Annotated in this window: 42 protein-coding genes and 1 pseudogene (1 of these 43 running past the window's edge); 26 read left to right on the top strand and 17 right to left on the bottom strand. The window is 40.8% G+C overall.

What is annotated here, in order from left to right:
* Together OGM63_RS27085 and OGM63_RS27080 are read left to right on the top strand one after the other, a co-directional pair.
* Positions 1-1,691, top strand: the 3' portion of a protein-coding gene (locus OGM63_RS27085) for a TreTu family toxin (protein WP_318528554.1). Its footprint begins 2,842 nt before the window's first position; only the last 1,691 of its 4,533 coding nucleotides appear in the window; its start codon lies beyond the left edge, outside the window; the stop codon is at positions 1,689-1,691.
* Positions 1,692-1,708: 17 nt separating this feature from the next.
* Positions 1,709-2,005, top strand: coding sequence for an immunity protein TriTu family protein (locus OGM63_RS27080; RefSeq protein ID WP_263748819.1), 297 nt, complete (start codon positions 1,709-1,711; stop codon positions 2,003-2,005).
* A gap of 246 nt (positions 2,006-2,251) precedes the next feature.
* On the opposite strand, the gene OGM63_RS27075 is transcribed toward OGM63_RS27080, so the two are convergent.
* Positions 2,252-2,767, bottom strand: coding sequence for an O-acetyl-ADP-ribose deacetylase (locus tag OGM63_RS27075; RefSeq protein ID WP_263748818.1), 516 nt, complete (start codon positions 2,765-2,767; stop codon positions 2,252-2,254).
* 310 nt (positions 2,768-3,077) lie between these two features.
* Here OGM63_RS27075 and OGM63_RS27070 point away from each other — a divergent pair, with 310 nt between their 5' ends.
* From OGM63_RS27070 to OGM63_RS27020, 11 genes are all read left to right on the top strand, one after another.
* Entirely contained in the window at positions 3,078-4,805 is a 1,728-nt protein-coding gene (locus OGM63_RS27070; RefSeq protein WP_263748817.1) for a polymorphic toxin-type HINT domain-containing protein, read from the top strand.
* Positions 4,806-4,822: 17 nt separating this feature from the next.
* Positions 4,823-5,287 carry a hypothetical protein gene (locus OGM63_RS27065; RefSeq protein WP_263748816.1) on the top strand — a complete coding sequence of 155 codons (465 nt, stop codon included), beginning with the start codon at positions 4,823-4,825 and terminating at the stop codon, positions 5,285-5,287.
* 257 nt (positions 5,288-5,544) lie between these two features.
* The gene (locus tag OGM63_RS27060; RefSeq protein ID WP_263748815.1) at positions 5,545-5,838 is read left to right on the top strand and encodes a Hint domain-containing protein; all 294 of its coding nucleotides are present in this window, start codon (positions 5,545-5,547) and stop codon (positions 5,836-5,838) included.
* Between the two features lie 1,506 nt (positions 5,839-7,344).
* Positions 7,345-8,121, top strand: coding sequence for a peptidylprolyl isomerase (locus OGM63_RS27055; protein WP_263748814.1), 777 nt, complete (start codon positions 7,345-7,347; stop codon positions 8,119-8,121).
* A complete protein-coding gene (locus OGM63_RS27050) occupies positions 8,118-11,078 on the top strand; it encodes a peptidase domain-containing ABC transporter (RefSeq protein ID WP_263748813.1) in 2,961 nt (986 codons plus the stop codon). Before OGM63_RS27055 ends, OGM63_RS27050 begins: the two co-directional genes overlap by 4 nt.
* A 441-nt stretch (positions 11,079-11,519) precedes the next feature.
* On the top strand, positions 11,520-11,906 hold the full coding sequence (locus OGM63_RS27045) for a helix-turn-helix domain-containing protein (protein ID WP_263748812.1): 387 nt from the start codon (positions 11,520-11,522) through the stop codon (positions 11,904-11,906).
* Positions 11,903-12,466, top strand: a complete 564-nt coding sequence (locus OGM63_RS27040) for a transposase (protein WP_318528553.1) — start codon at positions 11,903-11,905, stop codon at positions 12,464-12,466. Before OGM63_RS27045 ends, OGM63_RS27040 begins: the two co-directional genes overlap by 4 nt.
* A 46-nt stretch (positions 12,467-12,512) precedes the next feature.
* Positions 12,513-14,150 carry a beta-barrel domain-containing protein gene (locus OGM63_RS27035; protein WP_263748811.1) on the top strand — a complete coding sequence of 546 codons (1,638 nt, stop codon included), beginning with the start codon at positions 12,513-12,515 and terminating at the stop codon, positions 14,148-14,150.
* 284 nt (positions 14,151-14,434) lie between these two features.
* Positions 14,435-15,082, top strand: coding sequence for a hypothetical protein (locus OGM63_RS27030; protein WP_263748810.1), 648 nt, complete (start codon positions 14,435-14,437; stop codon positions 15,080-15,082).
* A gap of 172 nt (positions 15,083-15,254) precedes the next feature.
* On the top strand, positions 15,255-15,686 hold the full coding sequence (locus tag OGM63_RS27025) for a hypothetical protein (protein ID WP_069069520.1): 432 nt from the start codon (positions 15,255-15,257) through the stop codon (positions 15,684-15,686).
* A 195-nt stretch (positions 15,687-15,881) separates the two neighbouring features.
* The gene (locus tag OGM63_RS27020) at positions 15,882-16,106 is read left to right on the top strand and encodes a hypothetical protein (protein ID WP_263748829.1); all 225 of its coding nucleotides are present in this window, start codon (positions 15,882-15,884) and stop codon (positions 16,104-16,106) included.
* Here OGM63_RS27020 and ltrA read toward each other — a convergent pair.
* Positions 16,017-17,917, bottom strand: a pseudogene (gene ltrA, locus OGM63_RS27015) (group II intron reverse transcriptase/maturase). The gene OGM63_RS27020 and the pseudogene ltrA sit on opposite strands and share 90 nt — an antisense overlap.
* A 557-nt stretch (positions 17,918-18,474) precedes the next feature.
* Between ltrA and OGM63_RS27010 the strand changes: the two are divergent.
* A complete protein-coding gene (locus OGM63_RS27010; protein ID WP_263748809.1) occupies positions 18,475-18,684 on the top strand; it encodes a hypothetical protein in 210 nt (69 codons plus the stop codon).
* Positions 18,685-18,762: 78 nt separating this feature from the next.
* Here OGM63_RS27010 and OGM63_RS27005 read toward each other — a convergent pair whose 3' ends face one another.
* The 5 genes from OGM63_RS27005 to OGM63_RS26985 form a co-directional block, all read right to left on the bottom strand.
* Positions 18,763-19,308: a hypothetical protein gene (locus tag OGM63_RS27005; RefSeq protein WP_263748808.1), complete on the bottom strand. Its 546-nt coding sequence runs from the start codon at positions 19,306-19,308 to the stop codon at positions 18,763-18,765.
* Between the two features lie 152 nt (positions 19,309-19,460).
* On the bottom strand, positions 19,461-20,246 hold the full coding sequence (locus OGM63_RS27000) for a DUF6753 family protein (protein ID WP_263748807.1): 786 nt from the start codon (positions 20,244-20,246) through the stop codon (positions 19,461-19,463).
* 175 nt (positions 20,247-20,421) lie between these two features.
* Positions 20,422-21,192 (bottom strand): P-loop NTPase family protein, encoded by a 771-nt coding sequence (locus tag OGM63_RS26995; RefSeq protein WP_263748806.1) that lies wholly within the window; start codon positions 21,190-21,192, stop codon positions 20,422-20,424.
* A 45-nt stretch (positions 21,193-21,237) separates the two neighbouring features.
* Entirely contained in the window at positions 21,238-21,783 is a 546-nt protein-coding gene (locus tag OGM63_RS26990; RefSeq protein WP_263748805.1) for a hypothetical protein, read from the bottom strand.
* Entirely contained in the window at positions 21,780-22,928 is a 1,149-nt protein-coding gene (locus tag OGM63_RS26985) for a ParM/StbA family protein (RefSeq protein WP_263748804.1), read from the bottom strand. Before OGM63_RS26985 ends, OGM63_RS26990 begins: the two co-directional genes overlap by 4 nt.
* A 718-nt stretch (positions 22,929-23,646) precedes the next feature.
* Here OGM63_RS26985 and OGM63_RS26980 point away from each other — a divergent pair.
* Together OGM63_RS26980 and OGM63_RS26975 are read left to right on the top strand one after the other, a co-directional pair.
* Positions 23,647-24,021 (top strand): plasmid mobilization protein, encoded by a 375-nt coding sequence (locus OGM63_RS26980; RefSeq protein WP_223265518.1) that lies wholly within the window; start codon positions 23,647-23,649, stop codon positions 24,019-24,021.
* Entirely contained in the window at positions 24,018-24,962 is a 945-nt protein-coding gene (locus OGM63_RS26975) for a relaxase/mobilization nuclease domain-containing protein (protein ID WP_263748803.1), read from the top strand. The genes OGM63_RS26980 and OGM63_RS26975 overlap by 4 nt, the downstream gene beginning before the upstream one ends.
* A 1,359-nt stretch (positions 24,963-26,321) precedes the next feature.
* Here the strand turns inward: OGM63_RS26975 and OGM63_RS26970 are convergent.
* The gene (locus OGM63_RS26970) at positions 26,322-26,630 is read right to left on the bottom strand and encodes a hypothetical protein (RefSeq protein ID WP_263748802.1); all 309 of its coding nucleotides are present in this window, start codon (positions 26,628-26,630) and stop codon (positions 26,322-26,324) included.
* Between the two features lie 139 nt (positions 26,631-26,769).
* Here OGM63_RS26970 and OGM63_RS26965 point away from each other — a divergent pair, with 139 nt between their 5' ends.
* The 3 genes from OGM63_RS26965 (at position 26,770) to OGM63_RS26955 (ending at position 29,370) form a co-directional block, all read left to right on the top strand.
* Positions 26,770-27,336, top strand: coding sequence for a hypothetical protein (locus OGM63_RS26965; protein WP_263748801.1), 567 nt, complete (start codon positions 26,770-26,772; stop codon positions 27,334-27,336).
* Positions 27,337-27,567: 231 nt separating this feature from the next.
* Positions 27,568-28,122: a hypothetical protein gene (locus OGM63_RS26960; protein ID WP_263748800.1), complete on the top strand. Its 555-nt coding sequence runs from the start codon at positions 27,568-27,570 to the stop codon at positions 28,120-28,122.
* A gap of 132 nt (positions 28,123-28,254) precedes the next feature.
* Positions 28,255-29,370 (top strand): DNA polymerase, encoded by a 1,116-nt coding sequence (locus tag OGM63_RS26955; protein WP_263748799.1) that lies wholly within the window; start codon positions 28,255-28,257, stop codon positions 29,368-29,370.
* A 183-nt stretch (positions 29,371-29,553) separates the two neighbouring features.
* Here the strand turns inward: OGM63_RS26955 and OGM63_RS26950 are convergent, their stop codons facing one another.
* Entirely contained in the window at positions 29,554-29,955 is a 402-nt protein-coding gene (locus tag OGM63_RS26950; protein ID WP_263748797.1) for a helix-turn-helix domain-containing protein, read from the bottom strand.
* A gap of 290 nt (positions 29,956-30,245) precedes the next feature.
* Between OGM63_RS26950 and OGM63_RS26945 the strand changes: the two genes are divergently transcribed.
* Together OGM63_RS26945 and OGM63_RS26940 are read left to right on the top strand one after the other, a co-directional pair.
* The gene (locus tag OGM63_RS26945; RefSeq protein WP_094345574.1) at positions 30,246-30,548 is read left to right on the top strand and encodes a hypothetical protein; all 303 of its coding nucleotides are present in this window, start codon (positions 30,246-30,248) and stop codon (positions 30,546-30,548) included.
* A 279-nt stretch (positions 30,549-30,827) separates the two neighbouring features.
* Entirely contained in the window at positions 30,828-30,992 is a 165-nt protein-coding gene (locus OGM63_RS26940; RefSeq protein ID WP_263748796.1) for a hypothetical protein, read from the top strand.
* Positions 30,993-31,162: 170 nt separating this feature from the next.
* Here OGM63_RS26940 and OGM63_RS26935 read toward each other — a convergent pair whose 3' ends face one another.
* The 5 genes from OGM63_RS26935 to OGM63_RS26915 all read right to left on the bottom strand — a co-directional run bounded on the left by OGM63_RS26935 (position 31,163) and on the right by OGM63_RS26915 (position 33,696).
* Positions 31,163-31,687, bottom strand: a complete 525-nt coding sequence (locus tag OGM63_RS26935; RefSeq protein WP_263748795.1) for a hypothetical protein — start codon at positions 31,685-31,687, stop codon at positions 31,163-31,165.
* 148 nt (positions 31,688-31,835) lie between these two features.
* Complete coding sequence (locus tag OGM63_RS26930) at positions 31,836-32,054, bottom strand: hypothetical protein (RefSeq protein WP_263748793.1); 219 nt, start codon at positions 32,052-32,054, stop codon at positions 31,836-31,838.
* Between the two features lie 58 nt (positions 32,055-32,112).
* On the bottom strand, positions 32,113-32,775 hold the full coding sequence (locus tag OGM63_RS26925) for a Uma2 family endonuclease (RefSeq protein ID WP_263748792.1): 663 nt from the start codon (positions 32,773-32,775) through the stop codon (positions 32,113-32,115).
* A gap of 9 nt (positions 32,776-32,784) precedes the next feature.
* Positions 32,785-33,012 (bottom strand): hypothetical protein, encoded by a 228-nt coding sequence (locus tag OGM63_RS26920; protein WP_263748791.1) that lies wholly within the window; start codon positions 33,010-33,012, stop codon positions 32,785-32,787.
* A gap of 252 nt (positions 33,013-33,264) precedes the next feature.
* Positions 33,265-33,696, bottom strand: a complete 432-nt coding sequence (locus OGM63_RS26915; protein WP_263748790.1) for an ImmA/IrrE family metallo-endopeptidase — start codon at positions 33,694-33,696, stop codon at positions 33,265-33,267.
* 684 nt (positions 33,697-34,380) lie between these two features.
* On the opposite strand from OGM63_RS26915, the gene OGM63_RS26910 reads away from it, so the two are divergent.
* From OGM63_RS26910 to OGM63_RS26900, 3 genes are all read left to right on the top strand, one after another.
* On the top strand, positions 34,381-35,310 hold the full coding sequence (locus OGM63_RS26910) for a tyrosine-type recombinase/integrase (RefSeq protein ID WP_263748789.1): 930 nt from the start codon (positions 34,381-34,383) through the stop codon (positions 35,308-35,310).
* Between the two features lie 53 nt (positions 35,311-35,363).
* Positions 35,364-36,953 carry a helix-turn-helix domain-containing protein gene (locus OGM63_RS26905; protein WP_263748788.1) on the top strand — a complete coding sequence of 530 codons (1,590 nt, stop codon included), beginning with the start codon at positions 35,364-35,366 and terminating at the stop codon, positions 36,951-36,953.
* 935 nt (positions 36,954-37,888) lie between these two features.
* The gene (locus OGM63_RS26900) at positions 37,889-40,132 is read left to right on the top strand and encodes a hypothetical protein (protein ID WP_263748786.1); all 2,244 of its coding nucleotides are present in this window, start codon (positions 37,889-37,891) and stop codon (positions 40,130-40,132) included.
* Positions 40,133-40,356: 224 nt separating this feature from the next.
* Here the strand turns inward: OGM63_RS26900 and OGM63_RS26895 are convergent, their stop codons facing one another.
* The 3 genes from OGM63_RS26895 to OGM63_RS26885 all read right to left on the bottom strand — a co-directional run bounded on the left by OGM63_RS26895 (position 40,357) and on the right by OGM63_RS26885 (position 44,170).
* On the bottom strand, positions 40,357-41,475 hold the full coding sequence (locus tag OGM63_RS26895) for a ParB/RepB/Spo0J family partition protein (RefSeq protein ID WP_263748784.1): 1,119 nt from the start codon (positions 41,473-41,475) through the stop codon (positions 40,357-40,359).
* Positions 41,475-42,260: a ParA family protein gene (locus OGM63_RS26890; RefSeq protein ID WP_263748782.1), complete on the bottom strand. Its 786-nt coding sequence runs from the start codon at positions 42,258-42,260 to the stop codon at positions 41,475-41,477. Before OGM63_RS26890 ends, OGM63_RS26895 begins: the two co-directional genes overlap by 1 nt.
* Before the next feature lie 248 nt (positions 42,261-42,508).
* A complete protein-coding gene (locus OGM63_RS26885; protein WP_263748781.1) occupies positions 42,509-44,170 on the bottom strand; it encodes an ATP-binding protein in 1,662 nt (553 codons plus the stop codon).
* A 1,071-nt stretch (positions 44,171-45,241) separates the two neighbouring features.
* On the opposite strand from OGM63_RS26885, the gene OGM63_RS26880 reads away from it, so the two are divergent.
* The gene (locus OGM63_RS26880) at positions 45,242-46,057 is read left to right on the top strand and encodes a hypothetical protein (RefSeq protein WP_263748780.1); all 816 of its coding nucleotides are present in this window, start codon (positions 45,242-45,244) and stop codon (positions 46,055-46,057) included.
* A 376-nt stretch (positions 46,058-46,433) separates the two neighbouring features.
* Positions 46,434-57,671: Ig-like domain-containing protein (locus tag OGM63_RS26875; RefSeq protein ID WP_263748779.1), on the top strand; the 11,238-nt coding region annotated here is incomplete at its 3' end.

Raw genomic sequence — 57,671 nt, 5'->3', positions numbered from 1 at the left:
AGGGTGTGGGATTGGTTAGGTCCATTCGTGATGGCAAGGAAGGATTCTACCACACCGATGGGCTGGGTTCAACTAGGGTAATTACGGATACCGTAGGCTTGATAACTGACCGCTACACTTATGATGCCTTTGGGGTGTTGCTCAATACTACTGGTACTTTTGGTAATTCCTTCCAGTTTGCAGGAGAACAACGGGATAGTTCAACTGGGTTGGATTATCTGCGAGCTAGGTATTACGATCCGAACTTAGGTAGATTTATCTCGAAGGATGCTTATGCAGGTACTTTAAATGACCCCTACAGCCAGCATGATTATCAGTATGCTCATGCTAATCCGGTAAGGTATACCGACCCAACTGGCTATTTTACCTTGCAAGATGTATCGGCAGCTTTGACCATAGTAGGGATTATGGCAACGTTTGGAGGTGTAGGTGCAGGGGCTGGATATATAGCTGGTGCTGCGGCAACTGGTGCGAGTGGTGAAGAAATTCTGGGTATGTTTGGTGAATGGGGTGCGGGTTTTGCTAGTGGTGTATCGGGTGGTTTCTTAACCGATGTGTATGAGGCAACTACTGGTCAGAAGATTGAACCCAAACATGCCATGCTGTACAACGCTGGTAATGTTACTGGGATTGGGGTTTCATTCTTGACAGGAATGCAGGCTGCTACTTGGGCTAAGACTTCTATTGGTCCGTTGAGATGGGTGGCTAAAGCACAGGATGCTCTTGATGTTTATGATGCGGCTAAGGCTACTTATAGTCTTTACCAGAGCTACCAAGATAACGGGAAGTTTGAACGAGAAGATGCTTGGAACCTGTTGGCTTATGTGCCTTTTGCTGGGTCATTATTTGGTGTCAAGAAGTTCTTTGCTGCTAATAAAGCGATTAAGGGTAGTGCTGAGTCTACTGATGGTTTGCTGGCAACTAAAAATACAGTAACTCAAATCGGGAATTGCTTTGTCGCAGGTACAGAAATTCTTACTACCGAGGGTATAAAGAATATTGAGGATATTAAGGTTGGGGATTGGGTGATTGCAGATGACCCAACTACTCCAGGGGAAATTGAAGCACGTCAGGTATTAGATACTTTTGTTAGGGAAACTACTGCGCTGGTTGACTTGTATGTTGATGGGGAGGTTATTTCTACTACGGGTGAGCATCCTTTCTGGACACCTGATAAGGGATGGGTGGAAGCGAAGGATCTCCATGTTGGAAGTTTGTTGCAGACTGAAGATGGAAGGGTTATTGATGTTGATAGGGTTGAGAAGCGCTCCGGACAGTTTGAGGTTTATAACTTTAAGGTTGAAGGCTGGCACACTTACTTTGTCTCGGATTTGGGGATTCTTGTTCATAATGCTGATTGTGATCCAGGTACGGTAAAGGTAGGTCGTTGGATGAGTCCTGATGAGCTTGCAAAAATGCAGCAGACTGGTATAGTCCAAGAGAGTTACACCGGTACCACACATGTTGCATTTCCTAGCAATCCTGAAGCATTCATGAGTCAAGCAAAGCCTGGTGCTTTATACGTGGAGTTTGATGTACCTGCATCTGCCATAAGACAAACAAACGAAGGATGGGCAAGCATCAAGGGTCCCAATAGTCTAGATGGAAGACTTGCAGCTAAAAAAGGTTTCCCAAGTCCTGAAATGCCTGCCGCAACAGATATAACCCATAGAGCAACAAAGTTACCTTAAGGAGTTTATTTAGAATTATGCTATCTCACTTTGAACGTTGGATTCAGGAGAAATATCAGGACATTGAGAAAATGGGCTACAAAGCAGAGGTGATAAAATCTCCATCTGATATTAATGAACCAAGTATACGCTTGGATTTAGATTCTGATGATTATATTGCTCGAATAACTTTGTGGGAATCTGGAGAATCTCATTTAGAAATTATTGATGTTCTTTCAGAGAACATGGTGTTTGATGAATACTTAATGATTGATGTAAATATGAAACTTAGTGAGGCTTTTGAAAAATTCTTCAATAGGTTAAGACAGCAATAACTATAACTTTTTTATCTCTAAGAAGATGCATATCATTCACAGAAAATAAATACTTACGAAAGGATAACTAAGACGAAGTTCCTTGAAGTCAAGTATTTGGCAAACTCTATTGCAGTAGCAATTCTAAATTCAAAAAAAATAGGATGTTTTGCACTTTCCATCGAGCACGTCCAGCCGCAACAATTTCGGCTACATTATCCGCCCGAATTTCATGTCAGGCAATAAAAGCCTACTTTTAGGCAAAAGTTAAGATATATAATATATCCTTTCAGATAAAATTTTTGTATAAATTTCATAATTTTCTTGATCATAGCAGCAAAAAATTACTCTTTGAGGGCGACCATTCTTTTGTAATTGTTCCTCGCATATTTTCACTGCAACTTCAGCTGCTAGAATCTTAGGATATTTATAAATGCCAGTACTAATACAAGGGAATGCCAAAGTATTAAATTCTTTATCTGCGGCAATTTGCATACACTTGTAGTAACACTGAGCTAGAAGTTCGGGTTCTTTATTATTACCTCCTCGCCATACTGGCCCCACCGTATGAATGATAAAACTTGCAGGTAAGCGATATCCTTTGGTGAGCTTGGCATCGCCAATCTTGCATCCTCTAAGTGACCTACATTCATCAACAAGCTCTGATCCAGCTGCTCTGTGTATCGCTCCATCTACTCCACTACCTCCAAGTAGACTTGTATTTGCAGCATTTACGATTGCATCAACTTCTAGCTTTGTAATATTACCCAAAATAACTTCCATAAAACTTGAGTTATGCTAAAAAATGGATAAAGTCGAGTTAAGGAGCAATATAAAAACTAACTAAACTCTTATGGGATGAGCCATAACACTTAAAAAACGAGCAATCTAATTCAAATGTAACATCATAACTAGCCAGACAATTAACTACGATTGGATTAATGACGGGGAAAATCGCCTAATTGGGGTCAATAGTGGTACATCTCAACAACAGTATATTTACGATGCTTTTGGTAGTCGGGTAGCAACAATTGCGGATGGTGTTAGAACCAATTACTTAACGGCACCAATTTGGGATTTACCCGAAGTGCTGATGGAGTATGGCACCAACGGACAAATTACGGCTGATTATACTCAGGGTGTGGGATTGGTTAGGTCGCGTCGTGATGGCAAGGAAGGATTCTACCACACCGATGGACTGGGTTCTACTAGGGTAATTACTGATAATGTTGGTTTGATAACTGACCGCTACACCTACGATGCCTTTGGGGTGTTGTTGAATAGTGATGGGACTTTTGGTAATTCCTTCCAGTTTGCAGGAGAACAAAGGGATAGTTCAACTGGGTTGGATTATCTGCGAGCTAGGTATTATGACCCAAGTTTGGGTAGATTTATCTCAAAGGATGCTTATGCAGGTACTTTAAATGACCCCTACAGCCAGCATGATTATCAGTATGCTCATGCTAATCCGGTAAGGTATACCGACCCAACTGGCTATTTTACCTTGCAAGATGTATCGGCAGCTTTGACCATAGTAGGGATTATGGCAACGTTTGGTGGTATCGGTGCAGGGGCTGGTTACATCACAGGTGCTGCGGCAACTGGTGCGAGTGGTGAAGAAATTCTAGGGATGTTTGGTGAATGGGGAGCGGGTTTTGCTAGTGGTGTATCGGGTGGTTTCTTAACCGATGTGTATGAGGCAACCACTGGTCAGAAGATTTCACCGAAACATGCCATGTTGTACAACGTTGGTAATGTTACGGGCATTGGGGTTTCATTCTTGACAGGAATGCAGGCTGCTACTTGGGCAAAAACTGCGATCGGTCCCTTGAGGTGGGTGGCGGCGGTGAATACTGGGCTTGACGTATATGGCGCAGGTAAAGCTACTTATAACCTTTACCAGAGTTATCAAGATAACGGGAAGTTTGAACGAAAAGATGTTTGGAACTTGTTGGCTTATGTACCTTTTGCTGGGTCATTATTAGGGGTCAAAAAGTTCTTTGCTGCCAATAAAGCAATTAAAGAAGGTGTTGAAGGTGCAGATAATGTCCTGCAATCTACCGGAAAAACAGCTACAGAAGCTGGTAATTGCTTTATCGCAGGTACAGAAATTCTTACTACCGAGGGTATAAAGAATATTGAGGATATTAAGATTGGCGATTGGGTGATTGCTGATGACCCAACTACACCAGGGGATATTGAAGCACGGCAGGTAACAGATACGTTTGTGCGGAAAACTTCGGCGCTGGTTGACTTGTATGTTGATGGAGAGGTGATTTCTACTACAGGGGAACATCCTTTCTGGGTGGCAGATAAGGGATGGGTCGAAGCGAAAAATTTAGAAGTTGGTAGTTTGTTGCAGACGGAAGATGGCAGGGTTATTGATGTTGATCGGATTGAGAAGAGAGCAGGTCAGTTTGAGGTTTATAATTTTAATGTAGAGGGATTTCATACTTATTTTGTATCTGAACTAGGGATTCTAGTTCATAATGTTTGTGTTTACACTACTACAAATAGTAGGGTCAATTTAAATCGCCCTGAAGGTACATACGTTACACGAGAGAATCTTCTAGACCCCCCAACACTATACCGACATATAAGCAGGAATGTGCCACCCACTAGTAAACGAATGGGACAATACTTTCTTGATTTTGTTACTGAAATTGATGTTCCAGAAGAAGCTTTACGTGTCGATCCAGGTGGTAGACCAGGTGTTACAGCGTGGATTCCTTCTAATACAGATGGAGCTAGAATTACTGGAGAATGGAGGGTTACAGAACCAGTGATAGGGGAGCCACCAGTATATACATTACTAGAGTAGTAAGCATATTTACAATCATGAAACAATTAATAGAAAATGTAAAACAAACTATAACGGAAAAAAAGATACTTTGGGCTTATCCAATTGCAAACAAATTACAAAAATATCATTATAGTTTGGCAATCCAATGGGCAATAGAATGTATACAAATATATTCATCCGAGATTAAATCGGACAAACTCTCTCAGCTTAATAAATATATTCAGCAAGCAATGGAAGAGCAAAATGTTTTAACTCCTTCACAGTGTCTTGAGATTAGTGGAGAAATATGGTATCTGCCTGAGAGGGAAGAAATTCAAACTGCCATAGCTCGATTGTGGGGTTCTATCGCAGCTTTTAAAGAAGGAGAAAAGCATGGTGGAATAATGGAAACCACTGCGGCTGTTGAATTAGTATTGCCTGATATATCTGATCGTCGTCTATTAGATCGATATCTCGAAGCTGCTGTAAGAATTTGTGAAGAATACGAATCACAAAACTAGGCGTGTGAGTAGTAGAATCGCATCGATTCTTTTGTTGGTGAAAGCGCAGGAAAACCTCAATATTTAACAAATATATTGTAGTGCCAGAACCCAACATTGCTATTATTTTTTATCAACAAATATTCTTATTTCATCGTATTATCTGCAAATTAGATTAGTAGAATCGCATCAATTTTGTAGCTACTTATAACCTTTACCAAAGCTACCAAGATAACGGTAAGTTTGAACGCTCTGATGCTTGGAACTTGCTGGCTTATGTGCCTTTTGCTGGGTCATTATTTGGTGTCAAGAAGTTCTTTGCTGCTAATAAAGCGATTAAAGGTGGTGTTGAAGGTGCAGATAATGTCCTGCAATCTACCGGAAAAACAGTTACAAAGACGGGTAACTGTTTTGTTGCTGGTACAGAAATTCTGACGACTGAGGGGATTAAGAATATTGAAGATATTCAGGTTGGGGATTGGGTGATTGCAGATGACCCAACTACACCAGGGGAAATTGAAGCACGTCAGGTATTAGATACTTTTGTTAGGTGTAAGAAACTGCAAACATAAACGCTTCAAACTGCAAACAAGCCGCTAACAGAAACCACATTAACTGCAAATAGAGGGGGTCTCAAAACCACATTATCTGCATTCTGAACCACATTAGGTGCAAATAGCCTAAAACCCTTACCAGTCGTCAATTTTTAATTTTTCACATCAAAACTGTCCAGAAAATACGAACCAATTTACCAAACACTTATGCCCGGTTAATGTGGTTTAATTTAGACAATATCCGTTCAATTAAATTATAAATAAGGTTTTTTTCGTTCCGGCCACGCTAACTTGTTTCTTAAACAGGCAAACACTCTTAAAACAAAAAAACTTTTACAGTGTGGGACGGTCAAAAAATCTTTAATTTAGACACTTTCAGGATAATTATAACCAAAAAGCTCAAAATAGCTATGGCTATGAATTTCAGGCTATTTGCGGTAAATCAGTACTTATTTGCAGCGAATATGGTTTGTTTGCAGTTAATGTGGTTTGGTTGCAGCTAATGTGGTTTTATTTGCAGATAATGTGGTTTTGAGACCCCTCTTATTTGCAGTTAATGTGGTTTTAAAATCGCCTTGTTTGCAGTTTTATCTCCGGATATTTGCAGTTCGTTACACGTAGGATGAGTTTCGTACCTCAACCCATCATCACAAATCCCACAGCTTTTGTAGTACACAAACAGCCCAAAAAGCTATTTACACCTTATGTGTCGGGTAAAAGAGTTTGGTATACAATTACAACTGTCTGGTTAATATTTAATATCTTGAGGAGTGTTTTATTACCACTGTCCGCTAGACAGTTCGCCATACATGTTAATATTTATGGGAATTTGTTATTCAAATATAATTAACTGTCTGCTGTACACTATTATTCATATCACAAGACTCTTCAACCAGACACCGGACGACAGAGACTCTACTGCTAGAAAATTTTTATCCAAAATTTATATATATGTTTTTTGGTAAAAAAATTTTACTTCTTTAATTATCTGTCGGTCGAAATACTATTTTGACATGTCAAATTAATAAAGCCAGACAACTAATTAGAAAGAAAAATTGGTACGAGAAATCGTCCGGGCATTCCGACGCACTGATGAGTGTTTTTATCAAACATGTCTGGTCATACAGCGCGTTTTCTACACTAATATTGTCTGGTCATTTTATTAACTGTCTGGTCACTGTCCGGTTACTGTAAACGTGTGTGACACCACTATTGAAGGTGATTTTATAATACAGACGTGTGACAGATTATTAGTAGAAATATTTACAGATGTAAAATTGAGTCGAAGTACACATAGCTTTTCAAGCTGACGGACAGTCCTGCATTTCTCAAAAACTCATGTTTTGAGTCACCATCACTGTGCTACCGTATTCCCACGTAGCGCACTTTTGAGAAATAGCACTGTTTTTAAGTATCCTCAAGGTTGCCGTATTCATTATATTAAGCAATCCTTAAACAGTGAGTTTGTATTTAAAGCAACACTCGCACATTTCAGGCTGCTGTCTTCTACCGAAGTTTATTGCTATGGCACACATCCAACTTGGCAACCAAACAATATCAGCCACAGAGTTACCACACCTGTTGGCAGAGTATCAACTATTGTCACAGTTTCAACGCGAATTAATCGTTAATAAAGCCATTGCCCCTATCGAATTAACTCCCCAAGAGAAAGCCAACTCTATAGAGCAATTCTGTCAACAGAACAAGCTTACTACACAATCAGCCATAAAAGCAGCATTACAACAACAGTGTATCACAGAGGTACAATTTGAAGCGATCGCAACAAGGGAACTGCGAGTAGAAAAATTTAAAATAGCAAATTGGGGAAACAAACTAGAATCACTCTTCCTCCAATACAAACCCCAACTCGATAAAGTCGTCTACTCCCTCCTCCGCATCCAAGACGCAGAAATAGCACAAGAACTATACTTCCGCATCAAAGCAGGAGAACAAAGCTTTGCTGACTGTGCTCTTGAATATTCCCTTGGACAAGAAGCACAAACAGGAGGATTGCTCGGACCCGTTCCCATATCGCAACCCCATCCAGACATAGCACAAAAACTCTCCATCTCCCAACCAGGGCAATTGTGGACACCCATCAAGCTGGAGAATTGGTACGTAATTATACGGTTTGAAAAATTAGTTGCGGCACAGTTAGATGATACTACACGCACCATGTTGCGAAATCACTTATTTGAACAATGGTTAGCAGAACAACTACAAAGATCACCAATTTCACTTAACACCAACGACAATTCCCTACTCCCAAGTGCATCTACTCCAGTTTTAGTAACGCAATGATAGAAAGCACTACCACCATTGTAGAGTTCCTAGCTTTGATTCCACCCTTTGACAGACTTGACCCCACTTCAATCGAGCGCATCGCCGCAAAACTCGAACCATTGCGTTATAGAATGGGACAAGCAATTCTGGCACGAGAAACCCTACCAGCAAGAGTTAACATTCTCTTTCAAGGCAAAGCAAGATTGCTGGGATATTCAAGAAGTGCAGATGCTCCAGAAACATTGGAATTACTAGAACCAGGAGCGATTATCGGTGCTGCTTCCATTGTACGTGGAGTATTGAGTGAAACAGCGATCGCATCCACCGAGTCAATCTGTCTTACACTTAAAGCAGCAGATTTTCTCGCACTGCTTGAATTTGAACCAATCCTGAAAAATGCATTTTGCAACAAATGCAGTTTAATTGAAATATACGACCTATTGGGTGCAGAATTAGAACGTCGGGGTAAAGTTGTAGATAATTTAAAATCTTTAGCTCTAGCATCTCTTCACCACGCAACTGTACTCAACTTACCACCAGGTAAAACGCCACTTCAACAACTAGATCCGAATCTGCTATGGTTAGTTAGCAGCACTTGTGATAATTACCAGGTGGGAAATGCCATCAACCCAACCGATGCGGGTAATATTCAAGCAACGGGAAAGGGAATTCGTCTCATTGGCTTATCCAACCCTACATTATCATTTTCCCAATCAGTAACCACAACCGAATCCGATATTTCGATTCAAGCAAATCCTTGGGAAAACGTCCCATTTGCACCCCTAAAACCAGAAGCACCATCCGAAAGCAACAACGCACAACAAGTCAAATATCCCTACGTTCACGGACGAGGACCAGTAGATGCTAGTTTAGCGTGCTTCCAAATGCTCAGTCAACTCTGGGGAATGCCGTGGAAACGTGATGTATTGAAGCGAGCATTAGTTAACAACTACCAGCGCACTGGTAAAATCTCCATAGAACTCTGCGGTGGTGTTGCTGAGTTGATGGGTTTAAAGTCGCAACTAGTCAACATTCCTTCCTTCGCTATATCCAAGCTACCAACTCCTATTTTACTACCTTGGCTGGATAGTTTTGCAATTATTTACTTTGCCACAGAACAAGAACTAGTTTTTGCTATCCCCGAACAGGGAATTACCCGTAAAAAGCCAGCCGATTTTGTTGAAGCTTGGGGAGAATCCGGACAAGTCTTACTTCTGCAACCCACTAAAGAAACACCCAAAAAGCGGTTTGGATTATCTTGGTTTCTCCCAGCTATCAAGAAACATAAGACAGTTTTAATTGAAGTATTTATCGCTTCATTATTTGTACAACTATTAGGGTTAGCTAATCCCCTCATTACTCAAGTAATTATTGATAAAGTCATTATTCAAAATGGCATCAATACCCTTAACGTGTTGGGTAGCCTGTTAATTGTAATGGCTATCATCGAGGGTGTTATTACTTGGTTGCGTACCAACTTGTTTGTCGATACCACCAACCGGATTGATTTAAGTTTAGGCTCAGAAGTAATCGACCACCTACTCAGATTACCACTACGCTACTTTGAAAAGCGTCCTGTCGGTGAAATCTCAAGTCGGATAAACGAACTTGAAAATATTCGCTCTTTCCTTACAGGTACTGCCTTAACTGTAGTGCTAGATGCCATCTTTTCGGTTATCTACATCGCGGTGATGGTCTTCTACAGTTGGCTATTAACAATTGTAGCACTGGCAACTATACCATTATTTGCGCTACTTACATTTATATTTGCCCCAATTATTCGCAATCAAACTAGAACCAAAGCTGAAAGAAATGCTGAAACTCAATCATATCTGGTAGAAGTAGTTTCTGGAATACAAACAGTCAAAGCACAAAATATCGAACTTAATTCCCGATGGCAATGGCAAACACGCTACGGTAAATATATTAGTGCAAGCTTTGAGAACGTACTCACTTCCAACACAGCTAGTTCAATAAGCAACTTCCTCAACAAACTATCGAGTTTACTTTTATTGTGGGTTGGTGCATATCTAGTATTGAAACAAGAAATCACATTAGGACAATTAATCGCTTTCAGGATTATAGCAGGTTACGTTACCAGTCCCCTACTGCGATTAATTCAACTGTGGCAGAACTTCCAAGAAACGGCTTTATCTTTAGAACGTCTTGCAGATATTCTGGATACTCCCCAAGAAAGCGAAATTGCTGGTCGTAATAATATACCAATGCCAGCTATTAACGGAACAGTCAAATATGATAACGTTACCTTCAGCTTTGGTAAATCTCCCAACCCCCAACTTAATAACGTTCATCTTGACATCCCTAAAGGTACGTTTGTGGGAGTTGTGGGACAAAGTGGTGCTGGTAAGAGTACCCTAACTAAATTATTACCCAGACTATACGAACTTGACGCAGGACGCATCTTAATTGACGGGTACGACATTAGCAAAGTCGAATTATATTCCCTGCGTCAACAAATTGGTATGGTACTGCAAGATACTCTCTTGTTCGATACCACTGTACAAGAAAATATTGCTCTAACTTGCCCGGATGCTACACCAGAAGAGATTGTTGAAGCAGCTCATATTGCTTGCGCTCACGATTTTATCATGAATCTGCCCAATGGTTATGAAACTAAAGTTGGGGAAAGGGGTTCAGCATTATCTGGGGGACAAAGACAAAGGATAGCGATCGCACGGACTGTATTGCAAAATCCACCACTTTTGATTCTAGATGAAGCTACCAGTGCTTTAGATTATGCCACAGAAAGGCAAGTTTGTTTGAATCTGGCAGCAGCATTCCGTGGAAGGACAGTATTGTTTATCACGCATAGATTGCCAACAATTCAAAATGCTGATGTGATTCTGATGATGAGTGCTGGGAAAGTAACGGAACAAGGGACTCATGCTGAATTGATGGGGATGAGGGGATTGTACTACTGTCTCTACCAACAGCAAGAGGCATCTTCTGGGTGAGACAAACGGTTGATTTCACGCATCTTGAGCTTCTTTTAATAACAACCAACAACCAATAATCAATAACTAATAATTAACCAAATTATGATTAGTTCTACTCCGACAAACAATAACCAAGTACCGTCATACCAAAACCGACAAATAACTATCAACAACCAATAACTAAATTAACAACCAACCAATAAACAATAATGTACAACTAAACGAAGTACCAATAAAAACCAATAACAACCAATAATTAACAACCAATAAATAAACAATAATGTACAACTAAACGAAGTACCAATAAAAACCAATAACCAATAATTAACGACTAATCACCCAACTAAAAAAGTTAATCACCTCCCACCAAGTTCATTCATTTTATTTATAACTACTAACCACGTTACAGCACTTCCATCTGTAATGAGGTACACTAGATTAAAATATAAATACTTTTAAATGAAGTCATACTCTGTCGATCTTCGAGAAAAAATAGTTGCAGCACATGTTCAGAAAAACATTTCAATCAGGAAAGTAGCTAATATATTTTCCGTCTCAAAGAGTTTAGTGCAAAAGCTTGTAAAACAACAAAAACTTGATGGAAATTTACAACCCAAGCCGCAAGGAAAACCACAATTTAGTCATCTGACAAATGCGGACATAGATTTAAGAGAATTAGTTGAAGCATATCCAGATGCAACATTGATAGAGTTGTGTGAATTATTTGCAGATAAAACTGGTAATTGGGTAGGTCAAAGTGCAATGTGTTCTGCATTACATAAATTAGGATTAAATCGTAAAAAAAAACAACGCGGAGTACCCAAGCAGGAACAGAAAGAGTCCTGAATTTAAGATTAGATTATTGGGAGCAGGTCAAAAATATAGAGCCAGAAAATTTAGTATTTCTGGACGAAACTGGTATCCTACTTGGCTTAACAAGGACTCATGCCCGTTCACAAATGGGAACAAGAGCTTACTCAGCAAACCCCTTCTACCGAGGTTCAAAGGTTACAGTAATTGGAGCCATTAGTATTAATAAGGTAGTTGCATTAATGACAATGAATGATTCAATGGATGGCAACGCATTTGAAGTATTTCTTGAGAAGTTTTTAGTGCCACAGTTATGGCCTGGAGCAGTGGTAGTTATGGATAATTTATCCGCGCATAAACGAGGTTCAATTGTGCCAATGATTGAAGCTGTCGGTGCCTCAGTTCTAAGTTTATCCTCATATTCTCCTGATTTTAATCCAATTGAGTTATGGTGGTCACAACTCAAATATTTCTTACGCAGTTTTGCTCCAACTACAACACAAATGGTTGATAAACTAATCTCAGTTGCACTCGACTTAATAAATCCTCAACATTTAAGAAACTGGTTTGCTAGTTGCTGCTACTGTACCTCATAATAGCCGGAAGTGCTGTAAGCTCGCTCAAACTCAATACAAACTAATTATGAATACTGATAATGGTAACGGTACAAATGGAAACGGGAAATCTTCACACAATGGTAATGATACTAACAAGAATAATACTAGTGGTAATGGTAACGCACATTCGTCAATACCCTCGTTGGTTTCCATCCAACAATTAGAACAACTATCAACCCCAGCATCCGAGATTCAACCCAAACCACCCAATACTGCACCACGTTACATTCCTAAATTTGACCAACCAGTAATATTAAAACAACCAAGAAAATGGTCAAGAGCAATCCTGTGGAGTTTGATGGCAGTAACTACTGGTACTGTAATTTGGGCAAATTTAGCCTTAATTGAAGAAGCCGTATCTGCTACTGGTAAATTGGAAGCTAGTGGTGCAACACTAGATGTACAAGCACCTGTGGGTGGGGTAGTTAAACAAATATTTGTTATTGATGGCAAGCAAGTTCATCTTGGAGAACCCTTGCTTACACTTGATAATACAACGAGCATTGCACAGATGCAATCCTTGCAGAAAATTCGTGCTTCGTTAGTTCAAGAAAACCAGTTTTATCAGTCTGAATTAAAAGGTAGCACTTCTGTTGATGTCACAAAATTAAAAATTCCAACTGAGATACTTGATTTAACTAGAAGTCGGGCTACACTAATAGCAGAAAATCAGGTATACCGTACCCAGCTAGATGGTAGTAGCAGTGCTAGTAAATTAACGTTAGAACAACGAGAACGTGTTTCGTCCAATCAAGTGGAATTGTCTGCACGAGTAGCAGCTGCAACTTCACAAATCGACCAATTAAAACGACAATTTCAGCAAACCGATATTAAACTTGTCAGTACCAAAGATACCTTAAAGATGAATCAGGGTATATTGGATAATATTACCCCTTTAATGAAAGATGGGGGTATTTCCAAAATTCAATACTTCAAACAACAAGAGGAAGTAAGAAATGCCCAAAGTGAAATTGACCAACTTACGCAAGAAAAAGCACGTTTAAGAGCTTCTATAGCAGAAGGAATTGCTAAGTTGCATTCGACTGTAGCTGTCTCACGTAGGGATTGGCTTAATACTATAGCAGAAAATAATAAGAAGATTGCTGAAATTGACTCGCAATTTACTAAAGGGATAGTCGAAAATAATAAAAAAATAGCCGAGACGGATAGTCAAATTAGTCAAGCCAAAATGAACCTGAAATATCAGGAAATAAAAGCGCCTGCTAATGGTACAATTTTTGAATTAAAAGCACACACACCGGGGTTTGTTGTCACATCAAGCGAACCCATCTTGAAAGTGGTTCCCAGTGACAAACTTGTAGCCAAAGTCTACATCACCAACAAGGATATCGGGTTTGTGAAAGAGGGGATGACGGTTGATGTGCGTATCGATTCGTTCCCGTTTAGTGAATTTGGCGATATTAAGGGTAAACTCGTGTGGATTGGTTCGGATGCACTACCACCAGACCAGATTTATCCATTTTACAGGTTCCCTGCAAAGGTGGAACTTGAAACTCAGCAGTTGTTGGTTTCAGGAAGGAATATATCGTTACAGTCGGGGATGGGAGTAAGTACGAATATTAAGATTCGCTCACGCACGGTGATGTCGATATTTACAGATATGTTTAGTTCAAGTGTCGAGAGTCTCAAGACTGTGCGATAGCTATCATCTGTTAGCTAATTGGCTTTCCTTACAACAGTATTCTCCTATAAATTCGCCTCTGCAAAAACTATACATCTTGTCAACTACTTCTACTGGACTGGCCGCTCTAGGAATAGTTAACTATCTCTTATTTCCTCTCATCCATAGGAAACAGAAGAAATCAAATAAAATTCCGGTTCATCTAAAAAAATAGGTTTGAAATTGGAAATTGTCTGGAAATGGATGTGAAAGCCGCGATTGCGGCAAGGAAGTGAAAAATTTACTTCAATAAAGGAAGCTGTAAAATGGCGTATGCAAAGCGCTCCGAAGGAATCGCTAGAGCTAGAACCAATAACAATCGCAACGGAGCTAATCCTAAAACATCTGCCAAAACTAATGGTGCATCTGCAACAACTAAATCAAAGGTAGCAAATGCTTCACCACAAGAAGAGGCAATCTTCTTGTTGAAGGAATTGCGGAACCTAATCTTCAAGGAATACGGCGTTAAATTACAACTACGCGATTCGCGTGTTTCAACTAAAATCGGTCATGCAGCCCGTGAAAAACTCGGACTTGATATTGCAGCCCAAGTCAAAAAGAAAGGTGGTAACAAAAAGTTTGATTGGCAAAAATGGAATACCAAATTATTTACTAAATTGTTTGGACAACCAGATGCACTGAAATATGCACCAGAAGTAGTGGCAATTTTCATGAGTATGCTGTACGACACTATCAGCACTGACCCAGAGCAAGCAATAGCAGATTTAGTGGAATTCAACCGCGCATCTCTGGAACGTCGTAATTCTTTCCAAGAACAAGAAGAGGAAGAACTTGACGATTTAGATGACGAACTGGACGAAGACCTGGATGAAGATGAGGAGGATATTGAAGATGAACTCGACGAAGATTTAGATGAAGATGACGAATTAGATGAAGAAGATGAAGACGAGTAAATAACTCCGACTTATTCTCAGTAATTAACAGAATAATAACCCAAAATAACCATGTATTGCCTCAAACAATACAGGTTATTTTTTTGCTGAATAAAGAATTGAAATTGGAGCGAATTGCATCTTTCGATGCTGTTTCTATGAGAAAAATACTAAATATCAAGGAGTAATTCTCATGGTTAACGCTAACGTTCGCAAAACTGCTAAAGCATCACGCAAAATTGAAAGGCATATTCCTGCTTTAGAACGAGTAATGACTTATCAGGAAAAAGTACACCTGATGGTAATTGAAGTATTGCGGGAAGAATCAGGAAGAGAATTAGCAGCAGCAGCCAGATTTAACGGACAAGAGTTTGATTGGGACAAACACAATTCCCAGTTCCGTAAGGACTATGTAAATACACCATTAAAAGAACTGGTGAATTATGCCCGCAAACTCTACGGCTTGAATAATCTTGATGAAATTCGAGATAGACGTGCTTCTCATAAAGCTGCTCGGTCTAAACGCATGGACGGACTCAATGGTTTAAGTAGCAACTCTGATGACTTGATAAATGACGATTTTGAACAAGATGAAGATGACGAAGATATAGAAATTGACGATTAATTACAATGCCCTGAATTATCTAATTCGGGGCATTTTTATTTCCCGCCCACCCGCATCCAAAAAACAGAATTGAAGGCAGCGATTGCTGCTGAATTCAAGAGAGTTAAAAGTGAACTCTAACTCAGAAGGCATCTGTCGATGCTATTTAGGTGAAATGTAGTAATTCGTTAATCAAAGGATAATCAAATGACTCAAATGACTCGTAATCAGCAACAAACAAAAGCGTTGGATCAAGTAATAGGTTATCAGGATAAAGTGCGATTAATGGTACTGGAAGTTTTACGTGAGGAATCAGGCAGAGAACTTGCTGCTCAAGCACGTTTTAATCAGCTAGAATTTGATTGGAACGAACATAACATTCACTTTATTAAACTCAACGAGTCTATCACTAGACCCGTTGGTCTTCAAAACCGGACGTGAGACTTTCACCTCATCCGGCTCCTCAATGGTTTGACCCTTATCATGGGTACTTCTCGCTACCAAATCACATATATTTCTGTATCACTCTTAAGTCGATTATAAGAGTTGTCAGTGGTAGTTTTAACGTCGTGACAATGCCTATGTAAGGCTTGAAGATTATCATATCTATCCTTTCCGCCTTGTAACTTAGGGATAGTATGGTCAATCTCAATTAAATCGTCTTCTCTAAAGTACAATCCGCAATGAGCGCATTTCCCTTTTTGCTTTTTGAGTAGTGTTGCTACTCTCTTGGGTACTAGGGGATTCTCACCTTTTCTTGAACTCCAATATTTTAAGTTTCCATCGAACGGGGAAGCGTCACCTTTTACTTTTATGTGTCTCACAATATCTCTTTGTGAGTGTTTGAATAGCCTCATTGTGACTTTCCGTTCTTTAGTTACCGAAAATACCCAGTTGTCGCCATCTATAGTGTGCCAATATTTCTTGGATACCCATGCCCCTGATTTTTTGGGGTGGCGACGTTCAGCCCATCGTTTTAGCTTTCTAAATACTAGATTCTTTAGTTCAGCGAATATTTCTTTACTCACAACTGTTGAGTAATAGTTTACCCATCCCCTAATTACGGGGTTGAGTTTACTTATTAATGCTTCTTGAGGGGCATTTTTGTGGGTGTCGATAATTCTGGCTACTTCCTCGTAGTGTTTATTTATTGCTTTATCGCTGGGTTTGATGAGTGTTTTAAACCCTAACCTTTTTCCATTTGATGATTTACCGGAGTTGTTTTTACTGACTTTGTATTGCTTCACATTGAAGCTTAGGAAGTCAAACCCGGCTGGGTGTTCTTCTCCATATTTCTTCCCCATTAGTGTATGTACTAATCGGGTTTTATTAGGGTTTAATTCTAGTCCAATATTTGCTAACCACTTTTCGATTCTATTTCTGAGGACTAACATATTCAATCTATCAGGTGCAATGATTACAAAATCATCGGCATATCTTATTAAGGAAAATGCTTGTTGATTATTTTTCTTATGCCCTGTTAATGTGGCTGCGTAATCTTTAATTACTTTCTCCATCCCGTGTAACGCGATGTTAGCAAGTAATGGTGATATTACACCGCCTTGTGGTGTTCCCTCATTTGTTTCATGATGGCTACCATTATCTAATACTCCTGCTTTTAACCATGCTTTAATTAACCTCCTCATGGTTGGGAATGTGTTGATTTTGGTTAGCAGTTTTTCGTGGTTTATTTTATCGAAGCATTTTGAAATGTCGGCATCTATCACCCACTTGGCGGTTGTTTTGATGCTGTTAAATATTGCTTCGATTGCATCATGGGCGCTGCGTCCAGGTCTGAAACCATAACTGTTAGGCTCAAACTTTGCCTCCCATTCTGGTTCTAACGCTAGCTTGACAAGCGCTTGAGTTGCTCTATCTTGCATTGTGGGGATTCCTAGAGGACGCTTTTCGGAGCTTCCAAGTTTAGGAATCCATACCCGTCTTGTTGCCTTAACCTTGCGATTAAGTTTTAGATTGCTAACTAGGGTTAATCTGGCTTTTGGTGTTAGGGATTTTACACCGTCTACACCTGCTGTCTTCTTTCCCTGGTTATCTTGGGTAACTTTTCTTACTGCAAGGGATTTTCCAGACCAAGACCTCATCAAAGTTTTTTGGAGTTTGCGAACTGCCTTAGTATCACCACGTTGAGAAGCTTGGTATATTCTTTTCTGAAGCTTGTACACTTTACGTTCTAGGCTATGCCAGGGTATTGTGTTCCATTCCGCCGTAGTCTTTAAACTCGTATTAGACATTTCGATTACTTCCTAATCAGACCAAACCTTTCAAATCATCGTGAGTACGTCAGCATATCTTAATCATTACAATTAAGCTTTCGCTTCTTACTCAATCTCACCTCGTTACTGCATCCGGTTAGCACCTACTCAGATATTCGACCATCTGAGAGCAAATAACGGGTTACTTCGTTCCGAATAACAATGCTACATACCTTTAGAGTGACACTATTCACCGGGTTTTTTTGGGGGTGCTTATTGGTCAACTAGCAAATTGCCAATCCCATATCCTTTACCATTTTGGTGTAGCGATTCATCCTGATTGCGCTACTTTATAGTCACGATGATTCGGACGTGTCTTTAAGCTGGGGCTTTTACTCCTGGGTATTTTGCTTGGCGTTTACTGGATTTAGGCTGTCCTTGATTCCGCCTTTTATCCCCGCTTTACCGATTGATGGCTAGTCGCTACAGTAAGGGCTATGCTTTCACTCCAGCACTTAGAGGGTGGGTTATGCTCCCACATTGTTATTCAGTTATCAAAGTGTTCATTTCATAGTTAACAGTTACCGTTAATTTGTATGTCCACTAAGCGGCTAATCCTCCCTAACCCTTACAGGGCTTGGTTTATAGCCAACGAATCGCACCGCCAGGACTATAGCGAAACTCCCATCAATGAACTACTAGCATACGCCAAACGTCTGTATGGACTGAAAGATTTGGATGTAGTACGGGAGCGGCGCAAAGCTCATAAACAACAACGTACAGCTAGATGGGCTGAAGCTTCATAATTACCTGCTGGTTCTCACAGTAGCTCCACTAAAATGTGGGGTAACTTTTTTGCCCACCCACCCTCAACCGTAAAAGCTTTATTTTACAGAAGATGCAGCTTCGCACCCCACCCCGCCAAATGTTGTAATTGTCCGACTGGAAAGTTTACTAGTCATCAACTCATAAATCTGCTGATTTGAAAGTTGAGTTGGCTTGACTTCGACTGTGGGTGCAGTTCCTCCCCTGTTGATTTGAATAATGGAATCAGCCCAATAAAACTGCTGCTGGTCAGGTTGTGAATAAACAGGATAACAGCCTTTCGAGGCGATCGCTAATTTATGCTCTACGCTAGAAACTGATGGCAGAGAAATACCAGCAGGAACTAATTTTGCCTCTCCTACTGGGCCCCACAAACGTAATTGTTGATTTACACAACGTTTTCCATCTTTTAGCGGGGCAATGATATTGCCACAAACTTTAACATCCACGTCATACATCGGCGGATAATCAGGCACAGTTGGAGCTTGAGCTTGAGTCGTATTCTTCTCATCCTTGCCACTGACATTTACAGTAGTAGGGGTACAAGCTGTAACTATACCTCCTATTACCAGCAGCCAAAGCCAGTTAACTTTGCAGGTAAACATCTGCTGAATCCTCTTCTACGATTGAGAAATTGACAACTAATTTTTTAACTTAAACCCCGTACATTTTGAAACCTGGAGTTTTTAAGGAGAGTGTATTATTCTGTCGTGGCTTGAGTTCTGAGCTTTACTCGAATTCCAAAAAACTATGGTTTTCAAGGTAGGCGTGGTTTAGATACAAACTGGCGCTGATTGCTAGGTGATGTCCATAACGTGCAGAACCCGGATGAGGCTTTTCTGCTACTTGCTCCAATTTCCAGTGTTACCCCCAAACGCTTGACATCCTTAGCACAAACAAGTTGACCGTTTTGATCGCGACTCAGCAAATCTTGATTCCATTGCATTAGGTTGTGAGCAAACTTACCTTCATTACTGGTTGCCCATTCCAAAGCATTGGCTTGGGCTTGAGTGAGTTGGCGTGGCCCAGCAGGATTTAGATGACTGGATTGATACCAAGACATTCCACCTACACTTACCAGTCCGCCTACTCCAGCTGCAATTAATAGCAGTATTCCCGCAGCAATTAAAGAGGGAACTGAATGAATAGCACGCTCAAATTCAGTACGCCTAATTAATCCTGTCACAGCCTGAGCGATCGCTTTTTGCTGACCTTTTACTGCTGCCTTTTCATATGTCTGGAGATGGTCATAAAGCTGCGTTTGCCACAGGTCAAACATTGCTTCCATTTCTTTGGGATTGTCTTCCAATAGCACTTGTAACCTGCCAGTAGCAATCATCATCAGAAAAGCTGGGTCATCAGGGTCAAGCCCAGTTTGGACTACAATTTCCCAAACCCTAGCTTTAAATGAATCATCTTTACCTCGAATGGCTAAATCTAGTAAAGTTGGGTAAGGAATTTGGCTCAGTCCTTTGCCTCTAGCAGCTACTGAATCCAAAAACTCATCGTCTAAATCGAGTTCTTCAGTGTGAGAATTACTCATATTTGTATTTGCTTTTAGCTAATTCACGCCCTCGTCCCCCACGCTCATTTGGTATAGGAATCCGAATTGATGATGGGAGATGTCACCAAAACAGTGCTGAGTGCTGAGTAAAAAAGTAAAATTAATTGCACAGGCTAAACCCCCCGCTATCCATGTACACCACTCCTGAATTAGATTACTTCTTGGTAGCAACCTTGCCGTTGACATTAGCATCATCAACTTTTTCTGTTGGGGAAGTAATTGAAGCTGCTGGAAGGTTCCAAATTTTAGCTTTCTCAATTTCCTCAGAAGCTTTTTTGAGAAAATTGTGTAATCGCTGCTTACCCAATACGCCTAACTCTCCATAATCTCTAGCCGCAGAAAAATTTATCTGATTGGCATCAAGGATATCTCTTTCTCGATAGCTGAACTTGGGAAAATTGATGACAGCTACTTTATAAGCTTTGATTAATTCCTGTAAATCCTTACGTCCATCTACGTGTTTCCAGTCATCGCATAAACCACAATTGCGTACAAATATATGTTTAATCTTGTTTTCAAATCGTTCGAGAGATTGAATAAATAATTGAACACTGTCATATCCACCACTACAAACAAACCACTTATATATTTTGACCTTATTTTTCCCAGTTATTTCTAGGATTTGATTACGCTCAATCCAATCAGTTACTGCTGGGTATACTTGAGCAGGTAAATTGACAATGACAGAAGTTGTTAGTGCTAAATTAAAAATTTCATCAGCATCATAAGCTTTACGTTCTGATTCGCTAAAAACTGCTATTTTATGATTATCTGGGTAAAATGCACCCACATCTGGATTACTTTGGTCTGCTTCTACCAACTCATAAGGGAGTTTATTGTCAATGCAGTATTGCACCATAACCCGTGCAAATAAAGACTTGCCAACTCCACCTTTTTCGCCATCAATGAAGTGAATTGCTGCCATCTGAAATCCCCTTTGCAATTTGACTAAATGTGCATTAATAAATACTTAAATATTTTCAAACATATTGTCTGTATCATCATAGAAAGACCCCTCACCAGGAATGAAGGAATCAGAATCTATTTTGTGTTTTGACTTGCTGCTACTATTGTTATTGTTATTACTATCATCAGGATTACTGTGACTGGAATTACCTGCATCTAGACCGAACATAGTAGCAAGTGTTTGAGGATTGGTCATAGTGCTTATAGGCATAGACAAAACATCACTTGATTTATGTGGTAATCCTAGTTCCATCCGCAAATAAGCCAAATGTTGTTCCAGGGCATGACAACAAATCAACCCTACCCGACGTAGTTCTTGATCACTAATATCTACACCTGCATCTGCTTGTGCTTTGTATGCTAAAGGCAACCAGCACATTCGTAATGCCTGCAATACCATCTCTTTGCTAGAACGCGCTTCATCTCCCTGTTGTAAATATGCAATTAACTGGCCGTCTACTGTATTTGAGTAAGGATAGTAAGAAAATCTAAAAATTTTGCGCTGTCTATTAGTATCATGATTTTTGGATTGTTTTTTATTTGTAGTCATGCTACCTTCTCCATTTGCGCTCTAAACCGCATAAACAAACCAAACGCATCAATCAACCTAAATGACAAAGCTTCCTGCTCTCGGAAACTACGATAATAATCATTACTTTTATCCTTGAATACTTCTTGTAGCTGCTGCTGTAAGTCAGCACCCCAATAAGTTGAAATTTCTTGAAAACAGTCTTGTAACTCTTGCTCTAAGTACAATGCTGCGCCACCACTCAAAATCACCTCGTTCACCGCAGGTAAAGTTGATTCCAGCCAATCGTAAAGCCTAGACCAATACTCAGCTTTAGCAGTAGCAATGGCATTAACAATCATCTGCAATTCATAATCAATGTTTTTAGGTTCTCTACTTTTGACCAGAGTACGAATTGCTTGGTTATCAGTCGTGATATCTGAACCAGCTGCATAGATGGCAGAGGTCAAAACAGTGGCATCCTGCCCAGATGTGCGCTCAATTACTCGCTTTACCATTTGGTGAAAGCCCAACCCATTGGTGTAACCTGCCGTCATCTTGCCCCGTTCAAATAATAGAAGGCTGGTGTTGCGATGCCCGAACATTAGCACTGCGATCGTTTGGGCGTTGAACCATTCTTTACCATTCTGGCGTTGGCGAATCATTGCCAATCCCGCACCTTCGGGTAAGCACTCGAATCGCTCCAGCTTCACCCGCAACCTTTGACCCCGAAACCTAAAATCCTTGAGTGCAGACTGCAACTGTTGCTCAAATGCTTGGCGATTTTGATATTCACTATAGGGCAGTAGTGAGGTCAGTGATAGTGAAAACCTGTTAGGCAATTTGTTGTGTTGAGCGATCGCACCGATTACTGCTAGGGCTTTGTGAATTGAGGTTTCGTACTTGAGCTTATCGAGTCTGGCAGATGCTGAAAACTGCCGTGCCAGGAATCCAACTACCGTACATTGTGTATCACCATCCGCAGGACTTGACACCCAGGCTTCATCTGCTGGTTTAGGAGATTCCAGACCCTTGCGACTCGACATATAAGCGTCAATCGAACTTTGAGGCAACTTCAGCATCTCTGGTTCCATTGTCATCAAATGTGGTTTGCCTTCAGTTGCTAGTTCGTAAACAATCTTGGTCAAGGAAGCACCAGGGTCAAAACTGACTATCAGATTTGACATTGACTGTGGTTGTGATTATCCATAAAAGCTGCTTTTAACTTAAATGCAAATATTGGCTGTGAACATCACTCTACTGACCATTTTGTTGGAGCCAAATTTTAGCCAATTGGTTATTTTTTTTTGCTGCTGTTAATGAAGTCGTTACTTTTCTGCTAAGAAATTCGATTTAAAAAAGTGTGCCATCACAGATCCATGCCAGATCCACGAACGAGCCATTGCAGATCCATTGCAGTGACAATGTTGATCCAATACAGATCCATTTGTCTGACATACGTATTGTAAGTATCATTTTTATTAGCAACAATGATTTACTATTGACAAAGATTATGTCATGAGAGATCCAATACAAATCCCTCAGAGATCCATCACATATTCATCCAGCAGTTGATTCGAGCAGCCCAAAAAAACCTTTGGTGAGTAGCAAGCTATGTTGCTGTCCGGACATTTTTTCTGGGGAGAAAAAACGCACCCCAAGGTGCGGCAACAAACTTGCCCTCCTTTCACGGTTCCCCTACCTAAGTAGGTCAACCACCGTGACAGAGGGGAAGATGATACGAAAATTCTCTCTGGGAGTTCAGCCTGGAAAATAAATTTCTGCAAGGTTTGGGCAAATTAGCTTTTTAATTGCGTGATCGCATCTTGGTATTGAACCAGAATCGTAAGTAACCGCTTGGTCAATGACAAATGATAGTGCAGTCGTCAAACTTAAAACAGAATCTTGACTAATGCATCAATAATGCGACAGAAACGCTCACACAGGATAGACATTAGACTGACTTTGGCAGAATACGAGAAAGCACAGCTAATGGCAGATGAAAATAATCTCACTATGAGTGAGTTGTTTCGTGCCAAGACTCTGAAAAATAGATTGCCCAGGCGTGTCACCAAAGTAGCAGGCCAAACTTACTGGGAGTTAGGGAAAATAGGCAACAACCTCAACCAAATAGCTAAAGCAATCAATACTTCAGTACTCATGGGAGAACCTGTGGTCGTAGATAGAGCATTGTTGTCACAGGTAAGAGATTTGGTGAAACAGGTGCGCCGAGAGATTGCTGAAATTGATTTAATCACTGATTTACAAGATGAAGGATGATTGGCAAGCACATCAAAGGTAAAAGTTTCCGGGGACTGCTAAACTACCTCTTTGGCAAAGATGGGGCAAGACAAATCGGTGGGAATATGGAAGGAACAAACCCACGCGAATTAGCAGCTGAATTTGGTATATCTCGAAGATTAAACCCGAAGGTGAACAGGGCTGTTTATCACGCTTCTCTCAGTTTGGCCCACAAAGAGAGTTTAAATGATGATACTTGGGATGAAATAGCCCAGAAGTATCTGCAAGCAATGGGTTTTAATATGAACCAATATGTTGTAGTGCGGCATACTGACCGGACTCATGAACACATACATATTGCTGCCAGTCGCATTCAATTAGATGGCACTACAGTTTCTGATAGCTGGGACGATCGCAGAAGTGAAGTGGTAATTCGTAAGTTGGAGCAGGAATACAATTTACAATCGGTGCAACCAAGTTGGGAAAAAGATAAGCACAGTCCAACTACTGGCGAACGTAGGCACATTGCCAGAACTGGAGAGGAAAGCGTTAGGGTCAAACTTCAGCGAGCGATCGACCAAGCAACCCACGACCATCCCACTATGCCAGAGTTAATAGAGCGAGAGCAACAACTTCGTATTAATATCCGCGTTGTTTATACTCGCACAGGCATTGTCAAAGGCATTAGTTACCAACTTGATGGTGTAGCTTTTAGTGGTACGCATCTGGGTAAAGCATATACCTTTCCTGGTTTACAAAAGCATCGAGGTGTAAACTACAGTCCCAAGCGGGATGACAAACGCATCCAGAAACTCATGGAACAAGCTGTTGAACATCCTACACCAGCAGTGCCTTCAAAACAGGATGCCCCGCCCGCCCTCGACTTCTTGGTATTTACCGGAAATCCACTGCTTACCTTCCAACTTACTGCGATCGCGGAACTCCCTACCACCTGCATTTTCCAAATCATCCAGTTCTAAGTAAGCGCAGTCTTTTTGGGTACAAGGCACAGAAAACCCTTGCACATCTGAACCAGAAATCGTATTGTTACGGCGGTTTTCTGCTGACCCATAAACTACATCAATCCGCATTACCAAGCTACCAATTTTAGTGATGGGATTAGGCATTGACCCTAAAGGTACTTGTCCCAAACCAGGAATATCCGAAACATTGCTATTCATCCAGCCTGTAAATTGTTGTAACTGTACTGCATCTAAGTTAGGAATTGAAGAAATAGAAAACTTTGACAAGTCGATTTCTCCCAACTTCATTTGCCCAACTTCATACTGTGTTAGTACCTGAGCTAGTGTTAAATTAGATGCGGCAATTAAGTGAGATTTTAGTAAAGTGGCAACAGGTGTAATATTGTTTACTTGTGTGTTATCTAAGTCTGGAACAACCTGAGCTAAATGCCTCAATGTCTGCTTCCCAATCAGGGGAAATTTACTCAAGGCAATTTTGTTTAAATCTATACTGTTAATGCCTGTATTTGCCTCTGGTACTGTGCGTAAAGCGATCGCCTGGATCGCCTGCAAAGAAAACTCCTCTGCCTGTAATGCTTCACTGATATCTCCTAACTTCAAATATTGGTCAGGAGTCATACCCACATTCCAAGTGCGACTCAGGTCATAACCTAGTGTTTGACTGTAGGGACTGCCATCAATTGCACCAGATTGACTGATACCTGGTAGCTGTCCCAGAGAAATGCGGCTCCAGTCTGGGAGCAAAACTTTAGTAGCAGGTAGTCGAGACTGAGGATTTGCAACTTCTACAATTCGAGTCGGTAAATTGCCATCAAATGTGTTGACTGTAGCTTGTGCAGCGATACTATAAATAATACAAGCAATGACAACCAGAAGAGATATCCATGCTTTTGGTATCTTCATAATTTCAGGTTTAAAAATGACAGCAACTATACCCCAACAAGCAAAGTAATTTATGAAAGTCGGCGGGAAACTCCATCCCCTTGTGGGTGCGAAGGGTGCGCGCCCCGCCGACTTGGGGCATTGGGCATTGGGCATTGGTAACTCTTCCCCATCAGTGCCCCATTCCCCATGCCCAAAAACTCCATCCCCTTGTGGGTGGAGTTTTTCATTGAATAAAACCCCGGCGTTGCTGAATGAAGGAATGAAAATTAAAAATTTAATCTCTCAAACTCTTACTCTCTGCGCCTGGAGCGTCTCTGCGTGTTAGCGTACCCCTGCTCTTAAGCAAGCTACGCGGAGCGTCTCGTAGAGAAGCGGGGCGTAAGCCCGACAAAAATCATCCCACTGATCAGCAATGCCAAAAACCCAATTAATTGTTGCTTATGGGGTATAGGAAGAGAGTGAAAATATGACTTATAACTCTAGCTCCTCTTCTGCTGACTGTTGACTTTTCTTAGACTTGTAACCTGAGCCTGAGCCATATCCTGGTAATTGAGGATTGGGATTAGCAGCCGATTCAGTGTAAGGTGTATCCCCAAGATTGATTTCAAAAATATTCTCTTGATAACCATCCCTAAATTGGTCTGCTTGCCAGGGATTATTACTATCTCCAGACCTTGATTGCTTAACACCGTAACATAAAGATTGATAGCCACTGCCAGACTGATAATTACTACTGTCGTCAGTATCCAGATTTTGGTTAATTGTGGGTTCGTTATTCATTGACATTACCTAAAAAAGCTGTAGCAATGCCAGCATAAAAATATTTATCTAGTATCAGCATTCACCTATTGGACATTAATTTTTTAGCCGATTGGCTATTTTTGGTGATGCGCTCATATCGAGATGAAAAATGGAGCAAATGAATTTAATTTCACCTGAAATAATGGCAGAAGTCAGTAATGGTAATAGTACCAAACTGCCAGACAACACCTTAAAAATGCTGCAAATTCTGGCAAGTTTAAATACACCAAAAGAATTATTAGCAAGTATGAAGGAAATAGCTGAATTTTCCCTACACCATGTTCGCTACCTTGCAGGGCCATTAGTAATTCATCGCAGTCCTTGGAGTGATACGATTCCCCAATGGCTGAAGTTTGCTTGTATTCAGGATCGATTGGAACTTATCTTCACTGAATACGAACAAGATCAGGTTGGTGTTTCCAGCACAGCCACAGAAGTTCTTACCTATATGATGCCTGCAACTTACGAAGCACCTTTACATAGGGACTACGCTGACCTTTATCTTTGGGTAGGTAATGAAGTTTTAACCAAATACGATAAATTACCAAAGGGTTGCAAGAGTTTTTATGAATTTATAGGTGATGGTGATACGAGCAATGCCAGCAATAATCGCATCATTCATTTTAATCAAGTAAAAAATGAATTCAACTATCGAGTGCAGGTCAATTCGACGCAGCATAGTTAAACACGCAGCACAAGAGAGATGGGGTAAGCGTAATGTCAATGCCAAGCCTAATTTAGACTCAACCCAAAGCACTCCAACTCCTAAACCTTCATCAAATTCAACTGTGCAAATTAGCTTGTTCTAAATTTTACATAAATCCTCAGTTTATTCAAATTTTCATCTGAGGATTTTTCTGTTAAATGGAAGCGATCGCTTCTTTAATTATGAACATAATTTTTCAAGTTAGTCATCATGAATACTCAAGAAACTCAAGAATTTTTAAATCATCTCATCATTGGAATTACAGCCTTATATACCATTGTAATGGTCGTTGATTTTGTTGCGGGAATAGTCCATCTGTGGCAAAAATTTACACTCAACATCGAATACCATACCAACAACACAACATCTGAACAATCACACCTTGAATCTATTGATATTAAGAAATCTCTCAATTTGGAAAATCCAAATCAATCAACTAACCGTATTACATCAAAACCAGAACCTCAACCAGACAACTTTGTTAGCATTGATGTAGACAAAATTGATTTACGGACAGCCAGAAAAATTGCTACTGCCATAAAAAAAGCTTCAAAATCCAATCCTGACTTAATTATCAAACAAAAAGTCAACAGTAAAAGTGTTCCTTTAGCCTGGTTGCAATCACAGATTAAGCATCGTTTAGAACTGGCACCAGAAATTGTCACACCCATTATTAGAGAATTAGCTCCTACTGCTTTTACATCTGCTCAAGAGAAAATTCAGCATTCTAACATTGCAAAAACAGGTAAGCGTCAAGTCAGTTAATCATATAAAGAGAGGAATATCAATAGTATTACCTCTCTTGAATAGTTTTTCAACTCCTTGTATAAAACTAATTTGAAGTTGCTAGATATACAAGCTATCGCTTCTAGGTGAGAAATTCAAATTTAATTTATTATGAATACAGGCTTAATAAATACAAATAATCCCAGTATTTATACTCCAGAATATACTCTTGCTTCCAATGTTTCAACTCTTAATTATGCTCTCCAACCTCTGTTTCAGGCAGAAATTTTAGCCATAGATTGTGAAACAACAGGATTTGACCCTCTAACTGATTCTATTAGACTGATTCAAATAGCTGCACCAAACCATCCAGTACTGCTAATTGATTTACCAGCTATTCCCAAAAGCGATCGCCAACTGCTCAAAAAACTGCTTTGTAACTCTGCTGTCAAAATTGCACATAATGCCAAGTTCGACTGGCAATTTCTCACACTCGCAGGACTTCAACCAAAGAGTCAATTCTTTGATACCCAACTTGCTTATAAAGTTCTAACCGCAGGATTAAAAACAAGCTCATCCTTACAAAATATAGTTAAAAAGCTACTACACCTTCAACTAGATAAAACTCAACAAATCAGCGATTGGTGTAAACCTCTTAAATCGGCTCAATTGCAGTATGCTGCCGTAGATGCTGCCATATTGCTTGACCTTTACCCAATTCTCCTCAACAAGTTAAAGCAGGCAAAGTTACTCAAAATTGCCCAACTGGAATTTCAGTGTATGCCTGTTGTAGCTCAAATGGAACTTAACGGGATGCTATTTGACTTGTCCCGATGGCAGATATTGGGTGCAAAACTAGAAGCTGAAAAAACAGATGCTTTAAACCAGCTTAAGCAACTCCGTATTGCTAGCTCTCAGATGTCATTGCTGCCAGAACTGACAGATATCGTCAATCCTAATTCACCCCAGCAGGTTCTAGCTGCTCTCCAGGCTATGGGCATTTCTGTACAATCTACGAATCAAAAGGATATTGTGCCTCTATCCAAACAGTATCCTGTAATCCAGGCACTTTTGGATTATCGCCACCTATCCAAAATCACAAGTACTCTTACCGATAATTTACCCAAACACATTCACCCTAAAACAGGTAGAATTCACCCAAATTATTATCAGCTAGGAGCTAGATCTGGTAGATTTTCCTGTCGTAACCCACCTCTGCAAACTATTCCTCCCGACACAGTTACAAATCTTTCCAATCCAAGGTCAATTCCTATTGCTCTACCATGAACGGGAACATCGGGAACCGACACATCAGATTGAATCGAAACAACCACATACCATTGTGTTCCACGAGCTTTAGACAATACCCTCACCTGTTTGACGCTAAATCCTTGAGGAATTGGACGGCTCAGGCTAATCGGAATGCTGCCATTTTTGGGCAAAGTAATTTCAAATCCGTTGATGGGATTGTCAAGAAACTGTGGAAACACACTCATATTTGAACTGCCCAAACTTTTTGAATCGTGGAAACCCAAAACCGCGCTTTTGAAAAGATTCCCAAGTGTCATGCATCCTGCGAATCGTAGTTTGCAAAACCTGAGAATGGACTTTTTTCAGGTCTATCCAAGATTCTTTAAGTTTGGGCAAATCATTTTGCTGACGATGATAAGACGGGAAAGAAGCGTCGGCGGGAATGATGTATTCTCGCTCAATCGAACACCTATCTATCATGCATTTACGCGAATTTATCCAATCTTTCAATTCACGCAAAGCACGATTGTAAACTTTGCGCGACATTTCCAACCATTCAAGCATTTGGGCCGATTGGTCAGTATTTGGATAAATTCGGTAAGTGTAATTTATTGTCAGCATATAAATATTTTACCATATAGATATACCAGTGGTAACGCTATGCCAAACAAGAAATTGTCCGAAGCACCATCCCTACCCTATCCACTATTTCTGGCTATTCCTGAATCGGTATTCTAGCCATTATAAATAACGGAACTATTTTAACTATATCTGAGGAGCGCAGATTTAGAGTGAATCAAGAGTTGAAAACCCATCTAAGCGGGTTTTATTGGTGTGTCTATAAACTCTGTGACTGACAAAGACCTGATGTAACAAATGAGTTCCAATATTTACATATTTGAGGTGTATCAATGTCTAACCCCCGGATTTTAGGGGCAAGAGAAATTCATCTAATTTCACTCTACAGTCACTGGGAATTTGGTATGAAACCAGAAGAATTTTATGCCAAATGGGATGTGAGTTATGAACAAATTGCCTTAATATGCTGTCGTTCTGATTCTACGGTCAGAGGTTGGTTTAAGCAAGGTAAATTTAGACGCTATCCTCAGCCTAATGATTTACGACATTTGGCATTCATGGACTTTTTGCTGGAACATTTTGAAGAAGTTCCCGAACAAATTTGGCAATTGCTATGTCTGACTCATTCACCTTGATCTCAATAACATTTCTATTCTACATATAGCAATCCGGTTTGATTACTGAAAGATTTTTAAAACAAAAGCTTTGCCCTGCAAGGTTTTTAGACTCAGTACACAATATTTCATTCCAGTCGGAACGCTATATATCTGTCCAATCAATCTCATTCACACATAATTAGAATTGTCAATATCAATTTGACCTGTCTTTGAGTATACCTCCTCGTTTAAGGTAAAATTTGGCGATTTAAAACTACATAGCATGGTTATTTTAGAGCATTTTTAAGGGGGTAGAGTATGACTTATTCTGAGCAATTAAAACCGTGGTGTATTGTCCGTGATATTCCCAATCAAGAAAATATTGTTGTGAAAAGATTCCGCCGACGTGATGATGCTGTTGCTTATCTACAAGTGTTGAGGCAGTCAGGCAGAGATATTGCTTTTAAAATCCTTTTTAAGTAAGGCTCAAAATATCAATATTCCACGGGATAATGAAGCTTTTAACGGTTCGTTTTGAGAAGATTTGAAAATCATAAAAATACTAACTTATGGGATGATATAATCCCGTGTTTTCGTTAAAGTTCCACCCCATACCCCACTACGCCAGGAATATAAATGTTAAAACTGTAGGCTCAAAAGTTAATGGATTGTAGCATTTTTTCAAACAAAGGGTCGCCAAAATTCATTAATCGTAGTGAAGACATTTCATCAAAAACACTAGGGTAAAAAGTAACCATGTAATTCTGCCCTTTATAACTCAATTGCCAAATACCCTCACTACTTCTCTCAAACTGCACGCCACTGGCTTTTAAAATTGCTGAGTCGGTGAATAACTGCTCAATAGTTTCTGGCGTAAAAGGAGTAGAGGGGATTGGTTTTTGAATTTCTGCTAAGTCAGCGTCTAAGTCCATCGCTACCCTTACGGGTTCGCCAGTCGCTACAACGCTCGTGACCTCCGCAACGCGCTGGCTCACCATTTCCTCAATTGCCAAACGAGGTGGTGGACTGTCTAACACAGAATCGAATTGAGACATTAAAACATCCTCTTCTTCTGGATCAGCACTCATAACAGCCCGTTCAATAAAGGTAGGGACTTGGGCTAAAATCGGCTGAAGATTACCAACAACAGTGGCAAAAGCGTTTATGCGTTCGCGCAATTTTCGATAAACCTTTGCTTCTACAGTGCCATCATAGTAAAAACTGTTAACTCTTCCCCGTCAACCGTCAACTGTGAACTGTCAACATTATTAATTGGTCTAGTGAGTCTAAAGTTCTACCTTGATAAGTATGGCGCTGTTCGTCAATTTATGTAAATATTTCTGTTAATTCTGGTTGGTTCTTCCAAGCCCCAAATAATTGATTTAGTCTAGCTAGTCTCTCCTCGTCTGTTAATGGTGGTTGTGGTTCTGTAATTTGATTGGTAATAAATTCTACATCTATGATTATTTCTGTCCCATCTTGAATATTATTAAGTTGTTCTAATATTTCAATATTTTGACCACGTTTTATGCCTCTAACTTTCATATTTGATTATTTCCTTATTAGTTAACTGATGACTAATGACTGTTAACCGTCAACAAAATTAAAGTGTATTTGGGTCAATTCCTTGCTGTTGTAATCTGGCTAATAAATTTTGCAATTGTTCTTCTGGGGTTTGGTATCTGTTACCATTTTCGTCATACCAAAACAGCCATTCTCTTGTTCGTCCTTGATAAGTACCCTGTTCCCGTCCAATACCTAAACCAATTTCGGGCATCCAAATTTTATCCCCTGGTTGTAAAATGTATTCACCATTAATTAAGCGATAAACTTCTAAACGTTGACGCTTACGACGTAGCCGTGTTGGTGCATAAATGACATAATAGAAAATGCCTAATTCTGCATAATCAATTTTTTTCTGTTCATATTCGCCATTGTAAGTTTGAGAAACAACTTCTAAAGCTAAAATTGGTGGAATACCCTCTTCTTCCCACAAAACATAACTAGAACGTCCATTTTCTCCCACAAAACGTTCAACACCCAAACTCAAGAAACCATCAGGAACTATGGCTCCTTTATTGGGTGTATAGTAAACTCCCATGTTAATGCCGAAAAACCAGTCATCGCGGTTTTGCCAAATAGCGGCTAAGATGGCTAACAATAAGTTGGGAATTAATATTTGTAGTTCGTTATCCACAGGGGTATCATCTGAATCTGGTAATTCTGCCGATGAAGGTAGGCACTCTAAAGGATTGTAGTTGAACATAAGCAGTTATTAACCCCCAAAATCTAGGTTTAAACTCAGTTGTCCATTATTCAAGGGTAACTCAGTCTGTTTGTAAGAGACTTTGGCTTTAATTTCATCCATAGCCAACCACAAATCTAATAAGGCTTTTTCTTCAGTCAGGCGTTTCTTTTCATCACCAATGTGGGGAATTACTTTCAACGCTACTTCAAATGTCCGCATAAATAAATCGTTGCTAACTAAGCCAGTGTTTTTCATAAATCTGCGGACTGGTTCTGTATTGTCTTCCTCTTGGTAAAGGGCGATAATGGCGTGGAGTCCATCTACTAAATATCTGGCAGAAAATGATGTAATCCTTTAAAAGGCTTTCCCCCATATTTAAAATTAACTTGCTCGTTCAGCACTTACACGGGCATGAGTTTTTCGATAAAGGCGGATAGGCGTTTAGTCGGTCATACATTAATAGTGCTAGATAAAACACTAACCAGTGTTAGCAAATCTTTTACTAGATTACCAGGTTAGCTCCTTTGCCTGCTTGCGCTGGCGTTTTATCTGCCTATGAATAGGTACACCATAAATCTGGTCTTCTAGTTGCTGCCACTTTACCCTGTTAAAAGAGCCTTTTGGAGCAAACCCAAGAAATTCTGCTTTTTTAACCAGCCCAGCGTAGGAAAGTGTCGTTTTAGTTGCGTGCTTGAGCCTAACTAAAATCTCTGGATTACATTCTCCCTTTTTGACCTCCATTTGAACCAACAAATCTTCAAAGTCTTTCTCCGGAAACATCAGTTCAGCAGAAAACACCTCAGCGCCAATTTCAATTTTGTCGTTTACATTGTCATCACCACACCACAACGTTTTATAGTCACGGTCAACCAAAAAATGCTTTAATTCATGACCCATTGTAAAAATTGCAGGTGAGTCAGGAAGAAAGCGGTTAACCATAATAGTTACACCATACATTTGGCTTAATTTGTCAATAATTGTCTATATAATCAATAAAATTTATCAATACATGAAATTAGACATCTCCGAAAAATATCAAAGCTTTGCTGTGACTAGCTTGTAAAGCGCACTGATTACGCCCTACATTGCCGAACTGACCGCTCGCCCCGAAATTGCTGCTCTGACTTTTCCCGTTATCTTTTTGGCGCAGCGATCGCTCCCCTCAGCCCCTATCCCAAAGTCCTATTCTCTTGTGCATAATCGGGCAATTGTATATATTTCTCCTGCGGAGTTGGTTGTTCATCTTTATCTGATAGAAATATATGGTGAGAATGAGGATCGTCCGGATGCACGAAAAAAGTATCTCTGAAAAAGGGATTCTTGAATCTTTGAAAGTATCTGCACGTAAGTCGTGTCAATGTAGTCAATGAGGTGTTTCATCCAGATGAGATTGGCGTAGCCTACCCCTTGGGACCATCCCAGTAGTTGGGGTAGTTTTTTGGTAAAATATGTCTTGAATTTAACAGGTTATTAAGAAACCATATAAGTAAGTCAGCACTTTACATAAATTAATAAATCAGACAGTTGTATCTAGAATGCCACATTAAAGGTGACAATAAAAATCAGACAACATAAAACCAGACTAAAAGGCTGTTTAGTCTGATTATTAAGTGGGTAGAAAATATGACTCTCTCCCTTGTCCACATTTCTCAATATCGCCAGGCAATCTCGGAACTGCCAGCAACGCGGGCGGAGGCGAAGTTGATTACCCTGTGGTTGGATGGAAAGGCGGAGTCATCGGTGCGTGCCTATCAGCGCTACGTTAAGCATTTCTTGCGGTTTTTGAGAAAACCTCTGCGCCAAATTACCTATGAGGATTTGGTGGAGTACAGCACCCAATTTTCGACACAATCTGTTAGCACCAGGCGCATTTATCTGGCGGCGGCTAAAAGTTTGATTAGTTTTGCTCACAAAATTGGTTATTTGCCCTTCAATGTCGGAATGGCACTGAAGTTGGGAGAAATACCCGATGCAATCAACGAACGCTATTTGGATGAAGCAGATATTAAGCTGATGGTACGGGCGGCAGAAGCGATGGTAGGTAATGCTAAAACTGCTAAACGGCAGGCGATCGCTCGACGCAATGTGTTAATTGTGAAATTATTGTATCAGGCAGGCTTGCGAGCGCATGAGCTTTGCCAGTTAACTTGGGGCGATTTATCAGCTAGAGCTGATAGTGGGCAAGTGTATGTGCGGGAGGGTAAAGGTAACAAGTCGCGTACTATTTTGCTGAAATCAAAGCTGTGGACAGAACTGATGGAATTTAAAGGGGATGCCAGCGCTACAGATGCTGTTTTTTCTAGTCAGAAGGGGGGACATCTAGAACGGCAGAATCTGCATCCGATTATCAAGGTGGTGGCAGCCGCAGCTGGTTTGAGTGATAAAGTCAGTTGTCACTGGTTGCGCCATGCCCACGGGTCACACGCGGCAGAGCGGGGGGTTAATCCAGTGCTGATTAAGGATACTTTGGGTCATAGCAATCTAGCTATCACTGACAGGTATCTTAAGGCTAGACCAAATAATAGTAGTGCTTTGAAGTTAATGGATGTCTAATGGGGCTTTTCTCCCAAGAATATTTCATAACGGTTGCTTCCACATCTAATATTATGAGTCAAGATAACTCGAAACTTACTAATTATAATGATATAAAGGAACTTAGTCCCTCTATTTTACGGGAAATTCAAGATAATATTAAACAAGTTATACGCGATAAATTAAGCCAATATTTTCCATCTGACAATGCATTATCTGTATTAGATAATTTCGACTTGTTTGAAGCTATCTTTAATGAAGTATTATATAGTACAATCTCTTCGATATTTTCCGCAACATATAAAATTGATGAAAATAACCTGCAAAATTATTTTCATATAATAAGTAGCAATCTTGAAGGCTATAGAGACAGCCAAAAAAGGTCATTATTTAAATCACACCCATTTGAAGCTATTCCTACAGCAGCACTTATGCTTTCAAGCATTAACTCTCAAATTAAAAAACAAGAGTCGTGGCAAAAAAATGAAGAGGGGATAGCAGTTGCACAACACAGAGCTAAAGGTAATCCCCAAAATTATATTGAGCATTATATTAGTACCCCTGGCGATATAACATTACTTCCTTGGAATGAAGCCCAACAGATTATCGATAAATTTGGCTTTAACAGTGCCAAATTACACTTAATATTTGCTGCCTATACAATGGAGCAGTCCAAACCTTGGGAGAGCTTATTTTCCATAAAAGGCAGTGATTTAATAGAAAAAATTGGCTGGGATAAGCGAACTGATTTACCCAAATATCAAAAGCTTCTAGAAATAGCAAAAACCGCGTTTGCATTGGATTGTTTATTAGTTAAAACAGTATGGATAGAAGGTAGAAATAGAAAAGGCGGTATAAATGCTAGTACCCCTGTTGGTCGGATGTGGAACATCACGATTGTGCCATATGGTCAGGTAAATACATCTGGAAAAATAGAAGAGCCATCGGAAGTTCAGATAATTGTTCAACCAGGTGCTTGGACTAAATATTTTTTAAACCGAGCAGGTGCCGAATCGCGAGAAGCTTTATATCAGTTTGGCTACTTAGCGCAGAAAGTCTTAGAAATTGACCCCTATCACGAAGAACTCACATTAAGGTTGGCTATATATTTGACATTGGATAGTCGGGTTCGACTTGATGGAAAATATAAAGTAGAAGAGCTTTTAGAAATTGCATTGTCCAAAACAGAAATAGATAAAGCTTTATCAAACTTCCGTAGAGCCTACGATCTAAAGCAGCGCTGGGATAACGCTTTGAAGTATTTGCTTAATCTGGGCTGGCAAATTGCGTTTGACCCAGAAACGTACCCTGAATGGCTAAGACCAGACTACACGCAGAAACAGCCTAGAGGCTACTTTAAAAAACTACTGGATGCGAAGATTACCATTAAACCCCCACATCCTATTCCTGAACTAATAGCATCCAAAGTTAAGCCAAAGGTACAACAATTACAGCCCAAAACAAAGGATACAACGCCAGAAGACATTAAATTGACTGGCAGCCAAGTGAGGGAAGCGCGTATTGCCAAAGGGTGGCCACAGACTAAATTAGCTAGTTTTTTGGGTGTATCCCAAAAGTTCATCTCACTAGTTGAAAGAGGCGAACGCCCTCTCAGCCTACAACAAGCCGCCTATGTCCGCTTCCTCTTAGATATCAAAATTTAAGTATTAATACTTAATCCGTCTTGACCACCAGTCGGCTATCAACTTCAAGCGGCTGGTTTTTGTTCTAGTTTAGTTCTAGGGAAAATTTAGTTCTAGGGAAAAAAGTTGGAAAAATTGGCTTTTAAGCCTTGTCCTGTATACCTTTGAGCTTTAGAACAAAAATTCTAGTATCCCCGGATAAAAACTCTAGTATCCCCGGATGAACTGTTGCTGAAACTCTTGCTAAAGAAGGGTTTTTTTTTCCGGAGAAGATAGATCAGTTTTCCTGCACAGTTTTTACAGATATGGCATAATCTGCCAATACTATTTACGCGACTGTCTGCCGAGCGAGCAAATCACCATAAGCGATCGCTTTTGTACCTGCCAAATGCTGCGTGTTTAGCAAAGTAGATGGCAACGTGAAATGCTCACAAAGTAAGGACTGCATTTACCAAGGAATGAGCGTGTATGGATTTAAAAATTAAACTGCCGGATTTATTCAACCAACATCCAGTCAGGGAAGTGCCGCAACTCCCAAAAAAAAGCTGGGTAGTCCGCTAGGTGCTTGGTCTTAACAAAGACTTATAGCCTAAGAATGAAAGACCGCGAGACGATTTCCAGTCGTCTCAGTACGCTAGGCGGGCTATCCAACCCGTCCTAAAGAAATAAATTCAATTTTGATTTCATTCTAGGCTATGAATCTCTTGTTAACCAACTCTTTCGGCATTAAACCCAAATAGCTGTAAAATCCTGCTTAGGTTCCCAAGCCCCTGTGCGACAAGATTTTGAGAATTTGCTGCGTGCTTTCTTACTCTAAAAGAACCGCGAACAACAACGCTCAAACGCTCATATCAGGCTTTTCAAAGCCGAACAGCAGCTTTTTACATACATGGAGGCTCAATGCCGACTAGCGGCTACCCGATGAACATTCACAGTCCATCGAGGGAAAGCCAGTTATGTATCTACCAGAAAACTTAGACGATTTTGCCAAATCAAATCGGACAAATTTTTCCAAAACCAAAATCAAACCCCACCTGCCAGCCGACCCAGTGGGGCAGCGATATATTAAATATTTCTGGCATCCATTTAGTGCCATAGTTGCCCCAGTACCCACAATAGTTTCCAAACCAGCGTGGAGTACCATCAACTATTACCTCCAGGCATCGCAACTGTGGAGTTTGCACGCGGATAATAAGCAGCTAGTAGGTGTTCGCTTTGGTTCCGAAACCCTTTACGCCACAATAGACCTCGACTTTGGCGGCGACTACCACAACTATGAATCCATAAAGCGCATAAAAGGCGCCCTAGAAGACATCGGCATAGTCGATATTGTCCCCATCCAATCCAGCTTTAGTGGTGGCTACCACCTGATAATAACCTTTACCTCCCTACTGCCCACCTTCAACCTAGCCTGTGCCATCGAGCAAACCCTAAAAGACGCAGGTTTCATAATCCGCAAAGGGCATTTAGAAATCTTCCCCAACGTTAAACCTTGGGCGGAAAATTGCATAATAAACTACAATGCCATCCGCTGCCCCATGCAACCCGGTAGCGGTGCCTTATTGCTCAACAACGACCTGCAACCGATTAGTGACGACGTTTCCATCTTCCTCAACCATTGCGATTTTGCAGCACGTCGCCAAGACTTAACAAAACTTAAATACGCCTGCAAAAAAGCAAGATTGCGCCACAACCGCGAAAGATATCATAAAAAAGCCTCCGCCAACGTAGAAGAATGGCGAGCCAACTGGGAAGAAATCATCGCCACAGGTTGGACGGGACGAGGACAAACAAACACCCTCCTACAAATCTTCGTGGGCTACGGAATCGTCTTTTTAGACTTAGAGGGTGATAAATTAGTCGAATTTTGCCTCTCCACCGCAATTAACGCCTCTGGTTACACGCAATATTGCCGACACCAACACGAAATCGAAACCCGAGTGAGACATTGGGTAGAATGCACAATTCGGCACAAATGGTACACCCCCTATGCCAGTTATCCAGAACGCCTATTGGGGACATTTAGTGCTACATTTGCCGAAGCCCTGAGAGATTTTGGTAGACTAGCCAAAAAACCCAAAGACAACGTAATCCCGTTTGATCGGCGTCAAGCGCAAAATAATCATCGTAGCCAGTCAGCCCAGCGACGCATCCGTTGGGCAGTTAACGCCTTGGAGTGGGGAGAAGGACTGCCATGTCAGTCCACAGAACGGTCAAAAGCGATTAGTGGAGAATACAAGCGTCAGTTTAACAAAACACTAAGCCTTGAAACACTGCACAAGCATAAATACTTATGGCATCCCAATAGTTATATAGCAGATCCTTGGGCAGAAAAAAGCAATTACGGGCATATAGACAACTTCTTAACCCCGGAAACAAATCAAAAAGCCCAAAACCCTTACCAGACGGAAAGATACGGACATTCCCCCTATATGAAGGTTTTATGTCTACCTCCTGCTGCTACAGCCCCCCAAGGGCTGGAGCCAGCAGAGGTAGTTGAACAAACCTCGGTTTGTCAGTCCGATTCAGGTGTAACCCAGTCAGCAGAAAATGTTGAATTCATAAATTATTCTAATAGTCCTGAAAATGATTTAAATCAACTCAGCAATCAATTAGAGAATTCAGTTACTACAAATATTTTACAATCAAATTCACTCACTTCTAATCAGGATTTCATATACTCTTACAGCTCCGGCGAGTCGCCAAAAAGTGATAAACAAAACTTATCATTCGCCGAGGATAACGGGCTGGACGTAGTTTCGACACCTGCTGTGGTTCCTTCCTCATCACAGGAAATTGCACTTAACGGCTATCTGGGCGCATCTGAGGCTGATTTGACACCCGCGCTTAGGACATCAGAACCACTACGACAAAATGCCAACAACGCCTATCTGGACGCATCTTGTCGCGATGCAACTGCCGATACTGACGCAAGAATCGAACAACTCAAGCGAGTGACAAAGCTGCGGTTAATGGCTCTAACTAAAGCTAGGGCTAAAGTGCGTCAATACTGCATGATTGTGGGACGAATTATATCAGGTAGTGAGCGATCGCATCTGGAACAAATTGCCAAAATGCAATTTTACCTCGATTCAGGGGACGAAATGCTGGTTGCAGAGGCCGAGGCGTGGGCAGCTGCTAACCCTGGATGCTTGCCGTTTAGTTTAGAATCTGCATTTGCTAGACGTGCCGACTCGTGACAGATGTTATCCTGGGTGTGGGGTATCGGGTAGAGCATCCAATGATATGAATTCAAAATTTTCTCTTAGATAGAGCGCCTTATGATATTATTTCCTGTCGGCATGTTTTAATTTACGCAGATCATCTTCTTTAGTACAAAAAAATATTTATTACGGATTGAATGTAGTTTTTCAGGTTAATAACAAATTTAAAAAACTACCATACTCCAAATAATAAAAAAGTTTTATTCGATTAACTTACCAATTTCATCTAATTTCTGTGACAAGATTACTTGTAAAGATTGAAGTTGTTCACGACTAGCATTAGCTAAAGTTATCTCAGATAATCCACTACTGATTTTTTGAATAATTACTTTTACTTCTTTCGATTCTGATTGTTCTGATGTTAAATACTTAGCTTTAATACCCTTAATTAAATCGCGTGTCTCAGGTACAGTTAAACAATATTTTAATACCTGCTCTGTTGCTTTTATTCGTTCTCTAGCTGCCTCTTGTTCGGAAATTTTCAAGATTTTTGATGACAATGTTGCTAATGCCAATGCGTGAGCGCCTTTCAATTCTTGATGACGAATTGCTTTTTTTAAATCTTCTGGTAAAGATAACATTGGTAAAAGATTGGACTTAACAGAAGCAGGATTCAACCCAAATTCTAAGAACACTAAAAATAAAGCTTGCTCCTCACCAGTCACACCAAGTACTTCTAAACCTTGTTCTTGCTCCTCACTAGTAGCAGTTAATAATTTTGTTAATTCCTTGACTTGATTATTACGTTCAAGCCGCTTAAGTACAGTAGCAAGACTTGTAGTAACCTCATCAAATTCTAAACCAGTTGATTTAGTGATCTCTTTAAATATAGCTTCTGCCTTATCCAGTGGATTTAAATCTTCAAAACCTAAAAAAGTCAATAACGAAGATTGGTCTAAATCTTGTGGCTGAGGTACGATTAATGCCCGAATAGTCTCCCATCCTAATAGCTTTGCTCCTGACCAACGTAACTGTCCGTCTAAGAGCATATAACGACCGTTATCTTGAGCCACTAAAATTACTGGTGTAATCTGCCCATGTTTTTTTAGTAATCTCGCTTTTGCCTGAATAGACTCTTGTGTAATTGTTTGTCTTGGCTGGTTAGGATTAGGGTCAATTAAACCCGTATCAATGGCAATCTCACCTGTTTGCGTTTGCAATTGTTCGCGCAGTTTGGCGATTTCTGTCTCTAATTCTGGTGATTGCGATGCACGTAACCTTTCTACTTCAGCTTGCAAATCCGTAATTCTCTGTTCTTGATCAGTTTTTTGTACTGCCCCTTTAAATTTATCACCTATCTGCGGTAATCCTTTTGCCATTATTTTTCCTTAATTAATGCAATTACATCATCAACAATTAACTTGAAATCTTTGCAAGCAGGATGCTTGGGACGATACTTGTGCAATGGTAATCCATAGGCACTAGCATTTTTAAACTCGTTAGAACTCCGAATTTGTGGATATAACTTTATCCCTAATCTCTCAGCAATTGCAGGTAACTGTGCCAGGTATTGCCTGTGCATAGCTACTACTGGGTTATACATACTGGGAACAAACCCTAAAATTGGTGGACGTGGTTCAAGTTGTAACTCGTCACTTGTGGAAATACACCATTCAACTAACTCTGCCGAACCAGAAATAGCTTTCATCTCTAACTGTACTGGAACTAAAACATGAGTAGCAGCAGCTAAAGCATTGACATTTAGCATACCCAAAGTTGCAGGACAGTCCAAAATAATTAAGTTATGAGGTAATGAATATTTATTTAGTTTGTCCGCTAGACTGTATTCTCCACGTTTTCTGATTACCAATTCATTAGCTATTTCAGCCAACAAGGGATGTCCTTGACACACCTCAACTTTGGAATCCCAAACTGGTACTAATGACCAATCACCTTTAAAATCCTTAGAAAATAACTCTACTGTAGTTAAATTTGCTTCGGCTGGTGACAAACCACAAAAAACGTCCAATGAACGTTGGGGGTCTAAATCTAACATAGCTACTGTATAACCCCGCTTACTTACTTCATAGGCAATATGTGTGCTAATGGTAGACTTACCTACTCCACCAGCATTAGCCAGGAGCGCGAGAACTATCTGTTTCATAAAAATTACTCAAGCTTAGTCGCAGTATATCAATTATTTGTCGGATTTTAAAATACGACAAACATAAGTTTGAGAATTTTAATAAATGTCGTATTTTGAAATACGACACAACCTGAATTTCAAAAATTACATTCGACTCACCGAGGCTAGGCTTGAAAAAATGGGGAGAGGCGCAGATCGCGAATCGAGAAGCCACCTAATTTTTTGTGGGGGACGAGCCTCTCCCCATTCTTTTGTCGCCAAATTGGTCACCCAAATAACTCCCGGTGCTGATAAGCAAATCGAGAAACATCCTGACTAGCCACAGGTTTAGCATAAATAGCCTGATTGCGGATTGCTTGTATCTGTTCTGACTCTCGCTCCATAGCTGGTGTAAATTCTTGTCGCTGTTTCAGCAAATCCTCAAACTCAATTTCCCCAGGTTTACCTTGATAAAAAGCCTCTTCAGCACAACGACGGACTGCATTACCAATTTCTGCTGGAGTGCAAATGCGATATTCAGCCAACAGTCTACGCCATTGGTCATCGCTCCAAGGTGAGTTATTGTCTCGAAATGCTGGAAAATACTTGGCTAGATGTAGATTGAAAACTTCATATCTTGCCCCTTCATGGGGTAAATCCACAAAAAAGATATCATCAAAACGGCGAACTAACTCCGCAGGTAGCATTGACAAGCGATTGACAGTAGCAATGGTATAAACTGGCTCTTGATGCTCTTGCATCCAAGTTAGTAAAGTAGCAGATAAACGCCGTGCCACACCTCCATCTGCATTGGAATCCCAGCCAGCAAAGCCTTTATCAAAGTCATCCCAGTAGAGTACACAGGGAGCAAGAGAAGTCACCAAAGCAATAAACTCCTTTAATGCTCTGTCGGGATGAGGATCACCCAGTAGTACACCCCAATTAGCTGCTAACAGTGGCAATCCCATTTTCTTAGCTGCTAACTTGGCAGAAAGACTTTTACCAGTACCTGGTGGCCCCCATAAGAGCATCCCAATGGGAAACTTCAATCCATATTGCTTTGCTTTAGGTTGAAGTAGACAGGTAATAGTTTCCAACCTTTTCTCCAGCAAATCTAATCCCCCGGCTGAAGGTACATCCGGTTGAGCAATGTATTCTAAACCCCGACCCCGCAGTTTGCTAATTTTATATTCTAGCACTAATTGGGCGATTTCTTCAAGCTGCTCTGCAAAACCCAGACATTGCTGTAATAGCATATTTATCTCGCCTATGGGTAAACCCTGACAGGCACGAAAGAGCAATTGCAGTGCTGATGTTTTTTCTGTTGTCTTTAACCAAGAATTGCGATCGCCTATGGTGGGGCGATCGCGATAGCGAAGCGCTGCTGCTTTCAGCAGATCGCACTCCGCAAACTGCTGAAGGCGATGATGGCTACTTCCAACCCAGGCATCACAAAACTGCTCCACAACCATCTGCACCTGCTGTTGGTCTGGAAGTGGATTTGATAGCACAGGAATAAAAGGCTGTAATTCTAAAGATAGTTGAACGTAAGTTTCCAATAACACCCAGTAATGATGTTGCTGACTCCAGAGAGCTTGATGACAGGCATTGAGTAATTGATAGCTACATCTTTGACTTATTTTGCTACCATCACCCTCATTTAGCACTCCCTCCAGTAAATAAATGCCTGGTTGATATTCCTCCAGAAGATACTGAATAATGTCCCCATCTTTACCCTTGTCAGTTGACTGTAAGATGTACTGACCTTGATGGTGAATTAATTTCTGTAGTCCACAGTAACCAGGATTCCAGACAAAGACTGACAAAGAACGCTCTTCACCCCAATAGTAAAACTGCTGCAATACCTGCATTCTGTCAGGCGTATGATACTCCAAAGCCACGATTGCAGTATTTTGGTCAGCCAAAGCAGGCCAGTCTGTCAACTTCATAAATCTGACTTCAACAACTTACTTTCCCCTTTTAGAGCAAATTTATTACTGATGCTTTAGCCACACGGATAATTATTACTAACGAGTTGGCTATATTTATTGCGTGAAAAAGAGCGATCGCCTTACCAGATTTTGGTCTCTCTAATTGATGATCGCCTAACCACCCCCTGAACGGTTACGGAATTACCTGCTGTAAGTATTCTTCACACGTTAACCGCCGAATCTTCAAGGGGCGACAACGCAACTACTTGTTTTCTCCTTGATACTCACGCCCGGAAAAACGCATCTTAACCAAAAAAATATTTCCCAAAGGCTTCTTATTCTAGTACGTAAGTAAAATTTGAGACTCTTTGTAAGCAGTCGTCCCAGGCAGTCCTGCCTGCTTGTAAAGCCCTATAATAGCTTTTCAGATGAATAACCTAAACAACGCACCAATAATCAGTAAAAAACAGTAATATTTCTAAAAGGTATTAATAATTACATTACCGATCAATGGTGTACTACGCCCAAATCCGACAATTGGCAACAAAAGCAAAGAAAAAGGGGCAAGTACATATTTTAACTTTATGAAGCACTCATAAAATCATCATTAAAAACTACACATACACTGAAAATCAACCCCAGACAAAGTTAGGTAGAAATAACATTAGTATTTATTACTCAAATAGATTAAAAATAGTTAAGCAGAAAAAGCAAAGTTATCAAGGCAGGACTGTTACTCAAATTGTGGTTTGAATGCCAAACACCAGAAATATTAAGGAGGCAGGAGGAGGAAGGCACTTGAGCTGGAGGTAATCCCCATAAATAAATTTAAGGGATTTGATAAGGACGCTGTATTTTTTGCGCTGCGCGTCTCAAAATACCTCTTTTATGAAGCTTTTCATAAATGAATGAGCGGGGATTTAGACACCGGAATAGCAGAGGAGAAAAATAATTCTCCCCTCCAGATCAAGTGCCCTCTGCCTTCTTCGTTAAACCGGATATTTGACTATCCGGTAAAAATTAGCGTGCCACTTAACCAATAGCTAATTTAAGCAACAGCAAAAAGCATCTATCAAATAAAGGAAAATTATGAATCAACAATTAGCTGGTTTAAATCTTGATATTGTCGCAGCGACCAAAAAACCAGCAACATCAACCATCAATTTAGACTTCTTTAGTGGTGCAGGAATTATTGAAGGGGAAATCAAACTTGCTTCTGGACCAGTCAATTCCAAAAACTTTTCACGCATAGAACTTGAAGAAAATATCGTCATAGTTGGAGAAGGAAACCGCGTTGTTTTCTCAGAAGCAATGGCAGGTAAAACCCCCGATCAACTGAAAATTCCCGTAATAGCAAGCAAATATATCCAAATGCTTTCCAACCTCGAATACGAAGCAATTGGAGTTAATATTCGTGGCTTTCTATCATTTCCAGAAGGCAAAGATGCAGCGTCAAGATATATCGCATCAAACTTCCTAGCAAATGCATCCTGGCAAACAATAGGTTTTTCACCAGTACGTGCTTCTATCAACTTAGTATTCGACAGGGAACGTTCGCCATTCTATCTAAATATTGCCGAAGCTGCAATGCGTAAAGAAGAGGATGAAGCCACCGTACCCATTGTCATGTTTAGCGGCAGTTTTAGTTATGTTGTTAACGGTGAAAGTGCAGCAGAAAAAATTGCCTACATGCACGAAATTATCGCCAATTGGCAAACCGACTTTACTGCATTTAACGAAATTATCAACAACCACTTCCTAGCACAAAATACAGCAGTTAATTATCAAGAAATGCCGCAAATGTCAAGCTACCAAGAAATGCCACAGATTGAAGCCTATCAAGAAATGTCACAGACTGAAAGCGAAAGTGAAACTAACCTATTCGTTATGAATGGAGTCTCCTAAACGAAGCTAGAGGTAAGATATCTCGAATGGTTTAGTCTATGGGCATTATGCCTCATACCTTTGCTTGTTTCAGTTTAAGAATTAAACTTATTCCTTCTGAATCAAACACATAGCTATTAGCTAAAAAACAACATAGCTAATAGCTATCTTGATATCTTTTGAATCAGCAAACATTGGCTAGCGATAACAAAAATCCAAAGTTTGTAATTACCAGCAGCAACCAAATAATCAATAAATTCCTGCTTATTCTTAGCTGGAAAACCAAACCTTAATTATTAAATACCCAGACTTAACTACAACTGGATAATCGAACGCAATAAATTTTGTCTAAAAAAAATAAAAACATTTAATAACTTATTGTAAAGGGGAACTAAAAATGGCGAACAAGGATGCATTTAACAACAACACACCTAACAATGATGGTGTATTTGGTAACTCACTTATTGACGACGCAACCCTTGTCAAACCATTAACCGATAGTCCTTCCCCACTTGGTATTACCCAATCTAAAGATAAAAATAGCGGTAACTACGACCCATTTGCACCCCTCAACGACGATACCAAATCGTCAGACTCTAAAACCGACCAAACTGCTGTAGTTAAAGCCCTTGAACAACCATCGGTATTCACGCAACCGAACCTTCTCCCTGTCACCCAATCAACAAGTACCAATAACAAAAACACTGACAAACTCACCGGGAACAAACAAAACACCCCATTATTAGGTGCAACCGAAACCGACCCCTTGACAGGAAATCCTAAATCTGCACTATTCGCAGCTAACAGCATAACTCCCCCAATCCCCAATTTTGCCATCCGCACCGAAAGTACAGTTAGATTCAACGGTGGTGGAGACTTAGACGGGAATCCCCTCGACAAAGACGACGATGCCCTTATATATGCTGCCAAAGGGTTTACAATCAACGGTAACATTACCTTACCCGTACAGCGCAACGCATCTGGAAATCCCATCCTCGATGCTAGTGGCAAACCTATCCTCATCAACAATGCCGTTGCCGTATCATCAGGTTACACCGTTGCCAACGGGCCAAGCAACCAATATGCAGGATTAATTCCACCCCCGGTTATCCCCCTGCAAACAATTAACGTACCTGCATATACAGATTTAAAACAACAAGAACTTAATCGCAGAATTGCGGTCGGGACACCCACCGTCACCTTCAATATTTCCCAAAACCCGATTAAAAATGCCAATGATTGGAATGCTAAGTTTCCAAGTGCGGGTACACAAAGCAATCCAACCGCAGTCAGAGTCATTGGTGGAGGATTGGAAATACCCAACGGTGTTACCATCAACAACTACGTCATCACCGTAGATAGCGGAGATATCACCTTTAAAGGCAATAATCACACCCTCAACAACGTGATGTTGGTTGCCAATAATGGTAGTATTGACATGGCACGAGCGCAAACACTCGATATTGCAGTATTTGCCTCTAATTCCATAACTATGGCAGGCAATGCACGATTTGAAGGTGTGACAACAATTGCCAACGGCAGCAACAGTGGTAGTATTACCTTCAACGGTGCTAGCAAAAACCTCAATTCGAGTAACAAGATGCAGGTAGTATCGCAAGGTAGCATTACATGGAGTGGTGCATCCGATACAAGGGGTACATTTATTAGTGCTGGAGATTTTACCTTCAACGGTAACTCCACCCTCTATGGTTCGATTAATGCTAAAGGTAATATTACCTTCAACGGGCAAGCAACGGTAACTTATGCTGCCGATACCGCACCCGATTTTATTGCACCTGTAATTGCCGCTTCTTTAGAAAAAGATACCGCACGCAACAACACAACCAATACTGATAAAATAACTTCTGACCCCACCATTATTGGTAGCGTCACCGATACAAGTTCAATTGCTGAATTCAAAGCTGGATTTAACTCGAACAATACAGCCAATTTTACCAACGTTCTCGCACAACGCAACGCTGATGGTAGTTTTAGATTAACGCGATCGCAATTAGAACAAATCTACGGTGGTACTCTTCCCGACGGTACTCATACCCTCAAACTACAAGCAAAAGACGCTTCGGGCAATACCACCAGCGTTTACGAATTTACCTTTACGCTAGACACAACTGAACCAGCACCAAGTAATCTGGATTTAACAGCAACAACCGATAGCGGTAGAAGCGATACCGACAATATTACCAATAATACCGCTCCTGCGATCACAGGCAACGCTAATGCTGGTGCATTGGTACAATTATCTAATTCGGGACAAGTTATAGGTTCTTCAACTGCTGACTCTACAGGCAAGTGGCAAATAACCAGCAGTACCCTTACCAACGGTACATACAACCTGACTGCAACAGCAACTGATATCGCAGGTAATGTCAGCGCAGCATCACAACCGCTTTCCATTACCATCGATACAGTAGCACCAATATCACCCACATTAAAATTAACCGCAGCAACCGATACAGGTATTTCCAATAGCGACGGTATCACTAAGAATAATACCCCGATAATTGCCGGAACAGCCGAGGCAAATTCTACAGTTAAGTTATATAAAGATGGACAATTAGTTGGGACAACTAATGCATCTGTAAACGGTGAATGGCAAGTTCAACTTGGAACTTTAGCTAACTCCAACCATGTATTTACAGCAACTTCAACTGATACAGCAGGAAATATTAGCGCACCTTCTACTCAATACACCGTTACCGTCGATACCCAAATTAATCCACCGAGTAACCTAGATTTAGCGACTCCAAGCGATAGTGGTATTTCCAACGTTGATAATATTACCAAAGTTACTACACCTATAATTACAGGAAACGCTGATGCGAATACAACCGTCCAACTCTTCAATGCAGGACAAATAGTCGGACAAGCAACAACTGGAAGTGATGGAAAGTGGCAAATTACAACCAATAACCTTGCCAATGGTACATATAATTTGAGCGCTCAAGCAACTGATATTGCAGGTAATGTTAGTACTTCTTCCCCACCACTACAAGTAATTATCGATTCTGCTTTACCACAAATTACCCTTACTACTCCCATCAATACCCAACCGTTGCAACAAAATGCGAAATTAACGGGTAATGTAGATGGTACGGGTAGTTCTATCATCGCATTACAATATCGCTTCGATAATAACGCAGAAATTGCTTTACCTTTTAGCTTTACCGGAGTATTCGACTCCAATATAGATTTTACAGGAATCAGCAACGGTTCCCATACCCTCAGCATTATAGCTACCGATACCGCAGGTAATATCAAGACAACGCAATATAATGTTACAGTCGCATTAGACCAGAACGCACCTGTAATTGCAGCTTCTCTACAACGCGATACTGCAACTTTTGGTGTAACCAATACTGATAAAATAACATTTGACCCTACTATCACGGGTACAGTTATTGATGCAAGTAATGTTGTTGAATTCAAAGCTGGTTTTAACAACGCGATCGCAGCTAACTTTGTAAATGTTTTACCCTATCGCAACAGTAACGGCAGTTTTACATTTGACCGCACTTTATTAAATACAATTTATAGTGCTTCAATAAATGGTGGAACTAGTGCTGCGGTGCTTCCAGATGGTCAGCATACCTTAAAATTAGTAGCCAAAGACAATTACGGAAACGTTTCTGGTAATTATGAATTTACTTTTACGCTAGACACCACCACACCAACACCAATACTCAGCTTAGTAGTTTCCAGCGATACGGGAATTAGTCAAAGCGATCGCATTACCAACGATCTGACTCCCACAATTACAGGTAACGGTGAATTTGGTGCAAGTGTACAATTGTTCAATGGTACTCAAGTAGTTGGACAAACTACCGTTGGGACTTCGGGAATCTGGCAAATTACCACATCCGAGTTAACCGACGGTGTAAAATCATTGAGTGCGATCGCATCAGATATCGCAGGAAATACCAGTACCTCTACACCAATCGGTATTACCATCGATACTCTGTTACCCCAATTAACCTTAACAACACCAATAGAATCATCTCCCCTACAACCGGGAGCAAAACTAACTGGTAATATCAACGGTACGGGAAGTCCCCTAACTGCTTTTTCCTATCGCTTCAATTTAGGAACAGAAATACCCGTTAATTTCAATGCAGCTGGAACATTTGACCAAAATCTCGACTTTACTGGACTTGGTAACGGCAATCATACCCTGACAATTACCGCAATCGATACAGCTGGCAATATTCTCACGAACCAATACAACGTCACCATCAATCTCGATATTGCTGCACCAGTAATTATGGCAGCATTGGTAAGAGATACCGCAGCTAACGGTGCAACAAACCTTGATAAAATCACCTTTGACCCAAGTATTATTGGTAGCGTTGTCGATGCAAGTCAAGTCGCAGAGTTTAAAGCTGGATTTGATAATACCCCCGTTGCTAATTTTATCAACGTTCTGCCACAACGCAACACCGACGGTACATTTAGTTTGACTCGTACTCAATTAGAAACTATCTATAGTGCTGGAGTAAATTCTGGAAATGGAACAAACGGAGGAACACTTCCAGATGGTGTACGTACTTTAAAATTGATTGCAAAAGACGAATTTGGAAACCAGTCTGATGTATATAGCTTCAGCTTTACCTTAGATACTGTAACACCAACACCAAGTAATCTCGATTTACCTGCAAGCAAAGACACAGGGGTAAGTAACGCAGATAATATTACCAAGAATGCATCACCGACGATTACAGGAAATGCCGAAATTGGTGCAACCGTCAAACTTATTAATAATGCTGACGGACTCTTAATTGGACTTTCAACAGTTTCGGCTTCGGGAATATGGCAGATTGATGTAAATAACCTTGTTAATGGGATTTATAATCTGAGTGCGATCGCATCCGATATTGCAGGTAATGTTAGCACTCCCTCTACACCATTTACCATCACCATCGATTCGGTTGCACCAACCTTGACGTTGACTACCCCTATAGATACTACACCATTAAATCAAGGAGCGCGTTTTGTTGGTAGTGCTAACGGGACTGGAAGTGCTATTGCTTCTATTAGTTATCGCTTCAATTCGGGAACCGAAGTACCTTTAATTGTTAGCAGCAATGGTACAAATGCTGCATTTAACCAACAACTTGATTTAACTGGATTACCAAACGGTAATCATATCCTTACCGTTACCACAACCGACGTTGCGGGTAATATCTTCACTAAACAATATAACGTTACCGTTAATATCGATACTGAAGCACCTATAATTACTGTTTCCTTGGTGCGAGATACTGCTCCGGGTAATGCCACAAACAGCGATAGAATTACGAATAATCCAGCAATTACAGGTACAGTCAGCGATGCAAACCGAGTTGTTGAATTAAAAGCAGGATTGAATAATACTGCAATCAACAGCTTTGTCGATATTACCGCACAAATTCAACCCAACGGCAGTTTTACACTCGACAATTCTGCACTTGCTGCTATTTATAACGCTACAAATTCTGGAAATAGCTCGAATAATTTGATTCCCGACGGTACATATACCCTGCGTCTCGTTGCTAAAGACGAATTTGGTAACACATCCCCAACAAAAGAATATACTTTTACCCTCGATACCACCACACCCGCACCAACCAATTTAGATTTACCAGCAAGTATTGATAGTGGGGTAAGTGCTACAGACAATATTACCAATTTCAATACTCCCACCATCACGGGTAACGCTGAAGCTAATTCAACAGTCCAACTCTTCAATAATGGTAATGTAGTTGGAGAAGCAACAACTAATGCGGACGGAATATGGCAAATCGTTACCAGCGACTTGACCGATGGAACATATAATTTAAATGCTCAAGCAACTGATATTGCAGGTAACGTTAGCAGTATTTCAACACCGATACAATTAATTATCGATCGCACTTTACCCCAACTCAACCTTACTACACCGATTGATAATGCACCACTCACTACAGGTGCAAAACTCATTGGTAATGTAGATGGTACGGGAAGTGGAATTGCATCTTTGAGTTATCGTTTTGATAATTCTTCTGAAGTTTCTGTAACTCTCGACAACGCTAATAATTTCAACCAACAACTCGATTTAACTGCACTCACATCAGGTAGTCACGTTCTTACCCTTGTCGCTACCGATATTGCAGGTAATGTCAAGACGATTTCATATAACGTTACTATTAATAACGATACCATTGCACCCCTTATTACTGCTGGATTGAAGAACGATACAGCACCAAGCGGTACAATTAATAGTAATCCGAATGATGAGAAATTAAGCGATACTCCTTCGGAGTCACTTCGTGATCGCATTACCTATGACCCTTCAATAACTGGTTTTGTCACCGATACGAGTTCGATTGCTTCGTTTAAAGCAGGATTCAACAACCAAACTGCTGCCAATTTTGTTGATGTATTTGCCCAATTAAACACCGATGGTAGCTTCAACTTCAATCGCACCACATTAGAAGCAATTTACGGTGGTAGAATTCCAGATGGTGCCCATACCTTACGTCTGATTGCATCCGACTCTTACGGCAATACTTCAAATGCTTTTAGCTTTACCTTTACTCTAGATACCAACATTGCCCAACCCACTTTCAACCTTGATGCAGCTTCAGATTCGGGTACTATTGGTGATAATAAAACCAAATTCAATACAGTCACGCTAACTGGATTAACCGAACCAGGTGCAATCCTAATTTTAGAACAAACAGGTGCAAACGGTGCAACTTCTCCAGTCCTTGGGCAAAATGGTACACCATTAACGGTGACAGCGGACAACACCGGAAAATACAACTTCACCAACGTATCTTTAGCTGCTGGCAATAATACCTTCACCGTTCGTGCTACCGATATTGCAGGCAATACAAGCAGCTTCTCCACAATAATTTACCGCTTTAGTGCACCCACCGCAATCAACCTGACTCACAATACCGTTGCCGAAAATAGCGCTGTTGGTACGGTAATTGGGGAATTGAGCAGTATCGACCCCGACAGTGGGGATACCCATACCTATACACTAATTGATAACGCTGGTGGACGATTCCAGATTGTTGATAACAAACTCCAAGTTGCAAACGGTACATTACTCGACTTTGAAACAAATACTCAACATACCGTAATTATCAGAAGCACCGATAAAAACGGGTTGATTTTAGATAAAACCCAAGCGATCGCAATTACCAATGTCAACGAAGTTCCAATATTTACGAGTACTCCCAATAACACCACAGTCGAATCTGGCAGTACCTTTACCTACAATATCACGACCACAGACCCCGATGCTGGCGATATCCGCACCCTCAACGCAGTTGGATTGCCTACTTGGTTGACATTTACCGACAATGGTAACGGGACTGCAACTATTACCGGAACACCGAATCAAAATCAACTTGGTTTATTTAACATTGCCATTACTGCGACCGATGCGGGTGGTTTGAAAGCAACCCAAAATATTATTATTGGCAGTCAAATTACCCTCAGCGAACAAACCAACTTCTCACCAAAACGTAATTTTGGGTTAACTATCCCCGTAACACCTTCCATTCTTACCTTCAAAATTGACCCCAGCTTTGATTTAAGCGATACCAAATTCATCAACGATGCATTTGAAGTTGCCTTAGTCGATGCCAACGGTATTTCCCTCGTCCATGCTATTGGTAAGGGTAGAGATGCATTCTTCAACCTCACCGAAGGGGAACCTGTGGGTAATGGTGCGGGTGCTACGTATAATCCTACCACAAAGACGGTTAGCTTGAATTTGGTTGGAGTTAAACCGGGTGAAGCACAGTTAATCTTCCGTTTGGTTAACGACGATAAAGATACCGCAACCAGCGTCAGAATTACCGACTTTGCCCTTGTTGCGGCACCCGCAGGAACAGTTGCTGCCACTCAGACGCAGTTTGCAACTGAAATTCGTCCGAATGCAGCACCCAACTTCAACACCCTAGTCGATGTATCAAATAGTCTCGCTGCTCAATATCAGCGCAGCAGCTTCAATGCTGACACCAAAACCTTGTATGCGGACATTGCTGTACGCAATATCGGTTCCTACAGCGTCGATGTTCCTGTATTAGTGGCAGTTAAGAATATATCAGACCCCAGCGTAATTTTACGCAATCCAGATGGCGTTACACCTGATGGCATTCCTTACTATGACTTTACCAGCTTGGTAGCATCCGGTAAGCTCAACCCTCAGGGAGAAAGTGGTTCCCGCTCTTTAGCATTTTACAATCCCAACGGCGTACAATTTACTTACGATGTAGTGGTACTGGCACAATTGAATGTCAAGCCGGTGATTGAGAGTAAACCTGTTGTTGAGGTAATTGGTGGTCAAGAATACCGCTATGATGTTAATGCAACTGACCCGAATGGTGACAGCGTTACTTATAAACTGCTAACTTCTCCAGAAGGTATGACCATTGAGGAGAATACTGGATTAATTACTTGGAATACATTAAGCAGTAATAAAGGCAATCAATCAATTGTAGTCGAAGTTAGCGACGGTCGCGGTGGTGTAACGCTACAAAATTACATCTTATCAGTAATTGACACACCGCCGAATCGACCGCCAATTTTTACCACAACACCAATAGTTGACGCATATATTAACAAGCTATACAAATACGATGCTGATGCTGTAGACCCAGATGGAGATTACCCACTATCCTACAGCTTAATTGTCGGACCGAACGGTATGACAGTTAATCCCAGTACTGGTGTGGTTGAATGGACACCACCACCCGTATTAGTTTTGGGGGATACTGTTTTGGGACTCTTTGGCATCCCTGGTGAAAATGATGAGTTTACTTTTAGCGGTACTAAGGGACAGCGCATTTATTTTGACCCACTTCAGTACTCTGGTGACTATTATAACTGGCGCTTTGATGTTTATAGTCCCAGTAATATAAAAGTAATTAATGGGGCTGACTTCCGCTGGGATAATAATCAGTTGCTAACTTTAACTGAAGATGGCAATTACCGCATTGTAGTCGATGCTCAAGGCGATTATGTCGGTAATTATGGCTTTAGCGTCATTGACTCCAATTTAGTACCTGTTGTGCCTTTTGACACTGTAATTAAAGGTTCACTCAGCCCTGGTTCAGAGGACGATGTATTCCGCTTTACTGGCAATAAAGGTCAAAAGCTGTATTTTGATGAACTGAGTAAAGACGGTAGTTTGGATTGGGTAGTCTACAATGCCAGCAATCAAGTAGTTGCATCCAATGACAACTTTGATGACATGGAAGTAGATTTACTAGCTGATGGGCAGTATATCCTGGCACTGCGTGGCAAGTCGGCTTTTAGCAGTACCGTTGACTACTCGTTTACTATAGTTACTCCCGATATTATTACTAAGCCATTAACATTGGGCAGCAACGATAATCCTCATATTGTTAGCGGTGCTATTTCCGAGAAGGGTGAACAGGATATTTATATCTTTACAGGTACTGCTGGACAGCAGCTATTCTATGATGCTTTGGGTGGCGACTACTTTACCCTCACATTGTACGACCCAACTAATAATATAATTTATAGTGCTGACAATCGCTATGACCGAGGACCCGACAATAATTTGACCTTGGGGATGTCTGGCACTTACAAGGTTGTCATCGATGGCAACGGTTCTGATATTGGCAGTTACAAATTCCAGTTTTTAGATAAAGCGGCTGCACCTGAGAAAAACCTTGACACGGATATTATAGGTCAATTCAAAAACGATAGTATAGAATCTCACCTCTATCGCTTCAATATCCCCAATGGAGGGAAGTACGTTTACATCGACGGTCAGGTAGGTGGTGGCAATAGCTGGTTGCTGTATGAGCCAAATGGTCAATATGTCACTGGCAACAGCATAAACAATGACTGGAGAGGGACGTTAAAACAAGGGGAATACCTGCTAGTAATGCAGGGTAATGGCAGCAGCGACCCCAACTACAACGTGCGAGTAGTAACTCCTGAAACACCACAGCCGCAGGTTATTATTTCTGGTGAGACGGTTGACAAAACTATTACCAAAAAAGGCAGTTACTACACTTACACCTTTGCTGGAGAAGCTGGACAGCAGTTATTTTACGATGCTTTGGGTGGGGACTACTTTACCCTCCACTTAATTGACCCCGCTGGACGGGAGATTTACTCAACTGACAATCGCTATGACCGAGGACCCGACTACAGTTTGACCTTGGGGATGTCTGGCACTTACAAGGTTGTGATTGATGGAGACGACGATGTAATCGGTAGCTACAAATTCCGTTTTCTCAACAAGGCAGATGCTCAATTAAAAGCCTTGGATACAGATATTATAGGCACAATTGACAACGACGGTATTGGCAGCACTCTCTATCGCTTTAATATCCCCAGTGGAGGGAAGTACGTTTACATCGACGGTCAGACAGGTGGTGGCAATACCTGGTTACTGTATGAGCCAAATGGTCAATATGTCACTAGCAACAGCATAAACTCTGACCGTCGATTGACGTTAAAAGAAGGGGAGTATCTGCTAGTAATGCAGGGTAATGGCAGCAGCGACCCCAACTACAATGTGCGAGTGGTAACTCCTGAAACACCACAGCCGCAGGTTATTATTTCTGGTGAGACGGTTGACAAAACTATCACCAAAAAAGGCAGTTACCACACTTACACCTTTGCTGGAGAAGCTGGACAGCAGTTATTTTACGATGCTTTGGGTGGGGACTACTTTACCCTCCACTTAATCGACCCCACTGGACAGGAAATTTACTCAACTGACAATCGCTATGACCGAGGACCCGACTACAATTTGACCTTGGGGATGTCTGGCACTTACAAGGTTGTGATTGATGGCGGTGATGATGTAACCGGTAGTTACAAATTCCGTTTTCTAAACAAGGCAGATGCTCAATTAAAAGCCTTGGATACAGATATTGTAGGCACAATTGACAACGGCGGTATTGGCAGCACTCTCTATCGCTTTAATATCCCTAGTGGTAGCAGGAAAAAAGTCAACCTGGGTGGCACGGTGGGAAGTAGCCCTAACAATTGGATTCTGTATAAATCGAACGGACAGTTAGTTAGTTATGCATCCATCAATGACAACCAAGATTTAACGCTGGATCAAGGGGAGTATCTGCTGGTAATGCAGGGTAATGGCGGCAGTGACCCTAACTACCAAGTACAAATTAAGACACTTGAAACTACATCGATTTCTCCTTCGACGGGTACTTCTATCTCTTTCGGGCAGGAAGTTAGCGGTAGTATTAACACGGTAGACGGCTCCAAGACTTACACCTTTACTGGAGAAGCTGGACAGCAGTTGTTCTATGATGGTTTAGGTGGGGATCAATTTGCCGTGCGGATTTACGACCCAACTGGACGCAATCTGTTTGATGGTTATTATAAGGACAGCCGTTACGACTACGATAGCAACGATGGGCGACTGGTATTGACTACTAGCGGTACTTACCAGGTTGAGGTAAAAACTGAAGGTGAAGGCATTGGCAACTACAAGTTCCGGTTGTTAAATAAGGCAGATTCGCTTGCGAAAAATCTAGACACCGACATCATAGGACAGTTTGATAACGACAATTTGGGGACAACAGGCTACCGCATCACCATTCCCACGGGTGGAAAGTATGTCTACATCGACGGTCAG

This window comes from Plectonema radiosum NIES-515, assembly GCF_025753815.1.
GTDB lineage: Bacteria > Cyanobacteriota > Cyanobacteriia > Cyanobacteriales > Nostocaceae > Hassallia > Hassallia radiosum_A.
Note: the sequence above shows the minus strand (reverse complement) of the source record. Positions and strands in the feature narration are given on the sequence as shown.

Coding starts and splice junctions, on each gene's coding strand:
- OGM63_RS26890 (WP_263748782.1), bottom strand. CDS start 42,260: ATGAAACAGATAGTTCTCGCGCTCCTGGCTAATGCTGGTGGAGTAGGT.
- OGM63_RS27030 (WP_263748810.1), top strand. CDS start 14,435: ATGGCGTATGCAAAGCGCTCCGAAGGAATCGCTAGAGCTAGAACCAAT.
- OGM63_RS26910 (WP_263748789.1), top strand. CDS start 34,381: ATGACTCTCTCCCTTGTCCACATTTCTCAATATCGCCAGGCAATCTCG.
- OGM63_RS27055 (WP_263748814.1), top strand. CDS start 7,345: ATGGCACACATCCAACTTGGCAACCAAACAATATCAGCCACAGAGTTA.
- OGM63_RS26990 (WP_263748805.1), bottom strand. CDS start 21,783: ATGACTACAAATAAAAAACAATCCAAAAATCATGATACTAATAGACAG.
- OGM63_RS26915 (WP_263748790.1), bottom strand. CDS start 33,696: ATGGTTAACCGCTTTCTTCCTGACTCACCTGCAATTTTTACAATGGGT.
- OGM63_RS26965 (WP_263748801.1), top strand. CDS start 26,770: ATGAATTTAATTTCACCTGAAATAATGGCAGAAGTCAGTAATGGTAAT.
- OGM63_RS27010 (WP_263748809.1), top strand. CDS start 18,475: ATGTCCACTAAGCGGCTAATCCTCCCTAACCCTTACAGGGCTTGGTTT.
- OGM63_RS26930 (WP_263748793.1), bottom strand. CDS start 32,054: ATGAAAGTTAGAGGCATAAAACGTGGTCAAAATATTGAAATATTAGAA.
- OGM63_RS26985 (WP_263748804.1), bottom strand. CDS start 22,928: ATGTCAAATCTGATAGTCAGTTTTGACCCTGGTGCTTCCTTGACCAAG.
- OGM63_RS26895 (WP_263748784.1), bottom strand. CDS start 41,475: ATGGCAAAAGGATTACCGCAGATAGGTGATAAATTTAAAGGGGCAGTA.
- OGM63_RS27000 (WP_263748807.1), bottom strand. CDS start 20,246: ATGAGTAATTCTCACACTGAAGAACTCGATTTAGACGATGAGTTTTTG.
- OGM63_RS26945 (WP_094345574.1), top strand. CDS start 30,246: ATGTCTAACCCCCGGATTTTAGGGGCAAGAGAAATTCATCTAATTTCA.
- OGM63_RS27020 (WP_263748829.1), top strand. CDS start 15,882: ATGACTCGTAATCAGCAACAAACAAAAGCGTTGGATCAAGTAATAGGT.
- OGM63_RS26995 (WP_263748806.1), bottom strand. CDS start 21,192: ATGGCAGCAATTCACTTCATTGATGGCGAAAAAGGTGGAGTTGGCAAG.
- OGM63_RS26975 (WP_263748803.1), top strand. CDS start 24,018: ATGATTGGCAAGCACATCAAAGGTAAAAGTTTCCGGGGACTGCTAAAC.
- OGM63_RS27035 (WP_263748811.1), top strand. CDS start 12,513: ATGAATACTGATAATGGTAACGGTACAAATGGAAACGGGAAATCTTCA.
- OGM63_RS27050 (WP_263748813.1), top strand. CDS start 8,118: ATGATAGAAAGCACTACCACCATTGTAGAGTTCCTAGCTTTGATTCCA.
- OGM63_RS26905 (WP_263748788.1), top strand. CDS start 35,364: ATGAGTCAAGATAACTCGAAACTTACTAATTATAATGATATAAAGGAA.
- OGM63_RS27045 (WP_263748812.1), top strand. CDS start 11,520: ATGAAGTCATACTCTGTCGATCTTCGAGAAAAAATAGTTGCAGCACAT.
- OGM63_RS26950 (WP_263748797.1), bottom strand. CDS start 29,955: ATGCTGACAATAAATTACACTTACCGAATTTATCCAAATACTGACCAA.
- OGM63_RS26900 (WP_263748786.1), top strand. CDS start 37,889: ATGTATCTACCAGAAAACTTAGACGATTTTGCCAAATCAAATCGGACA.
- OGM63_RS26925 (WP_263748792.1), bottom strand. CDS start 32,775: ATGTTCAACTACAATCCTTTAGAGTGCCTACCTTCATCGGCAGAATTA.
- OGM63_RS26880 (WP_263748780.1), top strand. CDS start 45,242: ATGAATCAACAATTAGCTGGTTTAAATCTTGATATTGTCGCAGCGACC.
- OGM63_RS26970 (WP_263748802.1), bottom strand. CDS start 26,630: ATGAATAACGAACCCACAATTAACCAAAATCTGGATACTGACGACAGT.
- OGM63_RS27065 (WP_263748816.1), top strand. CDS start 4,823: ATGAAACAATTAATAGAAAATGTAAAACAAACTATAACGGAAAAAAAG.
- OGM63_RS26885 (WP_263748781.1), bottom strand. CDS start 44,170: ATGAAGTTGACAGACTGGCCTGCTTTGGCTGACCAAAATACTGCAATC.
- OGM63_RS27070 (WP_263748817.1), top strand. CDS start 3,078: ATGGAGTATGGCACCAACGGACAAATTACGGCTGATTATACTCAGGGT.
- OGM63_RS27075 (WP_263748818.1), bottom strand. CDS start 2,767: ATGGAAGTTATTTTGGGTAATATTACAAAGCTAGAAGTTGATGCAATC.
- OGM63_RS26960 (WP_263748800.1), top strand. CDS start 27,568: ATGAATACTCAAGAAACTCAAGAATTTTTAAATCATCTCATCATTGGA.
- OGM63_RS27025 (WP_069069520.1), top strand. CDS start 15,255: ATGGTTAACGCTAACGTTCGCAAAACTGCTAAAGCATCACGCAAAATT.
- OGM63_RS26920 (WP_263748791.1), bottom strand. CDS start 33,012: ATGAAAAACACTGGCTTAGTTAGCAACGATTTATTTATGCGGACATTT.
- OGM63_RS26940 (WP_263748796.1), top strand. CDS start 30,828: ATGACTTATTCTGAGCAATTAAAACCGTGGTGTATTGTCCGTGATATT.
- OGM63_RS27080 (WP_263748819.1), top strand. CDS start 1,709: ATGCTATCTCACTTTGAACGTTGGATTCAGGAGAAATATCAGGACATT.
- OGM63_RS26955 (WP_263748799.1), top strand. CDS start 28,255: ATGAATACAGGCTTAATAAATACAAATAATCCCAGTATTTATACTCCA.
- OGM63_RS27005 (WP_263748808.1), bottom strand. CDS start 19,308: ATGTTTACCTGCAAAGTTAACTGGCTTTGGCTGCTGGTAATAGGAGGT.